This window comes from Endozoicomonas sp. G2_1 (genome assembly GCF_017744155.1).
GTDB lineage: Bacteria > Pseudomonadota > Gammaproteobacteria > Enterobacterales > Alteromonadaceae > JAGHQT01.
In genome coordinates this window covers 518,801-576,471 of record NZ_JAGHQT010000001.1, presented here as the reverse complement: position 1 = coordinate 576,471, position 57,671 = coordinate 518,801, and the positions used below count along the sequence as shown (strand labels likewise).

The 57,671-nt window shown below is 43.0% G+C and carries 52 protein-coding genes (2 of these 52 running past the window's edge); 26 read left to right on the top strand and 26 right to left on the bottom strand.

Annotated features, from left to right (window positions below; genetic code table 11):
* Together J7384_RS02625 and thiI are read left to right on the top strand one after the other, a co-directional pair.
* A protein-coding gene (locus J7384_RS02625) for a flagellar motor protein MotB (protein ID WP_209111039.1) crosses the window boundary here: on the top strand, nucleotides 1-833 show its 3' portion. The gene continues 106 nt to the left of window position 1, outside the view; 833 of the gene's 939 nt are visible here — the last part of the coding sequence; its start codon lies off the left edge, out of view; the stop codon is at nucleotides 831-833.
* Between the two features lie 139 nt (nucleotides 834-972).
* Complete coding sequence (thiI, locus tag J7384_RS02620) at nucleotides 973-2,427, top strand: tRNA uracil 4-sulfurtransferase ThiI (protein ID WP_209111037.1); 1,455 nt, start codon at nucleotides 973-975, stop codon at nucleotides 2,425-2,427.
* A 149-nt stretch (nucleotides 2,428-2,576) separates the two neighbouring features.
* Here thiI and J7384_RS02615 read toward each other — a convergent pair whose 3' ends face one another.
* Both J7384_RS02615 and J7384_RS02610 read right to left on the bottom strand, forming a co-directional pair.
* On the bottom strand, nucleotides 2,577-3,572 hold the full coding sequence (locus tag J7384_RS02615) for a 2-dehydropantoate 2-reductase (protein WP_209111035.1): 996 nt from the start codon (nucleotides 3,570-3,572) through the stop codon (nucleotides 2,577-2,579).
* Complete coding sequence (locus J7384_RS02610; protein WP_209111033.1) at nucleotides 3,569-3,961, bottom strand: VanZ family protein; 393 nt, start codon at nucleotides 3,959-3,961, stop codon at nucleotides 3,569-3,571. Before J7384_RS02610 ends, J7384_RS02615 begins: the two co-directional genes overlap by 4 nt.
* Nucleotides 3,962-4,368: 407 nt before the next feature.
* Here J7384_RS02610 and J7384_RS02605 point away from each other — a divergent pair, with 407 nt between their 5' ends.
* Both J7384_RS02605 and J7384_RS02600 read left to right on the top strand, forming a co-directional pair.
* Nucleotides 4,369-4,851, top strand: coding sequence for a YajQ family cyclic di-GMP-binding protein (locus J7384_RS02605; RefSeq protein WP_209111031.1), 483 nt, complete (start codon nucleotides 4,369-4,371; stop codon nucleotides 4,849-4,851).
* A gap of 139 nt (nucleotides 4,852-4,990) precedes the next feature.
* Nucleotides 4,991-6,340 carry a sodium-dependent transporter gene (locus J7384_RS02600; RefSeq protein ID WP_209111030.1) on the top strand — a complete coding sequence of 450 codons (1,350 nt, stop codon included), beginning with the start codon at nucleotides 4,991-4,993 and terminating at the stop codon, nucleotides 6,338-6,340.
* Between the two features lie 103 nt (nucleotides 6,341-6,443).
* Here the strand turns inward: J7384_RS02600 and J7384_RS02595 are convergent, their stop codons facing one another.
* The 4 genes from J7384_RS02595 to J7384_RS02580 all read right to left on the bottom strand — a co-directional run bounded on the left by J7384_RS02595 (nucleotide 6,444) and on the right by J7384_RS02580 (nucleotide 10,879).
* Nucleotides 6,444-7,175: a TIGR01621 family pseudouridine synthase gene (locus J7384_RS02595; RefSeq protein ID WP_209111028.1), complete on the bottom strand. Its 732-nt coding sequence runs from the start codon at nucleotides 7,173-7,175 to the stop codon at nucleotides 6,444-6,446.
* A gap of 16 nt (nucleotides 7,176-7,191) precedes the next feature.
* The gene (locus J7384_RS02590) at nucleotides 7,192-7,806 is read right to left on the bottom strand and encodes a TetR/AcrR family transcriptional regulator (protein WP_209111026.1); all 615 of its coding nucleotides are present in this window, start codon (nucleotides 7,804-7,806) and stop codon (nucleotides 7,192-7,194) included.
* Nucleotides 7,806-9,242, bottom strand: a complete 1,437-nt coding sequence (locus tag J7384_RS02585) for a coniferyl aldehyde dehydrogenase (protein ID WP_209111020.1) — start codon at nucleotides 9,240-9,242, stop codon at nucleotides 7,806-7,808. Before J7384_RS02585 ends, J7384_RS02590 begins: the two co-directional genes overlap by 1 nt.
* 230 nt (nucleotides 9,243-9,472) lie before the next feature.
* The gene (locus tag J7384_RS02580; RefSeq protein ID WP_209111018.1) at nucleotides 9,473-10,879 is read right to left on the bottom strand and encodes a Na+/H+ antiporter NhaC family protein; all 1,407 of its coding nucleotides are present in this window, start codon (nucleotides 10,877-10,879) and stop codon (nucleotides 9,473-9,475) included.
* A gap of 69 nt (nucleotides 10,880-10,948) precedes the next feature.
* Here J7384_RS02580 and J7384_RS02575 point away from each other — a divergent pair, with 69 nt between their 5' ends.
* Together J7384_RS02575 and gshA are read left to right on the top strand one after the other, a co-directional pair.
* On the top strand, nucleotides 10,949-14,068 hold the full coding sequence (locus tag J7384_RS02575; protein WP_209111016.1) for a pitrilysin family protein: 3,120 nt from the start codon (nucleotides 10,949-10,951) through the stop codon (nucleotides 14,066-14,068).
* A gap of 145 nt (nucleotides 14,069-14,213) precedes the next feature.
* Nucleotides 14,214-15,794, top strand: coding sequence for a glutamate--cysteine ligase (gene gshA, locus J7384_RS02570; RefSeq protein ID WP_209111014.1), 1,581 nt, complete (start codon nucleotides 14,214-14,216; stop codon nucleotides 15,792-15,794).
* 60 nt (nucleotides 15,795-15,854) lie between these two features.
* On the opposite strand, the gene J7384_RS02565 is transcribed toward gshA, so the two are convergent.
* The 11 genes from J7384_RS02565 to J7384_RS02515 form a co-directional block, all read right to left on the bottom strand.
* Nucleotides 15,855-16,031, bottom strand: a complete 177-nt coding sequence (locus tag J7384_RS02565) for a hypothetical protein (protein WP_209111012.1) — start codon at nucleotides 16,029-16,031, stop codon at nucleotides 15,855-15,857.
* Nucleotides 16,032-16,231: 200 nt separating this feature from the next.
* Nucleotides 16,232-17,773 carry an exopolyphosphatase gene (locus J7384_RS02560; protein WP_209111010.1) on the bottom strand — a complete coding sequence of 514 codons (1,542 nt, stop codon included), beginning with the start codon at nucleotides 17,771-17,773 and terminating at the stop codon, nucleotides 16,232-16,234.
* A 79-nt stretch (nucleotides 17,774-17,852) separates the two neighbouring features.
* The gene (ppk1, locus tag J7384_RS02555; protein WP_209111008.1) at nucleotides 17,853-19,985 is read right to left on the bottom strand and encodes a polyphosphate kinase 1; all 2,133 of its coding nucleotides are present in this window, start codon (nucleotides 19,983-19,985) and stop codon (nucleotides 17,853-17,855) included.
* A gap of 200 nt (nucleotides 19,986-20,185) precedes the next feature.
* Nucleotides 20,186-20,683, bottom strand: a complete 498-nt coding sequence (locus J7384_RS02550; RefSeq protein WP_209111001.1) for an ACT domain-containing protein — start codon at nucleotides 20,681-20,683, stop codon at nucleotides 20,186-20,188.
* A 42-nt stretch (nucleotides 20,684-20,725) separates the two neighbouring features.
* Complete coding sequence (locus tag J7384_RS02545; protein ID WP_209110999.1) at nucleotides 20,726-21,085, bottom strand: PilZ domain-containing protein; 360 nt, start codon at nucleotides 21,083-21,085, stop codon at nucleotides 20,726-20,728.
* Nucleotides 21,086-21,545: 460 nt separating this feature from the next.
* Nucleotides 21,546-23,219, bottom strand: a complete 1,674-nt coding sequence (ettA, locus tag J7384_RS02540; RefSeq protein ID WP_209110997.1) for an energy-dependent translational throttle protein EttA — start codon at nucleotides 23,217-23,219, stop codon at nucleotides 21,546-21,548.
* A 132-nt stretch (nucleotides 23,220-23,351) separates the two neighbouring features.
* A complete protein-coding gene (locus J7384_RS02535; protein ID WP_209110995.1) occupies nucleotides 23,352-23,846 on the bottom strand; it encodes a VOC family protein in 495 nt (164 codons plus the stop codon).
* Nucleotides 23,847-24,038: 192 nt separating this feature from the next.
* Entirely contained in the window at nucleotides 24,039-25,199 is a 1,161-nt protein-coding gene (locus J7384_RS02530; protein WP_209110993.1) for a ketoacyl-ACP synthase III, read from the bottom strand.
* Between the two features lie 166 nt (nucleotides 25,200-25,365).
* On the bottom strand, nucleotides 25,366-27,426 hold the full coding sequence (locus tag J7384_RS02525; RefSeq protein WP_209110991.1) for a M13-type metalloendopeptidase: 2,061 nt from the start codon (nucleotides 27,424-27,426) through the stop codon (nucleotides 25,366-25,368).
* Nucleotides 27,427-27,568: 142 nt separating this feature from the next.
* Entirely contained in the window at nucleotides 27,569-28,234 is a 666-nt protein-coding gene (locus J7384_RS02520) for a TetR/AcrR family transcriptional regulator (protein ID WP_209110989.1), read from the bottom strand.
* A 67-nt stretch (nucleotides 28,235-28,301) separates the two neighbouring features.
* Complete coding sequence (locus tag J7384_RS02515) at nucleotides 28,302-29,525, bottom strand: threonine/serine exporter family protein (RefSeq protein WP_209110987.1); 1,224 nt, start codon at nucleotides 29,523-29,525, stop codon at nucleotides 28,302-28,304.
* Nucleotides 29,526-29,647: 122 nt separating this feature from the next.
* On the opposite strand from J7384_RS02515, the gene J7384_RS02510 reads away from it, so the two are divergent.
* Genes J7384_RS02510 through J7384_RS02500 form a run of 3 tightly spaced genes read left to right on the top strand, consistent with a single transcriptional unit; the run spans nucleotide 29,648 to nucleotide 31,838 of the window.
* Nucleotides 29,648-29,821, top strand: coding sequence for a hypothetical protein (locus J7384_RS02510; protein WP_209110985.1), 174 nt, complete (start codon nucleotides 29,648-29,650; stop codon nucleotides 29,819-29,821).
* 44 nt (nucleotides 29,822-29,865) lie between these two features.
* The gene (locus J7384_RS02505) at nucleotides 29,866-30,627 is read left to right on the top strand and encodes a class II aldolase/adducin family protein (RefSeq protein ID WP_209111292.1); all 762 of its coding nucleotides are present in this window, start codon (nucleotides 29,866-29,868) and stop codon (nucleotides 30,625-30,627) included.
* Between the two features lie 35 nt (nucleotides 30,628-30,662).
* Nucleotides 30,663-31,838 carry a mandelate racemase/muconate lactonizing enzyme family protein gene (locus J7384_RS02500; protein ID WP_209110984.1) on the top strand — a complete coding sequence of 392 codons (1,176 nt, stop codon included), beginning with the start codon at nucleotides 30,663-30,665 and terminating at the stop codon, nucleotides 31,836-31,838.
* A 95-nt stretch (nucleotides 31,839-31,933) separates the two neighbouring features.
* Here the strand turns inward: J7384_RS02500 and J7384_RS02495 are convergent, their stop codons facing one another.
* Nucleotides 31,934-34,054 carry a DUF3488 and transglutaminase-like domain-containing protein gene (locus tag J7384_RS02495; RefSeq protein WP_209110982.1) on the bottom strand — a complete coding sequence of 707 codons (2,121 nt, stop codon included), beginning with the start codon at nucleotides 34,052-34,054 and terminating at the stop codon, nucleotides 31,934-31,936.
* 162 nt (nucleotides 34,055-34,216) lie between these two features.
* Here J7384_RS02495 and J7384_RS02490 point away from each other — a divergent pair, with 162 nt between their 5' ends.
* On the top strand, nucleotides 34,217-35,815 hold the full coding sequence (locus J7384_RS02490) for a DEAD/DEAH box helicase (RefSeq protein ID WP_247741570.1): 1,599 nt from the start codon (nucleotides 34,217-34,219) through the stop codon (nucleotides 35,813-35,815).
* A gap of 65 nt (nucleotides 35,816-35,880) precedes the next feature.
* Here J7384_RS02490 and J7384_RS02485 read toward each other — a convergent pair whose 3' ends face one another.
* Entirely contained in the window at nucleotides 35,881-36,987 is a 1,107-nt protein-coding gene (locus J7384_RS02485) for a glycosyltransferase (RefSeq protein WP_209110980.1), read from the bottom strand.
* Between the two features lie 152 nt (nucleotides 36,988-37,139).
* Here J7384_RS02485 and J7384_RS02480 point away from each other — a divergent pair, with 152 nt between their 5' ends.
* Complete coding sequence (locus J7384_RS02480; RefSeq protein ID WP_209110978.1) at nucleotides 37,140-37,904, top strand: glycosyltransferase family 25 protein; 765 nt, start codon at nucleotides 37,140-37,142, stop codon at nucleotides 37,902-37,904.
* Between the two features lie 16 nt (nucleotides 37,905-37,920).
* On the opposite strand, the gene J7384_RS02475 is transcribed toward J7384_RS02480, so the two are convergent.
* Complete coding sequence (locus J7384_RS02475) at nucleotides 37,921-38,700, bottom strand: glycosyltransferase family 2 protein (RefSeq protein WP_209110976.1); 780 nt, start codon at nucleotides 38,698-38,700, stop codon at nucleotides 37,921-37,923.
* Between the two features lie 272 nt (nucleotides 38,701-38,972).
* On the opposite strand from J7384_RS02475, the gene J7384_RS02470 reads away from it, so the two are divergent.
* Nucleotides 38,973-39,731 (top strand): glycosyltransferase family 25 protein, encoded by a 759-nt coding sequence (locus J7384_RS02470; RefSeq protein ID WP_209110974.1) that lies wholly within the window; start codon nucleotides 38,973-38,975, stop codon nucleotides 39,729-39,731.
* A 68-nt stretch (nucleotides 39,732-39,799) separates the two neighbouring features.
* Here the strand turns inward: J7384_RS02470 and J7384_RS02465 are convergent, their stop codons facing one another.
* The 3 genes from J7384_RS02465 to cobA all read right to left on the bottom strand — a co-directional run bounded on the left by J7384_RS02465 (nucleotide 39,800) and on the right by cobA (nucleotide 41,720).
* Nucleotides 39,800-40,165 (bottom strand): glycosyltransferase, encoded by a 366-nt coding sequence (locus J7384_RS02465; protein WP_348523835.1) that lies wholly within the window; start codon nucleotides 40,163-40,165, stop codon nucleotides 39,800-39,802.
* A gap of 62 nt (nucleotides 40,166-40,227) precedes the next feature.
* Entirely contained in the window at nucleotides 40,228-40,659 is a 432-nt protein-coding gene (locus J7384_RS02460; RefSeq protein WP_209110966.1) for a hypothetical protein, read from the bottom strand.
* A 260-nt stretch (nucleotides 40,660-40,919) separates the two neighbouring features.
* Complete coding sequence (gene cobA / locus J7384_RS02455; protein WP_209110964.1) at nucleotides 40,920-41,720, bottom strand: uroporphyrinogen-III C-methyltransferase; 801 nt, start codon at nucleotides 41,718-41,720, stop codon at nucleotides 40,920-40,922.
* 486 nt (nucleotides 41,721-42,206) lie between these two features.
* Between cobA and J7384_RS02450 the strand changes: the two genes are divergently transcribed.
* Entirely contained in the window at nucleotides 42,207-43,652 is a 1,446-nt protein-coding gene (locus tag J7384_RS02450; protein WP_209110962.1) for a M28 family metallopeptidase, read from the top strand.
* A 34-nt stretch (nucleotides 43,653-43,686) separates the two neighbouring features.
* Nucleotides 43,687-45,927 carry an EAL domain-containing protein gene (locus tag J7384_RS19645; protein WP_209110960.1) on the top strand — a complete coding sequence of 747 codons (2,241 nt, stop codon included), beginning with the start codon at nucleotides 43,687-43,689 and terminating at the stop codon, nucleotides 45,925-45,927.
* Between the two features lie 77 nt (nucleotides 45,928-46,004).
* Here the strand turns inward: J7384_RS19645 and suhB are convergent, their stop codons facing one another.
* Entirely contained in the window at nucleotides 46,005-46,808 is an 804-nt protein-coding gene (gene suhB / locus J7384_RS02440; protein ID WP_209110952.1) for an inositol-1-monophosphatase, read from the bottom strand.
* Between the two features lie 396 nt (nucleotides 46,809-47,204).
* On the opposite strand from suhB, the gene trmJ reads away from it, so the two are divergent.
* From trmJ to fdx, 9 genes are all read left to right on the top strand, one after another.
* Nucleotides 47,205-48,035 carry a tRNA (cytosine(32)/uridine(32)-2'-O)-methyltransferase TrmJ gene (gene trmJ / locus J7384_RS02435; protein ID WP_209110951.1) on the top strand — a complete coding sequence of 277 codons (831 nt, stop codon included), beginning with the start codon at nucleotides 47,205-47,207 and terminating at the stop codon, nucleotides 48,033-48,035.
* 37 nt (nucleotides 48,036-48,072) lie between these two features.
* Nucleotides 48,073-48,888 (top strand): serine O-acetyltransferase, encoded by an 816-nt coding sequence (cysE, locus tag J7384_RS02430; RefSeq protein WP_209110949.1) that lies wholly within the window; start codon nucleotides 48,073-48,075, stop codon nucleotides 48,886-48,888.
* A gap of 188 nt (nucleotides 48,889-49,076) precedes the next feature.
* On the top strand, nucleotides 49,077-49,583 hold the full coding sequence (iscR, locus tag J7384_RS02425) for a Fe-S cluster assembly transcriptional regulator IscR (protein WP_209110947.1): 507 nt from the start codon (nucleotides 49,077-49,079) through the stop codon (nucleotides 49,581-49,583).
* A gap of 35 nt (nucleotides 49,584-49,618) precedes the next feature.
* Nucleotides 49,619-50,833, top strand: a complete 1,215-nt coding sequence (locus J7384_RS02420) for an IscS subfamily cysteine desulfurase (protein ID WP_209110945.1) — start codon at nucleotides 49,619-49,621, stop codon at nucleotides 50,831-50,833.
* A 21-nt stretch (nucleotides 50,834-50,854) separates the two neighbouring features.
* Nucleotides 50,855-51,238, top strand: a complete 384-nt coding sequence (gene iscU, locus J7384_RS02415) for a Fe-S cluster assembly scaffold IscU (RefSeq protein ID WP_209110943.1) — start codon at nucleotides 50,855-50,857, stop codon at nucleotides 51,236-51,238.
* 32 nt (nucleotides 51,239-51,270) lie between these two features.
* Nucleotides 51,271-51,594, top strand: coding sequence for an iron-sulfur cluster assembly protein IscA (gene iscA / locus J7384_RS02410; RefSeq protein WP_209110941.1), 324 nt, complete (start codon nucleotides 51,271-51,273; stop codon nucleotides 51,592-51,594).
* Nucleotides 51,595-51,689: 95 nt separating this feature from the next.
* Nucleotides 51,690-52,214, top strand: coding sequence for a co-chaperone HscB (gene hscB, locus J7384_RS02405; protein WP_209110933.1), 525 nt, complete (start codon nucleotides 51,690-51,692; stop codon nucleotides 52,212-52,214).
* Between the two features lie 107 nt (nucleotides 52,215-52,321).
* Complete coding sequence (gene hscA, locus J7384_RS02400; protein WP_209110931.1) at nucleotides 52,322-54,208, top strand: Fe-S protein assembly chaperone HscA; 1,887 nt, start codon at nucleotides 52,322-52,324, stop codon at nucleotides 54,206-54,208.
* 95 nt (nucleotides 54,209-54,303) lie between these two features.
* Nucleotides 54,304-54,642: an ISC system 2Fe-2S type ferredoxin gene (fdx, locus tag J7384_RS02395; protein WP_209110930.1), complete on the top strand. Its 339-nt coding sequence runs from the start codon at nucleotides 54,304-54,306 to the stop codon at nucleotides 54,640-54,642.
* A gap of 101 nt (nucleotides 54,643-54,743) precedes the next feature.
* Here the strand turns inward: fdx and yiaA are convergent, their stop codons facing one another.
* Nucleotides 54,744-55,139, bottom strand: a complete 396-nt coding sequence (gene yiaA, locus J7384_RS02390) for an inner membrane protein YiaA (RefSeq protein ID WP_209110922.1) — start codon at nucleotides 55,137-55,139, stop codon at nucleotides 54,744-54,746.
* A gap of 148 nt (nucleotides 55,140-55,287) precedes the next feature.
* On the bottom strand, nucleotides 55,288-56,025 hold the full coding sequence (locus J7384_RS02385) for a helix-turn-helix transcriptional regulator (protein WP_209110921.1): 738 nt from the start codon (nucleotides 56,023-56,025) through the stop codon (nucleotides 55,288-55,290).
* A 163-nt stretch (nucleotides 56,026-56,188) separates the two neighbouring features.
* Between J7384_RS02385 and J7384_RS02380 the strand changes: the two genes are divergently transcribed.
* The 3 genes from J7384_RS02380 to J7384_RS02370 form a co-directional block, all read left to right on the top strand.
* Nucleotides 56,189-56,542 (top strand): hypothetical protein, encoded by a 354-nt coding sequence (locus tag J7384_RS02380; RefSeq protein ID WP_209110919.1) that lies wholly within the window; start codon nucleotides 56,189-56,191, stop codon nucleotides 56,540-56,542.
* 33 nt (nucleotides 56,543-56,575) lie between these two features.
* On the top strand, nucleotides 56,576-57,349 hold the full coding sequence (locus J7384_RS02375) for a DUF2145 domain-containing protein (RefSeq protein ID WP_209110917.1): 774 nt from the start codon (nucleotides 56,576-56,578) through the stop codon (nucleotides 57,347-57,349).
* A gap of 110 nt (nucleotides 57,350-57,459) precedes the next feature.
* Nucleotides 57,460-57,671, top strand: partial view of an RluA family pseudouridine synthase gene (locus J7384_RS02370; protein WP_209110915.1) — the start only. 1,531 nt of this gene lie beyond the right edge of the window; the window shows 212 of its 1,743 coding nt (coding positions 1-212); it begins with the start codon at nucleotides 57,460-57,462; its stop codon lies beyond the right edge, outside the window.

The following is a 57,671-nucleotide window of genomic DNA, read 5'->3' as shown; positions in this document are numbered from 1 at the left end:
CATTCTCAGAAATGGACGTGTTGAAGTTTAAGCAGATTGCCGGTTCGATGAAGTTTGCCTTTGGTGTGCAAAACAAAATTGAGGTTAAGGATATCCCCAAGGGCACCAGTATTATTGCCCAAGAGTTTAGACCGGGTAAGCCTGAACCGACACCAATTGAAGTGATCCAGCAACAAACCGTTGAAATGACACAACAAATGCTCGAGTTCCAAGCGGGGGACGAAACCTCGGCCGGTGGTCGACAAGAGCAGCGCGGCACCGAGCGCGGCGGTCAATCACAAAGCACCGCTGAAGAAGCGTCGGCACAAGCAGTACAAGAAGCGATTGAAGCGCAGCAGCAAGCTCAGCAAGAAGAAGTTAACGAGCTATTGAAGAAAATTGCTGATCAACTTGAAAAGCAAATTCAAGATGGTGCGATAGAACTTGAATCACTGGGCCAGCAAATTATTATTCGCATTCGCGAAAACGGCTCTTTCCCTTCGGGCTCTGCGTTTTTACAACCTAAATTTAAGCCGATTGTTCGCGAAATTGGTACTTTGTTAAACAGTGTACCGGGTGAAATTATGGTGTCGGGTAATACTGATGATCGCGGTATTAGCTCTGAGCTTTATAGCTCAAACTGGGACTTATCTACTCAGCGTGCAGTAGCGATTGCTCATGAGTTAATTAAAGTACCGGGCTTTGACCAAGATCGCTTGTTGGTGGTTGGTCAAGCCGATACCAAGCCGTTGGTTCCCAATACCAATGCGTTAAATCGACGCCGTAACCGCCGTGTTGAAATTTCAATTAACCAAGGTAAGGCGAAGGAAACTGAACCGATTTCAATTCAATAACGCAATAAGTTTTTACCGTTCAGCTTTTAGTGAGTAACTGATAGCTGAACGTTCATTGCTCTATACTCACACTGCTTGTGTGTTTATTCTACCACCAGTATAATGCGCCCCTGTTTTTTTGCTTGTGGCTGCCGTAGTTATGAAATTCATCATCAAATTACCCGCTGAGATCATCATTAAATCTCGTCCGGTACGTAAACGTTTTACCAAAATTCTTGAATCTAATATCAAGAATGTTTTGCGCCGCGTTGATGAACAAGTTACGACTCGGATGAACTGGGACAATATTGAGGTTAATACTAAAAATAATACGGAAGAAAATCGTTTAGTATTAATTGAAACCTTAAAGTCTACTCCCGGCATTCCTTCGTTTTTGGAAGTGCAGCAACACGATTTTACTGACTTACACGACATCTACGAGAAAACCTTAGCGATTCACGCTAAAACCATTGAAAACAAAACTTTTTGCGTGCGAGTGAAGCGTACTGGTCAACATGAGTTTTCATCGCTACAAGTTGAGCAATACGTTGGCGGCGGTTTAAATCAGCAGGTTGAAAGTGCCAAAGTACAGCTGCGCAAGCCAGACGTTACCATTCGTCTTGAAGTAAACAAAAAAGCGCTATTTATTGTCACTGAGCGCCACCTTGGCATGGGCGGTTTCCCTATTGCGACGCAAGAAGACGTCTTGTCGTTAATGTCTGGTGGTTTTGACTCTGGCGTTGCCAGCTATCAAATGATCAAAAAAGGCTCGCGCACGCATTTTTGTTTCTTTAACTTGGGTGGTTCAGCGCATGAAGTTGGCGTGCGTCAGGTCAGTTACTATTTGTGGAATAAATTTGCTGCTTCTCATCGCACTAAATTTATCTCTGTTGACTTTGATCCCGTTGTTACTGAGATTTTAGAGAAAATTGACAGTGGCTTAATGGGCGTGGTGCTGAAGCGTATGATGATGCGCGCTGCTAGCAAAATTGCCGAAAAACGCGGTATTCAATCGCTGGTCACTGGCGAAAGTTTAGGTCAGGTATCAAGCCAAACCTTAACTAACTTAAACGTTATTGACCGCGTAACAGAAACCTTGATTCTTCGTCCACTAGTGGCGTACGACAAACAAGAGATTATCGATATTGCTCGCGCCATTGGCACCGAAGACTTTGCCAAAACAATTCCTGAGTACTGTGGTGTTATTTCGAAAAAACCAACAGTAAAAGCAGTATTGGCGAAAGTTGAAGAAACCGAGCAAGACTTTGACTTTAGCATTCTCGATCGCGTTGTCGAAAGCGCAACCATTGTTGATATGAAAGACATTGGCGAAGAAGCCGATGCCGAAGTACCGTCGATTGATACTGTTGAACACATTAGTGACAACCAAGTAGTACTTGATATTCGCAGCCCTGAAGAAGAAGACGACAAGCCATTAGAAATTGATGGCGTTACCGTTGTTCACATGCCATTTTTCAAATTGGGTAGTCAGTTTGGCGATTTAGCACAAGACAAAGAGTACTTGTTGTATTGCGAGCGCGGTGTGATGAGTCAGTTACAGGCCTTGTATCTGCACGATAACGGCTTTAAGAATGTTAAAGTTTATCGTCCATAACCGAGATTTTAACTAATCACTCTTGCATTGAGCGCTAACCTTTATTAGGCGCTACAATGCAAAATAGAGCTGTCGGTTGTTGAACACTGGCGGCTAATCACGGTTAAAACCTGAAATTTCCTCTCTGAGTAGTGCCAATTAAATAGCACCTAAAGGTAGGTTTGCTCTAAAGCCTTTATTTGCTTACAGAGTTCATCGTTTACTGGCGTTGTTATCTGGTGTTGCTTGCCCAAGCGGGCAATATAACCATTGATGTAATCGATCTCAGTAGCGCGCTTTGCTAAAACATCACAAAGCATAGATGATTGGTTTTGAGCCGTGGCAATCGCAACTTGATTAACCGTCTCAATCAGAGCTGACGGCTCAAATAATTGCCCTTGAGCATGGGCTACTTCTACCAACTCGACAACAATTGCTTTAATTTTATCGCGATATTGTCGCTGCTGGATGGCGCCGTTTTCTACACCATCAATCGCCGTTATTGGGTTGATAACACAGTTTATTGCCAGCTTGCGCCACTGACTTGCGACAATATTTGCCTGCCAGTGGCAGTTGCCAAGCAAATCTGGCAACTGTTGAGTGATACTTTGACAAGCCTGAATTGCTGCGCTGTTATCTGATAAGTCGTCAGCAGGTTTTACTAAACCTAAATCAAACTGTCCTTTGCCCGTGTGTTTTATGTGGTTTGCTGAGAGCTTGAGGCTACCGTGCGTGGTCAACAAAGTATAAATTGGATTGGCGAGTTTGAATTGTTCAATATCTTCAAGACAGCCCATACCATTGTGACATAGCACGAGTGCGCATTGTTTATTAATCGAATGGTTGCTAATAGCTTGGTGAATTTCAGCGGTCACTGTTTTAACTTGATACGATTTTACGCAAATTAGCAGAATATCAGCATTGGTTAAGTGTGTTTTATCTGCAAACGACAGCTCAATGCTTTCGGTGTCGCCTTGTAAGTCGGTAAATTCGAAGTGACTTGGGAGGCCTTTATTGCAGTCAGTCAATGACGATTTTGTCAGTAAGCTGAGCTTAACGTTATCTTTAGCTGTCGCTTTAGTTTTTGCTTTAATTGCCATTGATTTTGCGATTTGTTGATAGCAAAACAACCCGATGGCACCTGCGCCGACAATAACAATGTTCATTGCTCGTTTGTGTCCATTTCATTATTGGTATGAGCTAACTGACGTCTTTGATAAAAATCGACACCAACCTTTATTAAACCAAAACTTGCGATGCCGAGTAAATCTGCAATGAAATCATCCCAAGCGCCGTTGCGAAAACCCAAATAAGCTTGTACCAATTCAGTGATACCGGCGTAGCAACTCATGCCAATAACACAGGTCAGTACCCTTAGCTTAAGCTGCCATTGAACAAATGCAGCCAACAACAGAAAACCAAAGTAGTGCCCTATAAGGTCAATTTCCGGCAATCTAAATACTGGTTTAAAGTCATTGGGATAAATAATCGCGAGCGCCAGTAAAGTGATAAAGGTAACCAATAGACTGATAACAAGCCCATACTTTCTCAACACGTGTGTTTAATCCTGTTGAAATATACCCAAGCGACCTCAAGATGCTTGTTCAGTTGGAATTAAAAGCGATTTAGACAAGGCATTGATTGTAAAGAATGGTTATTCCCTTGTTAAAATCAATAACGCAGCATAAATTGTCTTTTAAACCAACCCTTCGGGCGCTTCACAGGAACTTACTCTCTTCGTTGCAGCTAATTGAAAGGGAGTGACCATTCCTGCTAGCTGCGCCTTGATATTAAGTTCCTGTGACAGCGCTGAATCACGTATCTTGAGGTAGTTTGGGTATGAGTCAAAAATAAAGTCGAGGTGAGTGTAACACAGGCGTATTTTATTGTGGTGGTTCGTGGCTTTTATTTTGGCTTTTGATACTATAGCTCGGTTAACAAATTAGTAATTAGGATTTATAGATGCCTTCATTTGACATTGTTTCAGAAATTAATTTAGAAGAAGTTCGCAATGCGGCTGAAAACGCGACCAGAGAATTATCAACCCGCTTTGATTTTCGCGGTGTTGAAGCGAGCTTTGAGTGGAAATCTCCTATTATCACGGTTAAATGTGAAGGTGATTTTCAGCTAAAACAAATGTTGGATATGCTGCGCGTTCAGTTGTCAAAACGCAAAATTGACGCAAAAGCGATGACGGTTGGTAGCCACGATCAATCAGGCAAAAATTTTACTTGTCAAGTCACGTTTAAAGAGGGCATTGAACAACCCGTTGCCAAGAAAGTGGTTAAGTTGATTAAAGACAGTAAACTCAAAGTACAAGCTTCAATTCAAGGTGAACAAGTTCGTGTCACTGGCAAAAAACGCGATGAGCTACAAGCGGTAATGCAGCTAGTGCGCGAAGCCGATTTAGAGCAGTCTTTTCAATTCAACAACTTCCGCGATTAATAGCTAGTGAATCAAGTTGTAAAGCGAGCACGTTGTGTTTGCTTTACAAATTTTGATTAAATTAGTTGTTGTCGACTAGGCTTTTGTGCCGGCTTTCAGTACATTAGGTTTACTTAATAATAATTAGAAGAAGCATTTCATGGCAGTTTCTCGAGGAGCGTTTAGCTCGCGCATTGGTTTTATCATGGCCGCTGCGGGCTCAGCAGTTGGGCTAGGTAATATTTGGGGCTTTCCAACCCAAACCGCTAGTAACGGCGGTGCCGCCTTTGTTTTAGTCTATTTAATTTTAGCGTTTTGTCTGGCCTATCCGGCGTTTATGGCGGAAATTTTGATTGGTCGTTACGGTCAGGCCAATGCTGTCACTTCATTGCAAAAAATGTCTCGTACCTTGTGGCAAAAGCGCTTTGGCTTTGTCGTTGGTTTTGGCGGGATTATTTGCGCAGCACTTATTTTGAGCTTCTACGGTATTTTGGCGGGCTGGATGATGTCGTTTGCCGTTGAACCCTTAGCTCTAATGCTAGGTGCTAATCAAGCGGCTGATTGGGTGGTTAATCAGAGTTTAGAGCGCAATTTACTGTTTACCGTGTTATTTATGTTTTTGACCATTTTTATTATTAGAAAAGGGGTTGAAAACGGCATAGAAAAATGGTCGAAGCGACTAATGCCAATGATGATAGGCTTACTTGTTTTACTGATTATTTATGTCTTTACCCTAGATGGCGCCAGCGAAGGTGTCGAGGCTTATCTAAATCCAGATATCTCTCGTGTGCTCGATCCTAACTTGTTGGTCAGTGCCCTTGGTCAGGCCTTTTTCTCATTGTCGCTGGGTACTAGTGTCATGGTGATTTACGGTTCTTATATCAGTAAAAAAGAAAATATGGTCAGCATCGGTGCTCAAGTGACCTTGATTGACGTTTCAATTGCTTTCTTAGCTGGGTTACTGATTATTCCTGCCATGTATGTCGCTCAAGCACAAGGCGTCGCTATTTTTGCTGCCGATGGCAGCCTTAACTCAGGGCCGACATTAGTCTTTGATGTTTTACCTAGCTTGTTTGACGGCATGGGCGGCATTGGTTTATTTATCGGTTTTGCCTTTTTCTTATTGATGACCATAGCGGCACTAACTTCGTCAATTTCAATGCTTGAAGGGCCAGTGTCTTACGCCGTTGAACGCCATGATATTGAACGTAAAAAAGCAACGACAATGATAGGTTTAGCTATTTTAGCGTTAAGTGTAGTCATTGTTGCTAATATTGATTTTATGTTGGATTTAGTCGCGACTATATCGACTCAATACGGCCAACCCATTATTGCTATGTTGTGTTGTGTCTTTGCTGGCTGGATTTGGTACCGCAACGAGTTATTGGCTGAAATTAAGCAAGGTAACGAGGCTGTAGAATCAAGCCTATTTTGGAAAATTTGGCCTTGGTACATCAAATTTGTTTGCCCAGTTGCAATTGCCACTGTATTTATTCATTCAATCTTGTAGTGCGCTAACGTATGATGCTAAAAAGCCAGCTATCGAGCTGGCTTTTTTGTATCGAATTGGTTTGTCGTTCGCTAAATTTTAGCTGCGCTTAAAGCCTGAATATCTATATTTTAGGCCAGTTAAGCAACCAAGGCTCAGCGAGTTCTTTTAACAAGCTCGCCAACCCTGAATCGTTAAATAGTGTCCCTTGGCTTGGCGGTAATAGGTATTGGTAGTCTTGGTCAAAGAGCTTGAATCGCAGCGCATAAGCGTGCAAATACCCCCGCTCTTGATTACCTATATCAGCAGCTGTTGCGTTTGGATAGTAAAGTTGATCACCGCTAATCGGGGCGCCAATACTGGTTAACGCTACCCTGATTTGATGGGTTTTGCCCGAGTGTGGCTTTAGAATAAATAAACGCTGATCTTTGGCCTCTGTAGCCATAGTTTGATTGGCTAAACTATAGGAAAAAAACTGAGTGATAGCCGGCTTGGTTTGGCTGCGTAATAGCTTCCACATACCGCGGCGGCTTTTCGCCATATCACCCTTGATCAAGCCTTGTTTTTTCTTTGGTTTCTTATCCGAAAGAGCCAGATAGTACTTTTCAACTTGGTGCTGACTGAATAATTGTTGAAATTGATTGGCAGCCTTTAGTGAGGTCGCAAATAGGATCAAACCCGAGGTCATTTTGTCGAGGCGATGGACAGGGTAGAGCTCTTTGATGGCAAGCTGATCTTTTGCGAACTGACTGACAGTCGTAAAAAGACCAGCTTGTTGTTCGTCGTTGTGAAAACCTATGCCAGCTGATTTGTTTACCACGATGAAGTGTTCAGTCTGGCCAATAAGTTCAAACATGAATTGAGCACTACCTCTAAGTGTTGTTGTCTATCTCATTAACACTTTTGGCAAGTTGCGCGTGTCCTTGAGCAGTGAGTAGAGCACCAAAGTGAAGTTCAAAGCTTTTGCGCTTAATTTCATCAAAGTGCTCAGGGTAATCAATCAAAAACTGTGCAGTATTGAACAGCCCTTGCTGACAGTGGCTCATTATATACTCTTGTGGCAAGTCGATAAACAGTCCCGCTTGCTTGGCGCGGTCGATAAAGTCTAAGAAAAAGCCAAAGGTGTCTTTGATAACGGCAAATTTATTGTCTTTTGCTACAGACGGCGTCGCGTAGTAAAGCTGAAAAAACTTGAGCGCTTCAGTATTGTTGATAAAACAATTGAGACAAGTTAACCAATAAGATTTTGCTTTGGCTAACATATCTAACTCTGATTCTGTGCTGGTCATTTGACTGGCAATTTGCTCTTTTAGATGGCGATATAAACCGTCGACAATGGCTTGCTTATTGGCAAAGTGATGAAACAAGGTGCCGGTGGCAACACTAGCACCTTTAGCGATACTTGCCGTTGAAGTATCACTAATCCCTCGCTCGACAAACAGCGTTAAAGCACTTGCTAAAATTTGCTCGCGTTTGCTACTTGCCATTATTTTAAAAACAACTTTCTAATAGTATTGAAGAACATATCTCGGTTTTTCAGCATTAGTCGGCTGCGCGGCATAAACGTTGGTGTTGAAAGTACAGTTTTGGCTTTAGAGAATGTTCTAAAACCTTCAATGCCGTGATATTGACCCATACCTGAGTCGCCAACACCGCCAAACGGCGCATCTTCCGCAGCAACGTGAAGCAGTGAGTCGTTAATACAAACACCACCGCTGTGGGTTTCATTGACAATGCGCTTTTTCAACTGGTTGTCATTGGTCATCAAATACAGCGCCAATGGTCTTGGGCGGGCGCTAATAAAATTTAAGGCTTCATCGAGGTTTTCATACGTTTTAATGGGTAATAGCGCACCAAAAATTTCGTCTTGCATCACTAGCATATCGTCTGTGACATTCGTCATTAAGTGTGGCAACAAGCGGCGTGTTTCGGTGTTGATGGCATCGTCACCAAAAGTGTGAATAGTCGCACCTTTAGCTTTGGCATCGTCAATATAACTGGCTAAGCGCTTAAACTGATTTTCGTTAATAACATGAGTAAAGTTGTGCACACTGTCTTTGCTTAAGTAATACTCAGTAAACTTTTTGAGGTAGAGCTCAACAAAGTCTTGTTCCATTTCTTTAGGAATGAAAACATAATCAGGAGAGACGCAAATTTGTCCACCGTTAATTGATTTACCTAACATAACGGCGTGAACCGCATTGTTTAAATCCGCATCCTTATTGATGATTACCGGTGACTTACCACCGAGTTCTAACGTTATTGGCGTTAAATTCTCGGCAGCGGCGCGTGCAACAAAACGACCAACGGTTGTTGAACCGGTAAATAAAATATGGTCAAACGCCAGTTTACTGAAGGCTGACGCAACATCGGCTTCACCTTCAAAAATACGCACGTGGTCGTTAAACGGTGCTAGTGCTTTGATTAATACCGCATTCATTGCCGGCGTGAATTCACTTAGCTTGATCATAGCGCGATTACCCGCTGCTAATGCGGTAATTAGCGGCCCCATACTTAAGTAAATAGGGAAATTCCATGGCACGATAATGCCAACAACGCCAAGTGGTTGATAGTGTACTTCAACCTTTGACGGGGCTAGCAACAGGCCAGAATGGCGGCGATCGGGTTTAGTCCATTTTTTAATTTTTTTGATGGCGTAGTTGAAGTTTTCAATACTCGGTAAAAAGTCACCCATCATTGAGTCGAATTCACTGCGGTAGCCATAGTCTTGATTCAGCGCTTTATAGAATTCAATTTCGTGATCTAGCATTGCCTGCTTTACTTGCTTTAATAGACTGATACGCTCATCAACACTTGGATAAGTTTTTTGCGCGTATAAGTCATTAAGCTCATTAAAACTCTTGGTCATTTCGGCAATCGTTGGATTAACCACTGTTTCGATATTTTCGGCAGCTGTGCTCATCATTTTCACCTTCAAAACTTAAAACCGACTGATTAGTCGGTCCAATATAGTTTAAGGACAAATATTAGTCAATTTATTTTAGCTGACAAATGAAAATAGTTGTCGATTACCTTAATCAACTTTTTCGATTTAAAGGTTGAAATTTAGCTGTAACAATGAATTAGAGAAGGGAGGGAGAGCTAGCACCAACAGTAGTATTATCGGTGCTAGTTAATTGTTTTTGAGAAAAATTAAAGGGCGAAGCCGACCAGACTGTATAAAACAATAGTTAAAACGCCGCCAGTTAAGGCGTAAGGCAGTTGTGTTTTAACGTGTTCGAAGTGATCACAGCCACTGGCGAGTGATGCTACTATCGTGGTATCTGAAATAGGCGAGGCATGATCACCAAAAATACCGCCGCCGAGTACCGCAGCAACTAAAAACGGCACAGGTAAACCTGTTTGCGCGGCAATTGGCATTGCTATTGGAATCAATACTGCGAAGGTGCCCCACGAGGTGCCTGTTGAAAATGCCATTGCGCCAGCGGCAATAAAAATCAGTGGTGCAATTAAAAATAGTGGTACATCAGGGCTTATTAACTGGCTAATGTATAAACCTGTGCCTAAGGCTTTAATGCCGTCACCAAAAGCAAACGATAGCACTAATATCGCCACCACCGGCGCCATTTTCTTGATGCCTTCAACAAAGCTTTGCCTCTGCTCGCTAAATGACATCAATCGGTAGCTATTGATCATAATAATTAACAGGGATAGTGCACTGATAATGCCCCAGAACACGGAGAATGATCCCGAACCGCGACGAATGTCACCATTGCCAGTGTAAAACAATAGTGCAAATGTCACTGCTAGCAGGGTTAGCATAGGTAGCCACATCACCCTTGCTTTGGCTTGACGGTTTTGAGTTTGTTGTTCGTTTGACGACGCTCTCGGTGTTGATGACTTGTCTATTGATAAATCGTCCGTTGATACACTGTCTGTTGATGAAAGCTTCATCGGCCCGTAAACTTTACCGCTTATTGCTGTGTAGTAAGCTAAAGCAACGGCAATAATTGCGTAGAAGTTGTAGCCAATGGTGGCGATTAATACACCAACAGGGTCGCTTAATTGGTAGCCGTCCAACAAACCTAAAACGTAAGCGCCCCAGCCATTAATCAAGAGTAAAATACTAATCGGTGCACAGGTTGAGTCAATCAAGTAAGCCAAACGAGCGCGGCTTAATTTGTGTTGATCAAATAATTTTTGGCTCGCCATACCAGCAGAGAACATGCTGAGGTTGGTATCGGTAAAAATGCTACTGCCAATGACGGTCGGCAGTAAACTGACGCGCTTTTTATTGGTAACTAAGTTGAGTCTGTTCAAGCTGTTGATAAAGCCGTTAACTGCGCCTGAATGGTTCATTAACGTGATCAGGGCACCAATTAGCAAGCTAAAGCTAACAATATAAACATTACCTAAGCTGCTAAAAACATTGATAATACTCTCACCCGTAGCAATTGAACCTTGCCACAGTGAAAACGATTGACTCAGAAAAAAGCACAGCCAAAGGCCAGCTAAAAGAGCAAAGAACGCGTTTTTGCGCCATACTGCGATAACAATTGCGGCAATCGGCGGTAATAAACTTAATGCACTGTCTTGCATATAAATAATGACGTTTTATGGAAAATTGTCGCTACTCTACCTCAAGTTCACTGGCTAAGGTAGTTTGATTTGATTGTCCGTAATAAAAATGCGGTTAAATACCCTTGTTCAGCGTTTAGTGGTTCGCTATTGATGAACTTAGTTGTTATCATCTGCTCATTAAAACTTGAACAACCGTTAAAGTTACTATTTTTTCTTGTGAGTTTCCGTTTGATCTCTAATCGCTTTTCCTCTTTTTTTGTTGGCTTTTTTTCTGATTTAATCACTTTGCCAAAACAGCTATTAACGTCAAAGCCAGTTACTGTCGGTTGGTTAATTGCTGCGATAACGCTAATGTCGGCATGTAGTCATCAGCTCGCTCAATCAACAAAGGTTGAAATCCCCGCTGGCGTAACGTTAGTCGAACAGGTTGATAAGGTTAGTGGCCAGCTTTCCATTCCTTACAAAAAATATCGTTTAGCCAACGGCTTAACTGTGGTGCTACACCACGATGACTCTGATCCATTGGTCCATGTCGACGTTACCTATCACGTTGGCTCCGCACGTGAGCAGTTGGGTAAATCGGGTTTTGCCCACTTCTTTGAGCACATGATGTTTCAAGGCTCACAAAATGTTGCCGACGAACAGCACTTTAAAATTATCACCGAAAGTGGTGGTCACTTAAACGGTACCACCAATACCGATCGCACGAACTATTATCAGACGGTACCCAATAACCAGCTTGAAAAAGTACTATGGTTAGAAGCCGACCGAATGGGCTATTTACTCGATGCGATTACCGAACAAAAATTCGAAGTACAGCGGGCGACGGTGAAAAATGAGCGCGGACAAAATGTCGATAACCGACCATATGGCCGACTAGACGAAACCATTAATCAAATGCTGTACCCAAGAGCACATCCTTATTCTTGGCCGGTGATTGGTTACTTGCCTGATCTTGACCACGGTAATGTCGAGGACTTGAAACAGTTCTTTTCTCGTTGGTATGGTCCGAACAATGCAACCTTGACGATTGGCGGTGACTTTGATGAAACTGAAGTACTACACTGGGTAAATCGTTATTTTGCCGACATTAACCCGGGACCTAAAGTTAGTAGCATGGCAAAGCCTTTAATATCTCTGGCGCAGAATCGCTACTATAGCTTTGAAGATAATGTTGCATTACCGGTTGTTTATATGGCGTTTCCCACCGTATATGCCATGCATGAAGACGAAGCGGCACTTGATGTACTTGCTAATATTTTGGGCGCAGGGCCAACTTCGTTGCTGTATCAAAATTTAGTTAAGTCGGGGATGGCAATTCAAGCAGGCGCAGGACACCCGTGCAAAGAGTTAGCGTGTCGTATGAATTTTTATGCGATTCCCAACCAGCAGCAACAAGTGTCACTAGCACAGCTTGAGCAAGCGATTCTCGACACCTTTGATGAATTTGAACAGCGCGGTGTTAATCAGCAAGATTTGTTGAAAACGAAAGTTAGTATTGAAACCGATACTATTTACGGCTTGCAAAGCGTTGCCGGTAAAGTCTCATCGCTGGCGTTTTATCAAACTTTTGGTCAAAATCCCGCATTGGCGAGCCAACAAGTTGAGCGCTATAACAAGGTTACCGAAGCTGATGTTATCCGTGTTTATCGAAAATACATTAAGGGCCAAGGCGCTGCAATATTGTCTATTGTTCCTAAATCAGCAGTCGAATCGGATGAAAACAAAGGCCAATTCAATGCAACGGGTAACATATTCTCTTTACCTGCCCAAGCCGATAACTTTAGCTTACCCGATATTAGCCAACCGCCAACTCAGCGCCCATTAGTGCCCAAGATTGCTAAAAATACCAGCACTATTGACCGCAGTAAAATACCACCAGCTGGACCTAGGCCGGTAATAAAAACACCCAAATACACCAGCAAACGTTTTAACAACGGTTTAACCCTGTTGTTTGCGCAAAACAGTGAAACACCCACGGTCAGTATGACCTTGAGCATGGAAGGTGGGCCGCTGCTCGATGCTACTGATAAAGCCGGGTTAGCGAGTTTAACGGCTGCCATGATGCAAGAGGGCACCACTAACTACAGCAAAGAAGCGCTCTCAAATGAACTTGCTTTATTGGGGAGTGATATTTCGGTATCAGCTTCTGGCCGCTATACCTATATCCAAGTATCTAGCTTAACCAAGCACTTACCAGCAACCATGAATTTATTGCTGGATGTGCTGCTTAATCCGAAATTTGACCAAAGCGACTTTGACCGTATTAAAAATCACCATTTACAGGGACTCACTCAGGGGCTGCGCGATGCTGGAAGTTTAAGCAGTAAAGCTGTTAAACAAGTGTTGTATGGGCAAAATAATCGGCTTGGCTACAGCGATTCTGGCACCTTAACCAGCATAAACAAGATTACACTTGATGACGTCAAAGCGTTTTACCGAGACTACTATTCACCTGCCCACGCAAATTTAGTGGTAGTTGGTGATGTCAGTAAAAAAGCCTTGAACAAAGAGCTCGAATATTTGATTAACTGGCGCAAAGTTGATTATCAAATTCCTCAAGTGAGTGCTGATTTACCGCAAACCGAAGCAAACATTTACTTTGTTGACTTGCCTGGCGCTGCGCAGTCGTCAATTACGCTAGTGCGCCATGCTATGCCTTATGACGCTTTGGGCGAACACTTTAAATCATCATTGATGAATTACCCACTTGGCAGCGCGTTTAACAGTCGTATTAATCTCAATTTAAGAGAAGACAAAGGCTATACTTATGGCGCGTCAAGCGGTTATATCGGTGGTAAAAGTACTGGTCAGTTTCAGGTTGCCGCCAGTGTCAACCAAGCGGATACCGTTGCCGCCATGCGCGAAGTTGAAAAAGAGCTAGCGCTGTTTCAAGAGCAAGGCTTAACTGACGATGAAGTGGCATTTATGCGCAAGGCCATTTCGCAAAACGAAGCCTTGAGTTTTGAAACGCCAAGCCAAAAAGCAGGCTTTTTACGTCAGTTGTTGCTTTATGGCTTGTCAAAAGATTATGGTGATAAACAAACAAATATTATTTTGTCGATAACTAAGCAAGAGCTTAACTTGTTGGCAAAAAAAGAGTTGGCTAAACCTATGTCGTGGATCGTTGTAGGCGACGGGGCAAAGGTGAAACCACAATTGGCGACCTTACAGCGACCGATAATTGAATTGACATTTACCGAATAGAATCCTCAGGGTTGGGGTTGAATTAGTTGTAATCGCCCCAACAGAGACGATATTAATTCGTGACTTTTTTTGTGACCTTTGAACGCGGCAATGGCCTATTTTACAAGTGCTTAGGCGTTTAAATTAATAATCCGTTGGAGTTATTTTGGCTTTTACTTTTCGTGATTACCTTGCTGAATTTCAGCAACCAGAGCATTTAGCAGCATTAACAGGCATTGGCCGAGGCATTGAGCGTGAAGCACTAAGAGTATTGCCTGAAGGTGGCTTGTCTATGCAGCCGCATCACTACCAACTTGGCTCTGCCTTAACTCATCCGCAAATAACTACGGATTACTCTGAAACCTTATTGGAGTTTATTACGCCGGTCAGTCATAGCCCTGAATTGGCGATTAACCAGCTAAGAGATATCCAAAAGTATACTTTATCTCAAGTCGATGGCGAGTTGCTGTGGCCAATGAGTATGCCGTGTTTTGTTGAAGACGCCGACAAAATTCCACTGGCGCAATACGGCAGTTCAAACATTGGTAAAATGAAAACCGTGTACCGTCAAGGTTTAAAAAACCGTTATGGCAGTATGATGCAAGTGATCGCTGGTATTCACTTTAACTTCTCATTTTCTAAGTCGTTTTGGCAGACCTTGCAGGTGTTTGAGGGTGATAGCCGTTCAGAGCAAGACTATATTTCCGCCAAGTACTTTGCCCTTATTCGCAACTACAAGCGTTACTGCTGGCTAATTCCCTACTTATACGGCAGTTCACCGGCGATTTGCCCATCGTTTTTACAGGGCAAAGAAACCGTGTTGCCTTTTGAAAAATCGGCCAATGGCTACTTATATCTGCCATACGCGACATCGTTGAGAATGAGTGATTTAGGCTATACCAACAGTGACCAAGCGGCGCTGTATATCTGTTACAACCAAATCGACAGCTATGTTAAGCAAGTGCAAAAAGCGATTAGTTTGAGCTCTGAGCAATTTGCTAAAATTGGTATTAAGAAAGACGGTGAATATCAGCAATTGAACAGCAATGTCTTGCAGATAGAAAACGAACTTTACGCCCCAATTCGACCTAAGCAAATTGCCAAATCTGGTGAGAAACCATCAGAGGCGCTGGAGAATCGAGGTGTTGAATACATTGAAGTGCGCGCACTCGACGTGAATCCGTTTGCCGATACCGGTATTAGTCTAGAGCAAGTGCATTTCCTTGATATTTTCCTAACTTACTGCGCGTTAAAGCCGAGCCCAACGCTAAACAGCAAAACGCAGGAAACACTAGAGCGCAATATGGATGAAGTTGTCGTTCGAGGTCGCGATCCTGAGCTGACTTTAGCCCGAGAGGGCGACAGTGAGCAGCAGGTTTCCATTATCAACTGGGGCCAAACGCTGTGTGATGATATGGCTGAGGTGGCTGCACTGTTAGACCAAGCACATCAAACGGACGTTTATCAGGCCGCACTAGCCACTGAGCGCAGTAAAATACTCGATGCAAACTTAACGCCATCGGCGCAAATTTTAGCGAAAGTGGTTGAACAAGGTGAAAGCTTAACTGGCTTCGCTTTAGATATTGCTAAGCAACACGCGCAAAGCCTCAGTGAGCATCAATATCGACACTATAATTTAACTCATTTTGAGCAAAGTGTTGCCCAGTCCCACCAAGAGCAAAAAGCGATTGAAGACGCCGACAGCGTCGATTTCGATAGCTTTTTAGCCGATTACTTTGCGGAGTAACTTGGGGTTCAATAAATCTAGATTAGGGGCTGTTAAATAACGCTCCTTGCCATCTGACGTTTAGGATGTACTAATGTCTTGGTAGCTAGGGATAGCGGTAAAGACCATGGCACGGCGATATTGCCGACATGGATGTAGGTACTTAGGCTTTGCAGGAGCATAAAGCCTGACCGTTCTTCCTCGGCTCGGGCCTCCATGCTTCGCTCTACCTCGTAAGCTCCCTTTACACGTGAACATATGCGCTCCTTGCCATCCATGGCACCGCGCTATACCGTTCTTCCTGAACATAAAAAAAGCGCTACCAAAGGTAGCGCTGAAAAATACTGAGAGAAAGCAGTCTAGGGAGTAATATGCTTTCAGTTAATAAGAACGATTATCGGTAAAATAGTTCCCACTTTTTTATTATTTTTTACTTTTGTCTGTTTGTTAAATTGTACTCAACAGGTTTCTATCTTCAATTCTATCGCTAAGCTTTGCAAATACTCTTGTTCGAGTTGTAAGTCGGCGTAAATCAGCGGTTTTTCGTTGAGCCAATTTTGCTCGAAGGTCAAAGTAACACTATTTTCATCGACCTTGAGTTCAACAATTGGCGAGGGTGAAAGCTGGCGCTGCTGGCTTAATAAAACTGACAGGCGCATTAACACCAGTATTTTGTTAACCGATGTCTGGTTGAGTAAATACCAGTTGTTCTCCTCTAATGAATTAATTTTCTTGCGCTGATTGCCGACAAGCCATGCCAGTGCCTGCATCTGCTCTTGGTTAAAGCCGGGTAAATCGGCGTTTTGTAAGATGTACTTGCTGTGCTTGTGATAGCCCGACGGGTTGATGTCGAGGCCAATTTCATGGACTTGAATCGACCAATTGAGCAAGTCGCGATAATTCTTTTTCGGCAATTGCCAGCGGCTATTAACCGCGTCAAACATGGCTAATGCGCTGGTTGCTACTTTGTCAGCCTGCTCAGTATCGACGTTAAAACGGCTTTGCAGACTAGTAATAGTGCGAGCGCGACTATCATGGTCTAACTGTTGTTCTAACTGTTCACACAATACACCTTCTCGCAGCGCATAGTCGCAGTAATCTATTTCAGTTATTTTGAGCATGTCGACTAAGGCAATTAATATCGCCAAACCCGGACATAAAATCGCTTTGCGACTTTCTTTTAAATTAGCTAGCTCGATGTTGTCGGTGTGGCCAAACTCAATCAGTTGCTGTTTTAGGGCATTGAGATCTGAGAGTTTAATCGGTCTTGGCAGCTCATTTTCGGCATTGTTACTGGCATTGATAATTTGGTAAATGCTTTTAATCGTTCCTGAGGTGCCGAGCGCTTGCTGCCAGCTAGTTTTGCGAAAGCGATTAACCAAGGCTTCAATTTCCATGCGAGCAAACAAAATGGCGCGGTCAAAGGCCTGTGTCGTGATGGTATCATCGCTGAAAAATCGACGTTTAAAGCTGACACAGCCAATATTGACGCTCGATAAGTTTAAAACGTCGTAGTTCTTGCCAATAACACATTCGGTACTGCCGCCACCGATATCGATTACTAAGCGCTTTTCGTCGGGCGGTGAGTAGTGGGCGACGCCTTGATAAATTAAACGCGCTTCTTCGTGACCAGAAATAATTTCGATATCGAACGGAAACACCTCGGCGGCTGCTTGTAAAAATGCCCGTGCATTTTTCGCCTGACGCAAGGTGTAAGTTGCCACCACGCGAAAGTTATCGGCATTGAGCTTAGCAGCGGTAATTGCCAAGTCTGACAGGGTTTGCAGGCCGCGGTCGATTGCCGCTTGGTCGAGGATGTCGTCCTCGTCTAGGCCAGAAGCGAGTTTAACCTGGTATTTTTCCGAGTGAAGAATTTGCAAGTTGTTATCGACAACACGAGCTAAAACAAAGTGAAAGCTGTTGGAGCCAATATCTAAAGCGGCGAGGTTGTTTTCTGGAATGTCTAGTGAGGCATCTGGGCAGTGTAAATCGGTCGACATGTAGTGTTGAGTACCATTTCGTTTGGCGTGCCAGCAAATAGCGTCTTGCTAGTGGCTGGCACTAAAATCAGTGGATGTGCTACTCCTCGGTATCACTTTGTTGCCAAGCAGCTAAATCAGCTTGCTCTTGCTCGCAAAGGTAATCGTAAATAGCGATTTGCGATCTTAATGGTTTTCGGTTGCCTTTGGCAACATAACGATTGTTTTGTTGCTGATTTATCACACGTGCTTTGGTGGTGTCTTTAAAGTGTAGCGCTAAAATATCGATAATGCGCTTCTTGAGTTTTTCGTCGTAAATTGGGCAGCCAATTTCAACGCGCTGGTCGATGTTGCGCTCCATCCAGTCGGCAGAGCTAATGTAGACTGACTTTTCGCCGCCGTTGTGAAAGACCATAACGCGCGGGTGCTCAAGGAATTGATCAACAATCGAAATCGCCTTGATGTTATCGCTAACCCCTTTAATGCCCGAAACAAGCGCACACATACCGCGAACAATCAGTTTGATTTTAACTCCTGAACTACTGGCGTTGTAAAGTCGGTTGATCAGGCCGGTATCAACTAAGTTGTTAACCTTAATGGTGATTTCTGCCTTTTTACCTTGATTGGCAAACTCAATTTCATTATCGATCAGTTGATATAAACGACGGCGAGAGGTCAACGGTGAAACAATTAAATGGTTGAAACGAAAACGCTTATAACTGTGGGCGATAAACGAAAAGGCATTGTCGACTTCTTGCGCGATTTCCTTGTGTTTCGTGAACAAGGTAAAGTCGGTGTAAATACGGGCATTTTTCTCGTGGAAATTACCAGTACCAATATGGGCATAACGGACTAATTTGTCGTTTTCAACGCGACTGACGAGGCAAAGCTTTGAATGAATTTTCAAGCTGTCGATACCAAACTCAACATTGATACCAGCATCTTTCATCAACTTCGCCCATTCAATGTTGGCTTGTTCGTCAAAGCGCGCTCTGAGTTCAACCACTACTGTCACTTGCTTACCGTTTTTAACCGCTTCGGTTAATGAGTAGATAATCTGTGAGTTTTTGGCGACCCGGTAAATGTTGAGCTTAATTTCGCGTACCGCGGGATCGTAAGACGCTTGGCGAACAAATTCGGTAAAGTGCTTAAATTTGTAGTACGGGTAATAAAGTAATATGTCTTGCTGACTGATGGCGTCGAACACTGATGGAAAGTGCTTAAATGCCGCGGCATCTAGCGCTTGAATATCGGTTTTTTCGAGCTCTTTGCCACCTAAGTTAGGGAAACTTAAAAAGTCTTTAAAATGGCGGTAACGAACACTGCCAACTAGGTTGTCTAGTTCTTTAATACGCAAAGACTTGCGCAAAAACTTAACCATTTCAGGTGGCATATTTTGGTCGTAACCAAGGCGCACTGGTTCGGCTTTTAAACGCTGCTTTAAGCCTTTTGACATTTTGTCTAACAAGCTTTGATCAAGCTCATCATTGAGGTTGTATTCGGCGTCGCGCGTTAGTTTGATTGAGTAAGCGTCAATCGAATCGAACTCGAAAAAGCCTTGGAAGATGTTATCCATAAAGTAGCGCACAACATCGTCGAGCATCACTATGTGTTTTACTTTTGAATGTTCAGCTTCAGGCAAAATAATAAAGCGGTCAACTTCTTCCCGAGGAATCTCGACTAAGGCGTATTGCACACTGTCGTGATAATTGAGGCCGGCGAGAAAATAAATACCATCGTCATTAAGGCACTCAGAGAGATCAGTGCTGTTGTTAATAATGACTGGTGTAATGTGTTTGAGTACGTGATTGTCGAAAAAGGTCGACATCCATTCGATTTGTTGTTTACTAAGCCCTTTTGCGAAGGCTTTGCCACTTTCATCGTTGAATAATAAATCGATGTTGTGTTCTGCCAGCTCAGCAAAGACTTGTTCCGAGGTTTCGCGGAATTTTTCCGTTAATGTCGCAACCTTGGCAATAATGTCGTTGAGTAAGCTTGACCAAGTGTCTTTTTCCGTCATATCAGCGCGGTTTTTTGCCCGTTCCACCAAGGCTTGCCTGCGAATCCGAGCGACTCTAACCCGAAAGAATTCATCTTGATTCGACGAGTAAATGCCCAAAAAGCGGATGCGTTCAATAATCGGTACTGAGGCATCTTGCGCTTCTTGCAGTACGCGTTCGTTAAAAGATAACCAACTTAGTTCTTTGTCGAAAAATAGACGAGAGTCACTCATAATGTATTTGATAAACCTTGATAAAATTCCTTGGTCGGATTTTTTACGTATTCGGCTGTATTAGTACCGAGCCAAGTATTACTATACTCACACAGTTGAATTGCACTAGTTTACTACCAAATTATGACGCTTTCGCGACATTGAGGGTTGTGCCAGATCAATAATTTGCTCTGGCGTGCTCACAAAGTGAACGCTGCGGATTAGCGCGAAATATCTACCATTAGATCATCTGCTAAGCTTTCAAGTGCCTCAACCATTTGCTCAATATCATCTTGGTTTACTTCAATTTTCGCTTTAGCGGTAAACATGGTTTGGCCGGTGTGGGCAGCGGCTTGTTGAGTACTAACCAATTTGACGAGGTTACCACCTTGCTTGTGAATGGCCGAAGAAATATCTTGGACAATGCCCGGACGGTCATTGGCAGTGAGCTCTAACGTGACTGCTTGTGCAGCCAATTCAGTCGCCGACGAAGCTGTCGCTATGGTTAACTGAAATGCAGACATGGCGTTAAGGGCGTCTATTAACTCTTGGTGATGTTGTTCAGCAACAGCAACTTCCAAAACACCGGCAAAATAACCTGACAGGTGATGCATACTAGAAGTTTGCCAGTTGCCTTGGTGTTGCTTGATAGTATTTGATAATAGTTCAACTAGGCCGGGGCGATCTTCACTAACAAATGAGATAACTAAATGCTTCATATCTAGTTCCTTAAATTTGGGTGTAATAAATGGTTAAGCGCTTTATAACTTGCTCAATTGGCTAAGCTCGAGGTTGAGTTGCTCGGCATCACCTAGGTTGAGTTCAACCATGCGGCGCAAATAAGAGATACTGTCTAGATCAATACTGGTACAGGTTAAACCGACCACTTCTGGTTCTTGATGGGCGACTTTTACCGCCATGGTCACGGTTAAGTCACTGTCGTTCAGTTGAAATTTTAGCAAGCCGTGTTGCTCGACAAAGTGTTGTTTGGGATCTGGCGTGCTGACCAGCGCACCTTTTAATGACAAATCAAAAATATTGACGGTAAAGTGTTGTTGCTCAAGCGTTAATTGAGCCTGACTCGAAAATACAATGCGACTAAATTGACGTCTGTTTTCCATAAAATACGAGGCTTGATAAATTTACTAACAATAGTTTTAGCATAGCGATATTTACGGTTTAATGCATTAAATAAAACAACAAAGCATCGTTTGATGCTAATGGCAAGATTGTGGCAGGAGATTTGGTTGAAGGAGTAAGTAGAAAAGAAAGTTGCGAGCACAAACGATTGCGCTCGCAATGAGGTAAGGGCGTGTTGAACTTTCAGGATTGTTTTTGCAGCAGTCTGTCGGGTTTTTATACAAGGCGGAGCAGGTGTCGTGTAGTTGTTCTACACAAACCCTGCGACAACGAAGTAGAAAAGCCCAACAGGCGCTGCCCTTCGGGGTCATCTAAACGCTTCCTGCTCATTGTTGCTCGGTTTTTACATAGAACAACTATGCTACAGCCCGAGCGCCGCGATCAGCAAGCGTTTGGATTGAACAAAATTCAATCTCGAAAGTTCAACACGCCCTAATTACGCTAGTTGATTTTTTTGTATTTAATTCTGTGCGGCTCAAGCGCAGCAGGGCCAAGCGTTTTCTTGAGCCACTCGTTGTAATCAGAGAAGTTACCTTCAAAGAAGTTTACTTGGCCTTCGTCGCGGTAGTCGATAATGTGAGTGGCGATACGGTCAAGGAACCAACGGTCATGGGAAATAACCATGGCACAGCCAGCGAAGTCGAGCAGTGCTTCTTCAAGTGCACGCAAGGTTTCAACGTCTAAGTCGTTGGTTGGTTCATCAAGTAGTAACAAGTTACCACCGGTTTTCACTAGTTTTGCCAAGTGAACACGGTTGCGTTCACCACCCGACAACTCACCGATTAATTTTTGTTGGTCGTTACCTTTGAAGTTGAAACGGCTACAGTAAGCACGTGACTGAATTTCAAAGCTACCAATTTGGATAATGTCGTGACCTTCAGAAATTTCTTGGTAAACCGTATTGCTATCGACCATGTCGTCGCGGAATTGATCAACACTGGCAAGTTTTACCGTTTCACCTAGTTCAACGCTGCCTGAATCTGGTTGCTCGGTGTTTGACAACATTTTGAACAAGGTTGATTTACCGGCACCGTTAGCACCAATGATACCGACAATCGCACCCTTTGGAATGCTAAAACTCAAGTCGTCAATTAAAACACGGCCGTTGTATGACTTAGTTAGGTGGTTAACGTCGAGTACTTTGTCACCTAAGCGTGGACCCGGTGGAATGTAGAGTTCGTTGGTTTCGTTACGCTTTTGAACATCTTGATTGTTGAGCTCTTCAAAACGCGCCATCCGCGCTTTGTTTTTCGCTTGGCGTGCTTTTGGATTTTGACGCACCCATTCTAGTTCTTGCTTGATGGTTTTTTGCAGTGCCTTTTCACCTTTTGCTTCTTGCTGCAAACGGGCGTCCTTTTGCTCTAGCCATGATGAATAGTTGCCTTCCCATGGAATACCATGGCCGCGGTCTAGCTCTAGAATCCAACCGGCAACATTGTCTAAGAAATATCTATCATGGGTAATGGCAACCACTGTGCCGGTGTAGTCGTGTAAGAAGCGCTCTAACCAAGCAACTGATTCGGCATCTAAGTGGTTGGTTGGTTCGTCGAGTAACAACATGTCTGGTTTTTGTAGTAATAAGCGACATAGGGCAACACGGCGACGCTCACCACCACTGAGCACGCCAATTTTTTGATCCCACTCAGGTAATCTTAACGCGTCGGCTGCGCGCTCTAATTGGTTTTCAAGGCTATGGGCGTCGTGTGTCGCTAGAATGGCTTCTAATTCGCCTTGCTCTTTAGCCAAAGCGTCAAAATCAGCATCAGGCTCGGCGTAAGCTGCGTAAACGGCATCAAGACGAGCCATTGCGTCTTTCACCACAGAAACGGCTTCTTCAACCACTTCGCGCACGGTTTTGCTTTCGTCTAATTCTGGTTCTTGTGGCAAGTAACCAATATTAGTGCCCGCTAACGCTTTTGCTTCACCTTCAAATTCGGTATCAACACCGGCCATAATGCGCAGTAATGTTGATTTACCGGCACCGTTCAAACCCAAAACACCAATTTTAGCGCCAGGGAAAAACGATAGCGAAATGTCTTTTAAAATGGTGCGTTTAGGAGGAACCACCTTGCTCACGCGGTTCATCGAGTAAATAAATTTATCAGGTAATGCCATTAATACAGCCCTTGAGAAATATGAATAAAAATAATGGCTGTATTGTAGCTAGCTTGTCGGGTGAGTGCTACTAAGAATTAGTTTGAGGAAGAATTTGATGAAGCAGAAACAGCTTCATCAAACCAGGGCTGACTATTTTCTTTTGCCGCGCGCGATAAACTCTAGGCGGTTGCCGCTAGGCTCTCGAATCATCATGTGTTTCGTTGGGCCATTGCCTAAATTTTCAGGGGCAAATTCAATTTTTACTTCCGGGGCTTTTTTCAACAGCAGGTGAAGCTCGTTGAGTTTCTTTTCACTTTCAACTTGAAAAGCCAAATGGTGAAGACCAACGTTGGTTTTGCGATTAAACGGTGTTGCGTGTTCACCATTTGTGGTTTGCCACAGAGTGACTGTGATACTGCCATTATTGAGGAAGTAAGCGGGATAGCTAGTATCTTTGCCCAAAACTCGAAACTTTAAGGTGTCAACAAAGAAATTTTTAGACTTTTCTAGATTTGATACCGCTAAGCCGACGTGATCAACGCCGCCGATGGGGCTCGCTTGCTCACTGTTTTCAGCATGTGCTGTGTTAATTAAGGTACTGGCGAACACTGTCACTGACAGTAAAAGAATGGTAAGTAATCTCATGTTTATTAGCTCTGTTATAAACTAGCTATGGCGTTGCTAGTTTTTGTTACTAGTTGATGCACTGTAGAACTGACTATAGCTAATAATTGTTCAGCTTTGCGATTAGTGGCGAGTTTTTTCTGTTGAATGGCGAGCTTGATAGGTGTTCTGAGAGGTAAAAAAAACGGGCGCAGTGCCCGTTTTGTTATTCAGCTATTTTCCAACGCTTTGTTGATGCTTTTCCATGATCTCTTGCACCATCTCTAGCCCAGTTTGCTGACAAGGCGGTAAACTGGCGTCAGAGCTTGCGATTGGCGTTGTTCTGTCACCAAAACGAACGGCGTGAGCACTCCAAGTTAGGCCGCCGCCAAAGGCGGGAAGTAAAATTAAGCTGTTTGGCTTAACTCTTTGTTCTTCAATGGCTTCAACAAAAGCTACCAAGGTGGTCGCTGATGACATGTTGGCGTACTTTTGAATATTCACGAACACTTTGTCGCTATCGAGTTTAAGCTTCTTAGCAAGAGTATCAATAATTCTCAGATTGGCTTGGTGCGGCACGACAAGGTCAATTTGCTCGCTGTTAACGCCAAGCTTTTCAAGCGTTTTTTCACAAGCTTGGGCCATGCCATTAACCGCTTTCTTGAAAATCTCTTGGCCTAAAAACTGCCACTCAGTCTTACCCATCATGCGGCCTTGGTTTGCGTATTTACTGCCCAAACCGGCAACCGATAAAATGTCGCGAGACTCACCGTAACAACCCAAAGACTCTGCCAATAAGCCAGTTTCTTGTTCTGATGCTTCAAGGTAAAGTGCAGCAGCGCCATCACCAAATAGTACTGCGACGTCGCGATTAGTCCATTCCATTAATTTTGAAATGGTTTCAGCGCCAATGACAAGCGCAGACTTGACGACACCGGTTTTAATCATCGCGTTTGCGGTAGTGAAGGCGTACATACCACCGGTACAGGCGGTGTTTACATCCATACAAGCAGCGTTGTCGGCACCGATAATTTTTTGCACATTAGAGGCGGCATTTGGACAGTATTCATCGAAACTTGTGCTGGCAAATACAATCATCTCAACGTCTAGGGCGGTTTTGCCTGCTGCAGCAAGTGCGTGCTGACAGGCGATTGCGCCCAATTCACTGACGTTAACATGGGAAATACGACGCTCTTTCATCCCTGTGCGAGTCGTGATCCACTCGTCATTGGTTTCTAAAAAGGTGGCTAAGTCGTCATTTGATAAGGTTGCTGGCGGCATGCACTTGCCCCAGCCAGTAATAGCGGCATATGTCATATTGTACTCTTTATCGTTGTCACCCGTGTTATTGGCGCGATAATCGAAGTTATAAGAGGTAACTAAGTTGGTGGGCAATAACCGGGAAATTCTTATCGCTCAAGGATAATCGGCTTTTGGAGGAATGTCTAACAAAAGCGTCGTTAGCAAGCTAATTTGCGCTTTAGCTTGGTTTAGGTTAACAAGTACTGATAAAAATAAAAGCAAGCCGAAGCTTGCTTTTATCCCGATTAATATTGGCTGATTACCAAATTTTTACTCGTTTCTCAGGCGCTAGATACATACCGTCACCTTCTTTAACATCGAACGCTTCGTAGAATTCGTTCATGTTAGACAGAGAACCGACTGCGCGGAATTCGCCCGGTGAGTGAGGGTCTGTTGCAACGCGGTTGCGCATTGACTGTTCAACAATTTTTGAACGCCAAATTTGAGTAAAACCCATAAAGAAGCGTTGGTCGCCAGTTAAACCATCGATAACCGGTGCTTCTTTGCCGTTCAGGGATGCTTTGTATGCCTTGTAGGCGATAGTTAAGCCAGATAAGTCACCGATGTTTTCACCAAGCGTAAGCTCACCATTGACGTTTAAATCGTCAAATACTTGATAGTCAGCGTATTGCTCAACTAATACTTTAGTGCGTTCTTTAAACTTCTCTAAATCTTGGTCTGTCCACCAGTTGCGCAAGTTGCCTTCGGCGTCGTAGCGGCTGCCTTGGTCGTCAAAACCGTGACCCATTTCGTGACCAATTACTGCACCAATGCCGCCGTAGTTGACTGCGTCATCAGCTGCCATATTGAAAAATGGTGGTTGTAAAATAGCGGCAGGGAAAACGATCTCATTAACCGTTGGATTGTAGTAGGCATTGACCGTTTGTGGAGTCATCAACCATTCCCAAGTTTGGATTGGTCCGCCCAGTTTTTCAATATCGCGTTGGTGAGATAGTTCACTTGAGCGAATGATATTGCCGACTAGATCGTCACCTTTAATTTCAAGCGCTGAGTAGTCTTGCCATTTATCTGGGTAGCCAATTTTGGGAGTGAAAGCAGCGAGTTTGACCTGAGCAGCTTTTTTGGTATCGTCAGACATCCAGTCAAGATCATTAATGCTCGCGCCATACGCTGAACGCAAGTTTTCAACCAATACACCCATACGCGCTTTCGCTTCAGGTGTGAAGTGGCGACTGACGTACACTTTACCGATAACTTCGCCAACATTTTGGTTTACTATAGCAACGCCGCGTTTCCATTGTGGACGTTGTTCTTGACGGCCGCTTAATTGCTTAGAGAAAAACTCAAAGTTTTCGTTGTCTAAATCTGCAGTTAAGTAGCTGGCAAAGTTACTCAAGGTGTGGAAGGTTAAATAGGTTTGCCAATCTTCAAGTGATACATCATTAATGAGTTTACCAAGGCCTTGAATAAAGTCTGGCTGGTTAATAATGATATCTTTTTCTGAGCCAACGCCTTGCGCAGCTAAAAAGCCTTGCCAGTTAATGGTGTCGCTGAGCTCGTTGAGTTTCGCTGTTTCAAACTTGTTGTAGCGCTTTTCACTGTCTCGGCTTTGTACGCGAGTCCAATGGTACTCGGCGATTTTTGTTTCTAGGTCTAAAATGGTTTTGCCTGCTTGCTCGCCGTTTTCAAGGCCCGCTAGGTCAAACATTTTGGCAATGTGTTTGCTGTAACCGTCGCGCAAGTTAACAAAGCGTTCTGCGTCGTTAAAGTAGTAATCTTTGTCTGGCAAACCTAGGCCACCTTGCCAAATATGGGTGGCGTAACGGCTTGAGTCTTTAGCATCTACACTCACATATAAGATCATTGGACCGCCCACGCCAGCCGCTTGCGATTGACCAAAAAACTCAACTAATTGATCTTTGTCTTGTAGACCGTTGATTTGTGACAGTAACGCTTGAACCGGCTTGATTCCTAGACTGTCGCGAGTTTCTTGATCCATGTAAGCACGGAATAAATCTGCTACTTTTTGTTCATCCGAACCCGCTTTTAGGTTCGGTGTTGCTGCTAGGCTTTCAATAATCGCTTTAACGTCGGCATCGGCCTTATCACGCAAATCGTAAAAAGAACCAATTGCAGTTTTGTCACCTGGAATATCATGAGTTTTTAACCAGCCGCCGTTAACGTATTGATAAAAGTTGTCTTGAGGACGAACACTGTTGTCAATATTGGCTTTTTCAATACCTGAAGCAAGTGCTGTTTTTTTGATAGCAGGTGCATCAGTCTTTTGTGCAACATCGTGACTACAAGCAGATAGCACGAGTAGTGAAGCGCACGCAGCGCTGGTTAATATAGTTTTCATAAAATTTTCTCTATTTTGAAGAAAAGTAGACGGGCTGATAGTAAACACTTGTTAACCTTAATGCCAGTTTTGGATCAGGCTATTAACATTTTCTGACACTTTTTAAGATGCTAGTGTCAGAAAAGCTTTACGAGGAGATAAATTAGCTCAGTTGACTGTCGGTTTTATTGAGCAACAAATTGATAGCGCACTGGCAAATATCGTCAATACTCGCACCTTGTTGATAAACACCGTCGATGACTAGCCGTGCGATACCATGCATAGTTGCCCAGGTTACTTGAGTGAGCCTAAGAGAATCTTCTGACGGACTTAAAATACCTTGTTGTTGCCACTGTTTGGTTAGCTCTAATTGATACTGAAAGCAAGGGTGGGCGGTTTGAGTGAGCTTAATGGTTTCGTCTGGACTGGTGTTGGGCCATAGGGTGTCGCCAAACATGAGTTGGTAAATCGCAGGGTTATTGGTGGCGTATTCAATATATGTTTGAAAAAAACGGGCAAAAGCCTCCGGGCCAAGCGAGTTGGTTGTTTGATGGCTGCCTTCACTTGTTTGAACGGCGAAAAACTGCTGGCAAAGTTGCTGCCACTCTTGAAAACCTTGGCTAGCAATGGCTATTAGCAAGTCGTTTTTATCTTTGAAGTGGTGATAAGCCGCCGTTCGTGAAACGCCAACTTGCTCCGCCAACTTACGAAGCGATAATGAATCGACACCATCGCGCTCAATCATTTGACGAGCATTCAACAATAACGCTTGATGAAGATCTCCGTGGTGATAATTCTTTTTTTCGGGCTTAGTGCTTTTTGCTGTCATTTGTTTTGCATTTATACTCGGTAAAGCAGGCACGTCATCACATGATCAGCCGATGACGCACCATTATCTATAAACTCTTTCGAGAGCGAACCGCTACATTAGCAAAAATAAGTCCGGCAACCAATGACATAAAGATTAAAAAGGTCTGCACACCAACGCCTTGGGTTTCAAGCATCACCTGTCCTGACACTAAACTGCTCAAGCCGATGTATACTTTACTGCCCGGCACGAGCACTACGAGACCAAGCAACATCACAATGCTCGACGGCAAGTTCATGATTCGAGAGAACAAGTTACTGTAGATACCGAGTGCAAATGAGCCGACAAAGGCCGATAGCGCGTAGTCGAGATAATTACTTGCCCAAATACTGGCGCCAAAGGCAATGTAGCCACAAATAATGCCCCAAGGAGCGTCTTTCTTTCTGACTTTAAACAGAATCACTAGGGTAATTGATAATATGGTCACTGCTATCCAAGCAGTCCAGTTGGGCATGGTTTCAGGTGCGACAAACTCAGCGGTACCCCAAAAAATATTGCCAAGTGCCATCCCTAAAACAGCGCCAAAATATAGCTTAAACAGCACCATAGTTGCGTCCATAACCCGTGCAGTGCCGGACATTAAGTGACGAGCGGCTAGTTCTGACAAGCCAAGCGTTAGTGACAAACCGGGAATAAACACGATTATCGCTGAAAGGATGACCAGTGGCATATTAATACTGGGGTCAATATTGGTAATTGCCGAAGCCAAGAGCGCACAACTAAGCGCGGATAAAGGTTCGAGCATTTCGGTGACGCGTTTTGAACGCTCAGACCAAAAAACGAAAACAGCGACTAGAAAGCCCAATACGGTTGACCAAAACACGTCATTCCAACTGGTGTGCATCAGCATGGCGAAAGCACCGCTGGAAAAACCGAAGGCAGTAAAGGTTAAAAATTTGCCATAAGGATTTGGTTTGTTGGCTATTTCTTCTAAGCGATCAATCGCTTCTGAGAGGTTGCGTTGGCCGCTACTGAGTTCATCGACCAGTTCATCGGTACGAGCGAGGGAGCCGAGATCAAGCTCACCCGGGTTTACGCGAGCAATATGGCTGTATTCTTGTTCTTCACCGTCAAATAAGACAAAGGTCAGTGATGTCGGTGTAATAATAAACGATCCCTTGACGCCCAAAAAGCTAGCAACACTTTGTAAGTGAGCTTCGGTGCGAAAAGAGTTAGTACCAAATTTATGCAGGGCTTTACCCAAATCAATGATAAAACGGCGCTTTTCAATAAAGTCGGCACTTTGAACCATTAGTTGATCGATCTCATAGCGTAGTGATTAGTAAACAGTTATTATAACAACAATTTTGACATTGTTAGCATGATTTCCTTTGCTAACTTCAGATTATTTTTACTAATGATAAGAGCGATATAATGACGCTATTAATTATTTTAGCTGCCGTCTTTGGTGGTGTGGCCTTAATGGTTATTTTGGGTGAACGTTTTGGTAAACCGCTCGACGGTGAACAGCAAAGCAAATACAGCAAAATTATTATGGTATTAGTTTTTATAATGCTAATCAGCGCTATCATTAAAGGTATGGGGTAACGAGTTTGAATCACGACAATCACAGTAGCCCACAGCCATACCCAATTCCTGCTGGTGTTAATAAAGCTGATATTAGCGAATTAGAGTGGCAAACTCGCGTTGACTTAGCCGCTTGTTACCGTTTAGTGGCGATGCACGGTTGGGATGATTTGATTTATACGCATATCTCCGCCCGTATTCCCAATACTGACCATTATTTGATTAATGCCTTTGGCTTGGCTTTTGATGAAATCACTGCCAGTAATCTGGTCAAAATAGATATTGATGGCAATATCTTAGATCCAAATAGTCCTTTTGAAATCAACCCTGCTGGCTTTACTATTCACAGTGCGATTCATCAAGTTCGTCACGATGCGATGTGTGTTTTACATTTGCACACTAATGAAACTATCGCCGTCGCGAGCTTAGAAGAAGGCTTACTGCCGCTGAGTCAGTATGCCATGTTTGCCTTGGCATCGATGAGTTATCACGATTACGAAGGCTTGGCCGTTAATCAAGATGAAAAGCTTCGTTTGCAGCAAGATTTAGGTAATAGCAATTTTATGTTGCTGCGCAATCACGGCGGGCTTACTTTAGGTAAAACCATCGGCGATGCTTTTATGCACATGTACGACTTAACTCGCGCTTGTCAGGTACAGTTGCAAATTATGTCGACTGGCATGAAGCCTGTACTGGTTGAACAGGCTATTGTTGACGGTATTAAAGCACAGGCCAATATTGTTCATACTGGGCTAACAGGCGGTCAAAAATCATGGCCAGCGATGGTGCGCAAAGCTTATCGTCACGATCCTTCTTTTGCCGAGTAAAAAAACGCCAGCTGTTTAAAGAGTAACTGTAAAAAATGAAAATTACCCAAGTAGAAATTTTTGATATTCACTGTCCTAAACGTCCACAGTGGAACCCAGTTTTTGTCAGAATTTACACAGACAACGGTTTAACCGGTGTTGGTGAAGCAGGCTTAGCCTACGACTTAGGCCACAGTGCGGCGGCTGCGATGATCAAAGAAATCGCTGAGGCGATGCTGATTGGTTTTAATCCGATGCAAACTGAACTCTTATGGACGCGCATGCTCAGAGAGAGTTTCTGGGGACTTGGCGGCGGGCCAGTGCTTTATTCGGCGATGAGTGCCATTGACACCGCGCTCTGGGATATCAAAGGCAAAGCATTAGAGCTTCCTGTTTATCAACTACTTGGTGGTAAAGTTAACGACAAACTGCGCACTTATGCCAGCCAGTTACAATTTGACTGGGATACTCAAGTCAACAAATTATTGAAGCCAGAAGACTATGGGCGAGCGGCTGAAAAAGCAATTGCTGACGGTTACGACGCGGTAAAAATTGACCCAATTGTTTACGATTTAGAAGGCAACTCGTATTTCGACCGCACTAAGCTGTTTACCAAACCCGAAATGCGATTATTCCGCGAGCGCTTGCAAGCGATTCGCGATGCCGTGGGTGAAGACGGCGATATTATTTTTGAATCACACTCGTTAATGGGCACCGCTAGCGCTATTCAAATGGGTGAAATTATTGAAGATATCGGCTGTATGTATTACGAAGAGCCCGTTAATTATTTGAATTCAGCAATACACAAAAAAGTCTCTGATCGAGTTAATGTGCCAATTGCCGGTGGCGAGCGTTTGTATCACCGTTGGGATATTCGTCCTTATTTAGAAGACCAAAGTATTGACGTTCTGCAGCCTGATGTTGGTTTATGTGGTGGTTTTACAGAAGCGAAAAAAGTGTGTGATTACGCTGATGTTTACGATATTCGCATTCAGGCTCACGTTTGTGGTGGCCCAGTGGCAACCGCGGCGTCGCTGCACTTAGAAACGGCAATCCCTAACTTTTTGATTCACGAGCATCACACGTATGCGATAAAAGACTGGAACCGTGAGCTTTGTTTACAAGATCCACAGCCGGTTGATGGCTTCTTCCAAGTCACCGAAGTTCCCGGTATTGGTATTGAACTTAACGATGCGGTAGTTAAGCGCTCACCGCATGTTGTGGTTAAATAATTTTTACCGACCTGGATATGTAGTTGAGTAGCGTTTTAACGCTATTAAAAAGGAGACAATTAAGTCTCCTTTTTTGTTGTTTTAATTTGATTGACCTAAATCGCTTTTTTCAGTTTTCGATAACTGAGCTTTAACGACTGTAATGCTTGTTCTTGACTGTTGTCGTCTTGGGCTTGATATTCAAGGCGCTGGTAAGTTTGATAAAAGTGGTTTACTTCGGCGCGATGCGTTGGATATTGCGCCGCGACTAATTGACTAAATTCGCTAAGTGACTGCCTTGGCTGTTTGACTAATTTCTTTTTGGCAAGTCGAGTCGCTAAATCATGATAATACCCTTGCCATTGGTTTGTGTTTCGTCGTGACTTTTTATCGCGGTTGAGCCACCAAATAAAACTCAGGCCTAGCACAAAGCACAAGGTTGTTATAATCGCGAATTTCCACAAAGGCATCTTGCCAAAAAGTTGCTTAAACAACTGATACTGGTTAGTGCTGTTGTAGCCAATAATCCAGCGCGTCCAGTAATAATCTAGTGCATCCAGTTGCTGCCTGACTTTGTTTAACCAGTCTATCTTGCGTAAATTGGCAAAACCCAAAAGGGATGATTGCTGAAGGCTGCTAACTTGATCAAAGCCTTGGTTGACTCGTTCTGGGCTGACCGCTGCGGTCGGGTCTACTCGCGTCCAGCCCTTGTCTTCAAGCCAAATTTCACTCCATGCGTGGGCATCACGTTGGTAAATTGAATAAAAACCGCCATTTTCATTGTATTCTGCGCCCATGTAGCCGGTAACGAGTCGAGCAGGTATACCCGCCGCTCGCATAATAAAGGTAAAACTAGCAGCGTAATGGACGCAAAAGCCTTGCTGGCTATCAAAAAAGAACTGGTCGAGCTGCTGATTTTCACCATTAGTCAACAATGGTGGTGTTAAGGTATAAAAGTAGTTTTGTTGACGGATGCGCTCAAGTACTGCTTGTGCAAGTGTCAAATCATCAGCGTAATGCTGCCTAAGCTCTAAGGCGTAGGCGGTTAACCTAGGGTTAGAACCTTGAGGCAACTCGCGATTTAGCTGCTTTGAATCAGGACTCAACTGTTTTGACATGGTTGCAGTGGGATAACTGCGCATGGAGTAGCTAAATTTTTGGCTCAGCGGGACTTTTGCTTGTACCGTGAAATCGGTTGTGAAATTTAGCTTATTGCGCTCTGTCGCTGGCGGCTGGGCGACATCAAGCGCAAATAACCAAGACTGATAACTGGGTTCAGCAATAACCTTATATAGTAGTGGTTGCCCTTGATAATTGATCTGACTATTGATTGAAGATAGCTGATTACTGTTGTTTGAGCTGGTGTTAGCAATGTTTGAATTACGCTGGTTTTCTTTGCGAATTTTCCAAGTTTTACCATCAAAGTCTTCCATCACCAGTGTCCGCCAGTAAAACTGATTAAATGCTGGTGCTGGCGACTCAAACGTTGCCCGAAAGGCTAATTCATTTGATTGGACTAGTTGATTGATATCGCCAATGGATACTTGATCAGACAAGCCTGTTTTTGCCGATTGTGCCAAGGGCACTTGCCAAAACGGGCTTAACCTCGGAAACAGAAAGAACAGGACAAGAGCAAAGGGAATACTTTGTAAAACAAGTCGAGTGCTATGCCAAACAAGGGTTTTGTATTGATTGACTGAGAGCTGCTGAGCTGTTCTCGGTTGCCTGTTAATCCCAGTTTGGTTGTTGGTTACGGGGATCGAAAAATTGTCGCTTGAAAAGTAGCAAAGTAACGGCAATAGATTAAGTATGAGTACTGCGATAAAGAGCACCGATATCTCTAGCGATTGCTGAAAAATCATCGCGGCGGCAAGGACAAATATGCCAAGCACCGTCTGCAAATAAAAATCTTGCCTGCGATTGAGCTCAAATTGTTTTAAGGCATAAGAAAAGCAAAGCAAATTGAGCATGCTAATTAAGACACCGTTTTGTTTGCTCTGCCAAGCTAACAAAATAGTTCCCGTGATCGCGATTAGCCAAATCATCGGTTTGTTGGGGGAGCGGATTTTTTCACAAATGACCAAAGCTTGGTAAACGAGTAACAAGCCAATAATGGCGCTGATCCAACTGGACAGCTCTAGGACTAACAGCGCGCAATTGGCGAACATGGTCAGCAACATTAACCAGTGTACTGGTTTGGCAAGCTGTTTAGCGAAGGTGTCTCGAGGTTTAGTCATCTATTTTTGCTGCCGTGTATCGAGTCTTGTATTTGCTATTATAATTATTCCACTGTATCAAAAACCTCGCTATTGCGCACCGCAGACATGCTATTGATTGCTTATTAGCCAAGCTTACTGTATCCTTCAGCGCTTTTTTGCCGGTAGGACCGTATTTACTGTATGTCTGTTGCTCCAACTTCTAACACTAACGCCTCGATTAGTTTTTCTGATCTCGATTTATCTGCAGAGCTACTCAAAGCGCTCAGTGAAAAGGGCTACAGCCAACCATCGCCAATTCAAGCTAAGGCTATTCCCGCGGTTTTAACTGGTAAAGACGTTATGGCAGCAGCCCAAACCGGTACCGGAAAAACCGCGAGCTTTACCTTGCCGATGCTTGAACTATTGGCCAATGGTGAAAAATCAGCGAAACAAAAGGCACAAATTAAAGCCTATAAAGCCAGTAAAGGCAATGGGGTTAGAGCTTTGGTACTAACGCCGACTCGAGAGCTAGCTGCTCAGGTACACGACAATATTCGCGTCTATAGCCAATATTTATCCATTAAAGCCGAAGTTGTGTTTGGCGGTGTAAAGATCAATCCGCAAATGATGCGCTTGCGCGGTGGCGTTGATATTTTGGTTGCAACTCCCGGACGATTGCTCGACTTATACAGCCAAAATGCCATTCATTTTGACCAGCTTGAAATCTTAGTGTTAGATGAAGCTGACCGCATGCTCGATATGGGCTTTATCCGCGATATCAAGAAAATTCTTGCCTTGTTACCCAAGCAGCGCCAGAACTTACTGTTTTCAGCGACGTTTTCCGATGATATTCGCGAACTCGCGCAAACGGTAGTTAACAACCCGGTCGGAGTTTCGGTGAATCCCGCTAATACCACAGCTGCAACAATTGAACACTGGTTAGTTACAAGCGACAAAAAACGCAAGCAAGATATCTTACATCACTTGATTGAAGCCGAGCACTGGCAGCAAGTTTTGGTGTTTAGTCGAACAAAACACGGTGCTAATCGCATTGCCCGTTTTTTAGAAACTAAGAACATTAGTGCGGCGGCTATTCATGGCAATAAAAGCCAAGGGGCACGCACTAAAGCACTCGCTGCCTTTAAAGCGGGTGAAGTTAGAGTACTGGTGGCAACTGATATTGCTGCTCGTGGTATTGATATTCAACAACTACCGCAAGTGGTCAACTTTGATTTGCCTAACGTTGCTGAAGACTATGTTCATCGCATTGGTCGAACAGGGCGCGCTGGCAGTAAAGGGCAAGCGATTTCATTAGTGTGTGCTGATGAGCACAAGCAGCTTGAAGATATTGAATACGTTATTCAGCAACATATTCCACGTCGAGCCTTGGCGCAATTTCCTACCCATAACGAATTGCCTGCATCGAGAGTAATAAAGCCGTTAAAAAAGAAAAAACCGAAAAAAATCAAAGTTAAAAAGCCTGAAACGAGTCAGGAAAATCCAGAAGCGGGCAGCTCTACACCTAAAAAACAAGCTCAAGCTAAACCGCGCTCAGTGCAGAAGCAACCATCTAATAACAAGCAAACACAGCAAAAGCGTTCTGTTACTGGTAAGAAAAACGCTCAACAGCGCAAAGGTAAAGGGAATTTAAACGCTAACTCAAACAATGAGCGCAAACCAGCGTCAGTTCAAACTAGTGATAGTAAAAAGCCTAATCCTAGTAAGAAACAAGCGAGCAAGGGGGCAAATAATAGACGTCGAAAAACAAACAATAAGCCAGCTCGACAAAGTAATTCTTAATAATTGATTGAGTTAACGATAGCTAATATTTGATTAGCTATCGTTAAATTGCTAGAGGACCATCACTAGTTGGTAAGCGCTAGATAGCGTTCAGCCACTTTTATTGCATCGACCTTGGCGAAAATATCGGCGTTACTCAATGCCGTGCTTGATTGATGGCTTGAACGCAAGGCGTCGTTTAATTTTTCAGCCAGTGCCTCAGGGTTGCGTCTTGGTGCTAAATAATGGCTGAGCTCCCCTGTTAATATTTCATCAGGGCCATGCGGACAAATGGTTGATACAGGAATGGTATTACACGTTAGCGCTTCAATTAATACCGTTGGCAGTCCCTCAAAGTCAGAACTTAACACTAGCGCTTTGGCATTGGCTATCCAGTTATATGGATTTTGTTTAAAGCCAGGTAGGATTACTCGGTCTTCTATACCATATTTTGCTGCAAGCTTTTTGGCTTTTCCGACTTTATTACACAAGCAAACTAGCTTGTACCTACTATCAACATTGCGCAACGCTTTAAACAGAATGTCATGACGCTTTTGCTTAGCAAAACGGCCCACGTGAATGATGTAGTCATCTTGCGGAATATCTGCATCTGGTTGTTCAGCCAACTCTCGTATTTTGTTGACATTAAATGGGTTGTAGATTGTTTGAATTGAACTCGGCTTTATTCGTTTAACGGTTTCTAATTCTTGTTTAATACCATCAGAAACGGTTATTAGTTGTTTGCCATTAAGTGATTGTAAACACTGGCGTAAAAAAGCGTATTTAATTGGCCCCATTAATTTGGTGCGTTTAACGGTTTCTTCAATCGAGTTGTGAATCACGAAGTAGCAAGGACTAAAATTGCAAGCTGCGACAATGCGATTACAGTCGTCTAAATTTGACAAAAATAGATCATATTTGCCAGAAGTCTCAAGTTTGTCGATAAATTGAGTGAGTTTTTGAGCGTGTTTATCGGTGTCAAAAAAACCGTTGATTTTAGCTTTATTATCGGTGTAAAGAACGTGAACAGGATAGTTCGTCGGTAACTCGTAATCAAAACGGCTGGTTAAGACGATTAACTCAGGTTGGTGACCAAGCGAGACTAAAGTGTCAGCCAAAGACATCATGACTTTTTCGGCGCCACCGCCAGCAAGGGTATCGATAAAAATAGCAACTCTTTTAGTTTGCATCATAATGTTTGAAGACCAGTAAATAGAAAGTATCGCCGCATTTTAATTGATGAAATAGAAAAATTCATGAATTATTACCAAATAATCGAGAGATAACTACAATGATTGGCGGTTTTTGCTTAAAATGTAAATCTTGTCAATATTTGGGTACTTTAATGACTGTAAACTACAAAACTTTTTTAATTAACTTAGATAAGTCAACTGATAGGCTAGCTTATAGCGAAAAAAGGCTAACAGAGCACAATATTGCTTTTGAAAGAGTTGCAGCTGTTTATGGTGCCGATTTGTCCAGGCAAGAGTTAACTCAAGCATATAGCGACCAGTTACCTAATGCTTATTACAAAAAGCTCAATATAGGCGAAATCGGTTGTTATTTGAGTCACCGTAAAGTTTGGCAAAAAATTGTTGATGACAAGCTCGATTTTGCCGTGGTGCTAGAAGATGATTTTAATATTGTTGATGATTTTTCTGCAATGTTAGCAGCGGTGTCTTCAGCGCCGATAACTTGGGATTACATTAAGTTGGCTGAACACGACCGTCCTAGAAAAAGTCTCCATACTATTGATATCAATAACCATAAACTGATCACATACGATAAGATTCCTGCTCGCACCTGCGCTCAAGTCGTTAGTTATGAGGGGGCGAAGAAGCTGTTAGCGGCTAGTCAACCATTCTCTCGTCCGGTTGACATTGATTTACAATATTGGTGGGAAAAAGACATTCGCGTTTTTGGACTAATGCCTTATGTTTTTCGTCCTAAAACTGATTCGGTTAGTGAAATAGATAAGTTAAAAGGACGAGATGACGCCGAGAAAAATGATTTAAGGCGTTTAATCTCACAAGTTAAGTTCTTTGCTCATAACAAGTTTGCTAGCAAAGCTCTTGTAAAAGCACTGAAATTTGAAGTATCTAAGTTATAAGCTTAAAGTTAGATGATCAGTCGAGCTGATCATCTAAGTGTGCGTTTTGTAAGCCAACTAATGCAGCATATTTATGAAAAGCATATTGACCAAGAATCATCGCCATTAGCAAGCCACGCCAGCCATCCAGAAAACCTAGTCTGAAAACATATTGTTGCAAAAAGTCACTGAAAAAGCGCAAAATAGCAAAACCTATTGTAGTTCTTTTACCAGCATCAAACTTGTGTTTAGCAATCAATGTTGCGTACTTCAAATGCTTTTCTTGAATATGCTGATAGTTTCTCCAACTGAAGTGGATTAAGGGCGATTTGAGAACAAGCACCTTTTCAACCGGCAATAACAGTGTTTCATGCACTTGGCGATCTTTGAATTTTGCACCAGGTTTGTAAAATAGTTTACCTTGAGGACTGGAATATCTGCCTCTTTTTAGTGGCTTACCAAACAAGTATGTGTGCCAAGGCATTTTGATAAAGGTCGCATCTAGTTCTCTCCTTGACAGCACCTCATCAATCTCTAGTTTTAATGATTCGGTAACCCGTTCGTCTGCGTCCAGATTAAGCACCCAATCGTGCTCACATTTAGCTAAAGCCCTATTTCTTTGTGGGCCGTAACCGGGCCAATCAGTTTGATAAACCTCATCAGTGTATTTTTTCGCTAATTCAACAGTATTGTCGGTGCTTCCTGAATCAAGAATCACTAATTGATCAACCCAGCCAGCCAGAGGCTTAAGGCATGCTTCAATACGATCTGCTTCATTACAAACAATTAAGTAGCAAGATAACTTTCTTCTAGTCATATAGGTTATTAACTCTTGATTTTTTTATTCTGAAATACTGCAGAACTATCATAGCTGTTTATCAGTCTCTAAGCTACTGGCTATGCATATCCGGCAAACTGTAATCATTCGAATCAAAAGTGCTGTTAAGTAACTTTTTTGTGTGTTTAAGTGAACTTATAGTGTCAAATGCATGAAATTATTAAGTTGGTAGGTTATAGTTGAGCAGTTAATTCTAGTGGGCTGTAGAGATTTTTAAATTACAGCCAAAATATGATTAAAGGTAGACTTTTGTGAATGAAGTTTTTCAAATTCCAACTTTTGTGATTAATTTGGATGAGAGCGTTGAAAGGTATCAAGAAGTATTGCCTCAACTACAAAAGTTATCGATAAATGCTGAACGAATCTCCGCAGTGAGAGGGTCGAAACTCTCCGAGCAGGAGTTTAATCGAGTATATGACGAAATAGCGAACAAGAAGCTTTTTCGAAGAGGGCTGACAGCGGGGGAAGTAGGTTGCTATCTGAGTCATCGAAAAATATGGCAACGTATGCTCGATCAAAATATCAAATTAGCGCTTGTACTCGAAGATGATATAGTCATTAACGACAATATTCTGGATTTCCAGAAGCATGTTGACACATTAGTTAAATATGATGTTGTCAAATTAGCTGATGATAGAAACTGCCCTCCAGCCGAGAGTAAAAAACTCGATGAGCAGCATAGCCTGATTAGTTATAGCAACATTCCAAATTGTACCACTGGTTATTTTGTTAGTTTAGCAGGAGCTAAAAAGTTACTGGCGAGAAAGCGTATATATAGACCTGTAGATATCGATATGCAACATTGCTATGAACTTGGTGTTTCAGTGGTTGGGGTAACACCTTATCCGTTGGATAAAAATATGAAGTGGGATGTTGATGAAATGAGTGATATCGCTATCGATAACGGTGGTGCCCACAGTGTCAAAACAGACAGCTATTGGAGAAATGTCAAATATCGCATTAGGCTTGCTTGGTATCGCAAATTTTACCGATCTGCCCATTTAAATTAAGCTTCTGTGCGAGGCAATCGTTAGCACCACAAAATATAGCGATATTTTTGCGGTGCTAGGTAATTTTCTTAGTGTAACGGCAAAGGCGCTGTTAATCCGCCAGCACTATACGGAGTGTTACTATTTAGATATTCGCCATCTAGTGCTCTTTGATAACAAGTTTGATAACCTAAAAACATTTCTCTACTGGAAAACTTTTCTTTGGCGAGTTGATGACAAAGTCGACGATCAAATTGGTCAACATGATGCGCTGCCTCGATTAGCTCATTGTAGTTGTTTGATAAAAAGCCAACTTTTTCATCAGTAATGATTTCCGGCAATGAGCCGTATCGAGTACCAATAACCGGTGCGCCTAAATACAAAATTTCAATAATTGCTAAGCCAAAGGGGTCGAGCCACCTAACCGGGAACAGCAAAGCTTTAGCATTTTTGATCAGTTGATTTTTTATTCGCCGCTAACCATACCGTGAAAACGAATGCTAGAGCGCCAAATAAACTAAGACTGCTTTTGGTTGATACTGAGTCTATTACCACATATCACTCTTAATGTCGATTGAGCTTTACGAGTGATATGAATCGTACCCGATAGGTTTTTTGTTGGCGCTTTAGCCTTACCTAAGAAAGTAAAATAGTCATCAGGCTTTGCTATATTAGGCTCTCCGTATTCGTCCCAGTTTAAGCCGTTATAGACGTAGCAGTCAGCGCCGTGATTCTCTGCGTGTTTGCGGGATAGAAAAACACAGTTTCTCGAATATGTTGTTGGTAGTGTTGCATTGCCGTGTTCGGTTGATATGTATGGAACGTGTAACCCACCATTGTAAGGTCGATGAAAGTGAACAATATCGGGCCAATCATCGATTTGTTCAGTTAGTGGGATGTTTTTGTTGGCGATAGTCGCATTACTGGGTAAATTTTTAGCATTTCCCACAGGTACCGTACCTCGTGAGCAGCGCGCTCTTGATTTGTCGCTAGTCCCCAAACTACTCTTTCTGTACCTCCGTACTTCAATGGCGGAAGTGAATAGCGGCTTGGCATTGCGTGAAGTATCTTCATGGTTAATCTCGAATTATTTTCAGCACGAAAAATTGTGCAGAGAAGAGATTTTAACCACATTGGGTTACTTACAACTTTGATGAAATGTTGTAATCGTGTTGGGTAGTGTATGTCTTTTGTATATTCAGTTATCGACTAAACGTTTATGGGGCTTAAATAACCCAATTGAGTGAGTTGCTTATCATCAAAGGTGTTTACAACATCGCCAATAACAATCAGTGTTGGTGGTTTAACTTGATGTTGAATCACAATATCGTTGAGGTTTGACAACTGGCCTTTAAACACTTGTTGTTCGGGTGTTGTACCTTTGCGTATCAGTGCGGCTGGAGTTGAAGGTAAACGGCCTGCGTTGATCAGTTGCTCGGTGATAATGGGCAAGCTTTTTACTCCCATGTAAAAAACAACGGTTTGTTGTTTATCGTTTAGTACTTGCCACGGCAGGTCAAGCTCACCATTTTCTTGTAAGTGGCCTGTAATAAAGGTCGAGCTGCGAGCCACTTTACGATGGGTAAGAGGAATACCGGCATAGCTAGTACAGGCTGAAGCAGCTGTCATGCCCGGCACTATGTGGCAAGCAATATCGTTAGCGAGTAGATATTGTGCTTCTTCGCCCCCGCGACCAAAGACAAATGGATCACCACCTTTTAACCTGACTACTTTTTTACCTTGCTTGGCATAGTCAACTAACAGTTGATTAATACCTTCTTGAGGTAAGTGATGTTGAGCCTGCTTTTTACCTACGTATACTCGTTCACAATGAGAGGGCAACAATGCCATGATTTGTTCGCTAACCAAACGATCGTAAATGGCGACTTCCGCTTGTTGGATGAAACGATAGGCTTGAATAGTCAGTAAATCTGGATCGCCAGGTCCTGCGCCGACAAGCGCTACTTCACCTGCAACAAAAGGCTGTTTATTTAAACCAATGTTTTCCATAAATACTCAGCTATCCTCTTACACTACAACTTAGCTAGTTGACGAGTTAATATTCTTATTGATTATATTAAGAGTTAAACTTATAACATACTATAACTATTTTTATCTTGTTTATGTGTTTTTGTTATTTTTAATTAACTAGTAGGTTCATATATACCCAAGCTACCTCAAGATGTGTGTTCAGTTGGAATTAAAAGTGATTTAGGTAAGGCATTGATTGCAAAGAATGGTTATTCCCTTGTTAAAATCAATAACGCCGCATAAATTATCTTTTAAACCAACTCTTCGGGCGCTTCACAGGAACTTACTCTCATCGTTGCAGCTAATTGAAAGGGAGTAACCATTCCTGCTAGCTGCGCCTTGATATCAAGTCCCTGTGACAGCGCTGAATCACGCATCTTGAGGTGGCTTGGGTATTACCGGAAACTAACACATTATTTTGATTGCACGTATTTAAAAAATAATAACGATAATAGGGGAGTAGTGATGAACATTGAAACAAGGTTAAACCGATTAAATCCTAAAAAAGCTCGAGACAATGGCATAACTCGCACAGCAACACTGAGTGCTATCGTTGGTTCTTTATTGGCTGGGACAGTATATGCCAAGCAACAAACTCTAGTGGTACCACCGAGTGAACAGCCCGTACTACGGGATATTCAAGCGGCAGTTAGTGCTGACAACCTGAAGAGCGATGTCACTAAGCTAGTGAGCTTTGGCACCAGACACACCTTATCTGAGACTAAATCTGATACTCAGGGCATTGGCGCTGCTCGACGCTGGATTAAACGCGAATTTGACAAAATATCTGAGCAATGTGGTGGTTGTTTAGAGGTCGTTTACCATCGACAAGTGTTTTCCGGCGAACGCAGAATTCCTGAACCTACTGAAGTGGTCAACGTGATCGCCATTCAGCGTGGCACGTTAGATCCAAATCGCTATATCATGATGTCTGGTGATATTGACTCTCGGGTCTCAGACCCACTTGATTTCACAAGTGAGTCACCGGGGGCCAATGACAACGCTTCAGGTGTCGCCGGTGTCATAGAAGCGGCCAGAGTTTTATCACAATACAAGTTTGCCGGTACTGTGGTTTACGCGGCGCTTTCTGGTGAAGAACAAGGGCTATTTGGTGGTAAGATTACCGCTCGAATCGCCAAAGAAGAAGGCTGGCGTGTAACTGGTGTTATCAATAACGACATGATTGGCAATATTTCTGGTATCAATGGTGTTATTAACAACACAACTGCCCGCGTATTTTCTGAAGGTGTGCGCTATGTTGAGACCAAAGAAGAAGCTCGTTTGAGACGATTCACTGGTGGCGAGGTCGATTCTCCGTCTCGCAACCTAGCGCGCTATATTGATGTTATCGCCGATAAGTACATTCCGAATTTGGATACCATGATGGTTTATCGCCTTGATCGTTTTGGTCGTGGTGGTCATCATCGACCATTCAATGAGGTCGGTTTTCCTGCGGTCAGAATTATGGAAACCAACGAGCATTATGATCGCCAGCATCAAGACTTACGGACAGAAAATGGCAGAGAATATGGTGACGTGCTCTCAGGTGTCGACTTTGCCTTTAACGCCAAGTTAACCTCACTAAATGCGGTCAGCTTAGCATCGTTAGCTTCTGCTCCGCCAACACCTGCCAACGTTAAAATTACTGGTGCGGTGCAGCCATCAACTAAGCTGTCGTGGCGACGACCAACAGGCAAAATGGCTGAAAACCTTGCAGGTTATAGAATTCATTGGCGATTAACCACAGAGCCGACGTGGACAAAAAGCCAATACGTTGGCGATGTCACCGAATTCACGCTAGAAAATATTGTTATCGATAACTATTTCTTTGGTGTTAGCAGTGTTTCTAAAGACGGTTTTGAAAGTCCAGTTGTGTTTCCGGGACCTGCTGGTTCATTCGGCGGTTACTAAAACAGTGGCGTAAGTATTTGTAAAGGAAATGGCCGTGAATAACATAGTTAAACCATATTTGTTTAAAGCGAGTTTGGTTTCGGTATTGGCAGTAGCATTTGGTTTAGCACTGTCGGTAGTGGTTTATTTATCGAGTGAAAAAGTGCGAGAAAACGCTATTGATTTAGTTGATACTCGCATTCCTGTGCTCAGTGCTATTCAGCACTTGAGCGCAGATTTAAGTGAACACGAGCGCATAGTTTACGAATACTACGCTAGTCAGAACGAGTTAACCTTTGTTGCTGCCATCAAAAGTAACAAGGCTGTTATCGAACAGCAATTAGAAAAGTTGTATCAGCAAGCGATAGCGCCAGCACAACTTGCACCGATCAAGCAACAGCTTGCTAAGTTACATGCGAGCGTTGATAAATTTCATCAGTTGATGTTGGTGCAAGCCAATAATTGGGATCAAGTTCGAGCAGAATTAGCGCAAATTTCAGCGCTGCGTCGCATGACCTTACCGTATTTGAGCGAGCTCAATGCCGATAACCAAGCACGAGTAAATCAAGGGCATCAAGCGACTTTATCGCAAATGTCTAATACTCGTAACACAGTGGTTGTATTTGGTATCGCGATTGTTTTGTTGGCGCTACTTATCGCTTGGTATACCCGTCAATATTTGATCACTAGCGCTTTTAATACTCGATTGGCTCTTTTTTCAGAGCGTAACCCCAACGCTGTGATGAGTGTTACTGCCGGTGGCAAGGTCACATACAGTAACCCTGCCTGCCAACAGCTGTTGGAAAGAGTAGGGTTACAGCAGCAATCGACAACAAGTTTGTTGCCGGACAATTTGCTATCAGAGCAAACTGCTGACAGCCTAGCCTACGATTTTGTTATGCGAGTTGAGCATCAGATAGGACAAGTACACTTGTTGTTTGAGGTCAATTGGCTGGCCGACATTCAAACATATGACATTCATATTCTTGATATCAGTGAGCAAAAGCAGGCTCAGGACGAAATTAAACAGCTTGCCTACAATCATCAAGAATCCAAGTTGCCCAATCACTACAAGCTCGATATCGATTTGGATTACTACGTTATCAATCAAATCAGTGTCACTCTGGGATTGATCAATGTCTCAAATTATCGAGCCATGGTTACCCGACAAGGGGTAGAGTGTTCAAATGGTGTTGTTAGCCAGTTAGCGGCCATGTTAGTGCAAGCGCTACCGGAACTGAACTTGTATCACATTGCTGAAAATCAATTCGCTGTGGTTTGGCAACGCAAAGCCGAAACTGATGAAATTGATTCCTTAGTGGAACGCCTCAAGTTGTTAGTTGAAGACTCAATCATTACCTGTAATGGCGAATTTTTTGTCGAACTCGATTTTGGTTTTAGTTTCTACCCACAAGATAGCGCTTCGGCGACAGAGCTTTTTAAGAATGCCTTTACGGCTAGTATGGCAGCGGTTGAACAACCTCACAACAACAGTGTGATATTTGATCGCCAGTTAACCGAAACTATTGAAAAACAAGTACTCTTGCAAGATAAATTGCGTTCGGCGATTAGTGCCAATGAGTTGTTTTTGGTCTTTCAGCCGCAATTAGATCTCAGTACCGATAAGATAACAGGTATTGAAACGCTAGTTCGCTGGCGCCACCAAGGTGACATTGTTTCACCAGCCGAGTTTATTCCATTAGCAGAACAAACGGGTTTAATTGTTCCCATTGGGCAATGGATATTAAAACAAGCGTGCTTGTTTGCTAAACATTTAACCGTTGAACTGGAATATTCGTTAGCCGTCGCGGTTAATATTTCACCGAGACAGTTCTCTCATCCTAAGTTTGTCGAGTCGGTCGAGCAAATCTTATCGGACACGGGCTTGCCACCGCAGTTTCTTGAGCTAGAAATTACCGAAGGTGTTTTTGTTGATAACGAAGAAGCCATGCTTGTGGTATTGAAGCGATTAAAATCATTAGGCGTGCAATTATCAATAGACGACTTTGGCACCGGTTACTCGTCTTTGGCCTACCTAAAACAGTTTCCGGTCGACAAGTTGAAAATAGATCAAGCTTTTATTCGCTCAAGCCATGAGAATGATGAAGACAAAGTATTGGTCAATACGATTATCGCGTTAGGACAAAATTTAGGCTTGAAACTGATTGCCGAAGGGGTTGAGTTAATTGAGCACGTCGATTTCTTGCGCGCAGCTCAGTGTGATGAAATTCAAGGCTATTGGTTTAGTCGACCACTTGAACAAGCTGACTTGTTAGCATTTTTAGAAAAGCACTAGTAGTTAACCAAAACTCAGGTTAGCGATAAAAAAAGAGCGCTTAACGCGCTCTTCTTAGTATTAGGTCGTTTGAAAATTTACTTCTTTAAACTTTCAGTTAAGTGCGGACGAATATCAGTTAAAATTGTTTTTAACAAACGCGCACTTGCGGCAACGGTATTACCTGATTTAGTGTGATTGTGACCACCGGTTAAGTCAGTCACCAAACCACCAGCTTCAATTACTAATAATTCGCCAGCGGCTGTGTCCCAAGGCTTTAAGCCAAATTCAAAGAAACCGTCAACACGGCCAGCAGCAACGTAAGCTAAGTCCAGTGAAGCAGAACCGGCGCGGCGCATATCAGCTGTTTTAGCGAACAGGTCTTTGAACATGGCTAAGTAGCTGTCAATGTGGTGTTTTTGTTTGAATGGGAAGCCAGTAGCTAATACCGCGCCATTTAATTCTTTTGCTTGATTAACGCGAATTCTAAAACCGTTAAGTTGCGCGCCTTTACCGCGGCTTGCTGTGAATAATTCGCCGCGAATTGGGTCGAAAACAACTGCTTGGTCGAGCTTGCCTTTTACTTTTAAAGCAATAGAAACAGCAAAATGAGGAATGCCTTTAACAAAGTTAGTGGTGCCGTCTAATGGGTCAATAATCCATTGGTAATCTTGGTCTTCACCATCGTGAACACCTGATTCTTCACCAATAATGCTGTGGCTAGGGTAAGCTTTTTTAATGGTATCGATAATTGCTTGTTCAGCAAGTTTGTCAACATTGGTGACAAAGTCGTTTAGGCCTTTGGCTTCTACTTCAACTTTATCTTGTTGTTCGAACGCACGAACGATCACATTTCCAGCCGAACGCGCAGCGCGCACAGCAATATTAAGCATTGGATGCATAGTCTTACCCTAAATTTTGTAAAGAACAGCTTAGTGGTCGCATTCGCCACTAATGTTAAAGCGGCGCGCATTATATCAGGAAATTTATCAAAAGCGAGGGAAATGTTGGTTGTTTTTTAACCTTTAGATCAAAAGTTACTAATTGATAGCAATTTAGCCGAGCATAAATGCTGAAATTTTTGCCAAATAAGCGTATTTTTTCTATCAGATTTGACCTTGTGTGTTAAAATCTCAGCATTTAGCCATCTAGACTGTCAACTTAGTGGCGCGCTGCTTAGTTACTATTGACGATAATCGCCAGTAATAACGTTAAAACAACTTTGATATTTGCGTGCTAACTATTATTTAAGTAGATGAAAGTCTATCGGTGGTACTAAACAATTATTGCGGAATACTATGTCTGAAACACCTAATTCTGATATCAATCAATCTGAAACTAAGTCGCTACTTGATCGCGTGCGCATTGTGCTAGTGAACACCTCTGATTGTCGTAACATTGGTTCGGCGGCACGAGCGATGAAAACCATGGGACTCAGCCAACTGGTTTTAGTTGACCCCATTGAAATGCCTAATGGTCAAGCACAAGCCTTAGCCGCAGGTGCGACCGATGTTTTAGCTAATGTTAAAGTTGTGAAGACATTAGAAGAAGCGATTACCGATTGTGGCTTAGTTGTAGGCACGAGTGCTCGTTCGCGCACTTTACCGTGGCCAATGCTTGAGCCAAGAGAATGTGGCGCAAAGTTAGTGCAAGAAGCTCATGATTATCCAGTTGCGTTGGTCTTTGGCCGTGAAAGTAGTGGTTTAACTAATGATGAATTACAACTTTGTCATTTTCACGTGCAAATACCAGCTAACCCAGAATACAGTTCACTGAACTTGGCAATGGCCGTGCAAACGCTAAGCTACGAAGTTCGGATGAATTATTTGGAGCAGCAAGCACAGCAGCATCAAGCAAGCAGTCAATCAAATGACGATGACACCGAGTACCCAGTTGTTGATGATACTGAGCGCATGTTTGAGCACTTTGAACAGGCGTTGAAAAAAACCGGCTTTATTGTGCCTAGTCACCCAGGACTAGTAATGACCAAACTACGCCGTTTGATTAATCGCGCCCGACCTGACGTAAAAGAAGTCAAAATGTTGCGCGGTATTCTCGCTTCGGTTGAAAAATCTGCGGGCGGGAAAGGCACGCGTCAGTCGGACGAGCCGGAACAACAAGACAGTTAACTGTTAATATAAAGAGTGAGTAATTTAAGGAAACCTTATGTTTAGTCGTATCAAAGAGGATATTCACAGTGTCTTTGATCGTGATCCAGCTGCTCGGAATGTTTTTGAAGTACTGACAAACTACCCGGGTTTACACGCTATTTGGTTGCACCGCGTCAGTCATAAACTATGGCGCAATAACTGGAAATGGCTAGCTCGCTCATTATCGACCTTTTCGCGCTGGTTAACTGGTGTTGAGATTCACCCGGGAGCAACCTTGGGACGTCGCTTTTTCATCGACCACGGCATGGGCGTGGTGATTGGTGAAACAGCTGAAATAGGTAACGATGTTACTCTTTACCACGGTGTTACTTTAGGTGGCACCAGTTGGAAAGAAGGCAAACGTCACCCAACCTTAGGCGACAATGTTGTTATTGGTGCCGGTGCTAAAGTGCTTGGCCCTATTACTATTGGCAATGGCGGCAAAGTGGGCTCTAACTCTGTGGTTGTGAAGGATGTACCGGAAAACGCGACTGCGGTCGGTATTCCTGGTCGCATCGTTAACAATAAGCCTGCAGAAGGGCAGCCTTCAGCCAACGATCGTGATGAAATTGCTCAAAAATACGGTTTTGATGCTTATGCGGTCTCGTCGGACAACCCTGATCCGGTAGCTAAAGCCATTGGTCGTATGCTTGACCACATGCACCTCATGGACGGTAAAGTTGCTGACTTGTGTAAAGGCATTAATCAACTCGGCGGTAATGTTTGCGAGCAAGCACTCCCTGAGCTCAAAGTTGGCGAGTTTGTTGATGACGAAAAAGCAGCAGCGGCAAGGCGTCAAGCGGAAGTTGAGAGTTTTGACCCTAAAATTTAAGCCTTCAATTTAACCATCGAATTGATCGAAAAGTTTCACTAATAAGTAAAATACTTGAGTGATTTGCTCAAGTATTTGTTGACTCTACTTTCTCCTTAAGTAAAATACTTGAGTAAATTGGTCGGGTATATATTTGACTAATTTACTCAGATATGTACAATTGCGCTGCAATTTTCTTAGGGCACATTATGAAATTAACTTCTAAAGGGCGTTACGCCGTAACAGCAATGCTAGATGTAGCTATTCACGCTGCTTCAGGCCCGGTGCCGTTAGCTGATATTTCTGAGCGTCAGGGAATTTCATTGTCTTATCTAGAGCAATTGTTTTCTCGTCTGCGCAAACACGGTTTAGTGACCAGTGTTAGAGGCCCAGGTGGTGGCTATCGCTTGGGTAAGTGCTCAGCACAAATTGCCGTCGCTGATGTAATAAGTGCCGTTGATGAAAGCGTTGACGCCACTAAGTGTTTAGGCGAAGGCAACTGTCAAGGCGGTGAGCAGTGTTTAACTCATACGCTATGGTCCGACTTGAGTCATCGGATTGAAGAATTTTTACAAAACATTTCTTTAGCTGAGCTCGTTGAGCAAAGAGATGTAAAGTCGGTCTCGGCGAGACAAGACAAGCAGCATAACCACAGTCATGGTCATGCCTTAGAAACGGTGATTGAAACCCGTAGTATTATTCACGACTGGCAATAGTCAGTGTGGCAATTAGCATTTGGAGAGTGTAAGCGATGAAGCTTCCGATTTACTTTGATTATTCTGCAACAACCCCCGCGGACAAGCGCGTTGCTGAAAAAATGATGCAATATATGACAACCGATGGTTTTTACGGTAACCCAGCGTCGCGTTCTCATAAGTTTGGTTGGCAGGCAGAAGAAGCAGTTGATATTGCGCGTAATCAAGTGGCTGATTTACTAAACGCTGATCCGCGTGAAATTGTTATTACTTCTGGTGCTACCGAATCTAACAACCTTGCCATTAAAGGTGCTGCTAACTTTTACAGCAAAAAAGGTAAGCACCTTATTACCTGTAAAACTGAACACAAAGCTGTTTTAGATACCTTCCGTGAACTTGAGCGTCAAGGCTTTGAAGTCACTTACTTAGATCCAGAAGCCAATGGCCTTATCGATTTAACTAAACTTGAAGCAGCAATGCGTGACGATACCGTTGTTGTTAGTTTAATGCACGTGAACAACGAAATTGGTGTTATTCAAGACATCGCTGAAATCGGCGAAATGTGTCGCGCTCGCAAGATTGTCTTCCATGTTGATGCTGCCCAAAGTGCTGGTAAGTTACCCATTGATTTACAGCAACTAAAAGTTGATTTGTTATCTATTTCTGCCCACAAAATGTATGGCCCTAAAGGCATTGGTGCTTTATACGTGCGTCGCAAGCCGCGTATTCGCCTAGAAGCGCAAATGCACGGCGGTGGTCATGAGCGCGGTATGCGTTCAGGTACGTTAGCAACTCACCAAATCGTAGGTATGGGTGAAGCTTGTCGCATCGCTAAAGAAGAAATGGCGCAAGACCTTGAGCACGTAACAAAAATGCGTGACCGCTTATGGGCTGGTATCAAAGATATGGAACAAGTTTTCGTCAACGGTGATTTCGACAAGCGCTACCCGGGCAACCTAAACGTCAGTTTCAACTTTGTTGAAGGTGAGTCGTTAATTATGGCACTTAAAGATTTAGCCGTATCAAGTGGTTCAGCTTGTACGTCTGCCAGTCTTGAGCCGTCTTACGTATTGCGCGCATTAGGCTTAAACGACGAACTTGCTCACAGTTCTATCCGTTTTAGCTTCGGTCGCTTTACTACCGAAGAAGAAGTTGATTACGCCATTGAGCTTATTCAAAAAGCCATTGGTCATTTACGTGAAATGTCTCCGCTTTGGGAAATGTTCCAAGACGGTGTTGATTTAGAATCAGTAGAATGGGTTGGCCACTAAGGTCAACTGGGGGAAATTATTATGGCTTATAGTGAAAAAGTAATCGATCATTACGAAAATCCTCGCAATGTTGGCTCATTAGATAAAAACGATCCACAAGTAGCGACTGGTATGGTTGGCGCACCAGCGTGTGGTGACGTGATGAAGTTGCAACTGAAAATTACTGATCAAGGTATTATCGAAGACGCCAAGTTCAAAACTTACGGCTGTGGCTCAGCGATCGCCTCTAGTTCACTAGTTACTGAGTGGGTTAAAGGCAAATCTATCGAAGAAGCGGCTGAAATTAAAAATACAGCCATTGCTGAAGAACTTGCGTTACCGCCAGTAAAAATTCACTGCTCAATTTTGGCTGAAGATGCTATTAAAGCAGCGATTGAAGATTACCGTTCTAAAAACGGCGAGTAATCTTTTAAAGTAGTTAACGAGTGGAGTAGCTGATGTCAGTCACTATGACCCCTGCTGCAGCAGAACGGGTTAAAACGTTTTTAACAAACCGAGGCAAAGGCCTTGGTTTGCGCTTAGGTATTAAAACTACAGGCTGCTCTGGTCTGGCTTACGTTTTAGAGTTTGTGGACGAACTCAACGAAGACGATGAAATGTTTACCTTAGACGACGTAAATATCATTATCGACGGCAAGAGTTTAGTATACCTAGACGGTATCGAGCTCGATTTTGTCAAAGAAGGTTTGAACGAGGGCTTTAAATTTACCAACCCTAACGCCAAAGGCGAATGCGGCTGTGGTGAAAGCTTCAACGTTTAGGTAAACTTGCAAACCATTGATAAACATTACATTGAGCTAACTAGATAATATCTACTTAGCTCAATATTTTTCCAACTCCTGTCATGGTAGCTGTTTTGAACTATTTTCAATTATTTGGCCTCGAACAAGACTTTGAACTTGATAGCCAAGCCCTTTCATCGACATTTCAAACGCTGCAAAAAGCCGTTCACCCCGATAAATTTGCTCATGCGTCAAGCCAAGAGCAGTTGATGGCGGTGCAAAAGTCTTCAACGATCAACGACGCTTATCAAACTCTTAAAGCGCCACTTAGTCGCGCAGAGTACTTGCTTAAAGTTCGCGGTGTCGACATGCCAGATGAACAGGCAACCGTTGGTGATATGCAATTTTTGATGCGTCAAATGGAACTGCGAGAAATGCTTGAAGAGATCAGCAGCGCTGATGATATAGACGCAGCATTATTCGACGCCAGCCAAACCTTAGATCAAGAATATTTGAGTTTGATGAAAACCCTTAGCGCCGAGTTAGCTGAGAATTCTGAGCTGAGTAATCAGTCGGCAAGTGAGAATTTGCGCAAACTTAAGTTTTATCAAAAATTAAATATTGAATTAGAGCGCTTGGAAGAGCAATTACTTGATTAAGTGCTCAGGCATCTGAGCCCATGAGCAGAAGTCGTTTTAATGGTTGCGACAAGACAATTGCTTGCTAAAACAACAAACGCGTAAAAAGAGATTAACAAGAGTAAATTATGGCCTTATTACAAATCGCCGAACCTGGACAAAGTACTGTTCCGCACGAGCACAAGCTCGCCGCAGGTATTGATTTAGGTACTACGAACTCACTGGTTGCCAGTGTCCAAAGTGGAATGCCAAAAACTTTATTGGATGATGCCGGGCGCGATATTTTACCATCAGTCGTTCATTATCAAGAGAGCGGTACACTGGTGGGTGATGACGCTAAAGCTTTGGCGGTAAGTGAGCCTGAAAATACTATTGTTTCAGCGAAGCGTTTGATTGGTCGCAGTCTTGCTGATATCAAAGCCAAGTACCCAACCTTGCCGTATCAATTTATTGGTGATGAAAACCACCCAGATATTAACACTCGTCAAGGGGCTGTTAACCCGGTGCAAGTATCTGCGGAAATTCTTAAAAGCTTAAACGCTCGTGCTGAACAAGCACTTGGTGGCGACCTAACCGGTGTTGTTATTACGGTACCTGCTTATTTTGACGACGCACAACGTCAAAGTACCAAAGATGCCGCTGCTATTGCTGGTTTAAATGTTTTGCGCTTGTTAAATGAACCGACAGCCGCTGCGGTTGCCTATGGTTTAGACTCGATGTCAGAAACGGGCGAAGAGGGCGCTAAAGAGGGTATAGTCGCGGTTTATGATCTCGGCGGTGGTACCTTTGATATTTCAATTTTGCGATTGAACAAGGGCGTTTTTGAAGTACTTGCTACTGGCGGTGATTCTGCCCTGGGTGGTGATGATTTTGACTTAGCGCTTGTTGAACACTTAGTTGAGCAAGCCGGTTTAGCAAGGCCGCTTTCTAACAGTTTAGAACGTCAGTTAGTTGAGCAAGCTTGCGTAGCCAAAGAAGCGTTAACTAACAATGATAGCGTAACCGTAAATTTAACCCTTGATGACAACAGTCAATGGCAAACTGAGCTAAGCAGAGCAACGTTTGACGGTTTGATTAAAGGCTTGGTCAGCAAAACTTTGCGCGCTTGTCGTAGAGCGCTAAAAGATGCTGATATCGACGCCGAACAAGTGCTTGAAGTTGTTATGGTTGGCGGTTCAACACGGGTTCCTCTGGTGCGCGCTGAAGTAGAAAAATATTTTAATAAAACGCCATTAACTTCAATTGATCCAGATAAAGTGGTCGCCATTGGTGCCGCTATTCAGGCTGATATTCTCGCCGGCAATAAACCCGACAACGATATGTTGTTACTTGACGTGACACCGTTATCACTAGGTTTGGAAACTATGGGTGGCTTAGTGGAAAAGGTTATTCCGCGAAACACCACGATTCCTGTCGCTAAAGCGCAAGAATTTACTACGTTTAAAGACGGTCAAACAGCGATGGCTATTCACGTTTTACAAGGTGAACGGGAATTAGTTGACGATTGTCGCTCACTTGCTCGTTTTGAACTTCGCGGTATTCCGGCGATGACCGCTGGTGCTGCTCATATTCGCGTGACCTTTAAAGTCGATGCCGATGGTTTACTGGCGGTGACAGCGATGGAAAAATCAACTGGCGTTGAAGCGAGTATTGAAGTTAAGCCGTCGTTTGGTTTACAAGAAGACGATATAGCCAATATGATCAAAGCGTCAATGAGCAATGCTAAAGAAGATATTGTGGCTCGTATGTTAAAAGAGCAGCAGGTTGAAGCGGCGCGAGTATTGGAGTCAGTGCAAGCGGCGCTGGCAGCAGACGGTAACTTGTTAAATGATCAAGAGCGTCAGCAAGTTGATGAAACATTGAAAAATTTGCTTGCCACTAGCCAAAGTGACGATACCGACGCCATTGAAGCCGCCATTGAGGTAGTTAATCAAGCGACAGCTACGTTTGCTGAGCGCCGTATGGATGCCTCGATTAAAGTGGCTTTATCTGGTCAGTCGGTTGATCAGATTTAACCGTGTTAATGTTTGCATCGGTAAGCAATGAGTTTTAACAGAATTTTAGACATTTTTTAGACAAGTTTTTTTAAATATATTTAGAGAGCGCATCAATGCCACAAATTATTTTTCTACCCCACGAAGAGCTTTGCCCAGAGGGTGCAGTGCTTGAAGCCGAAACCGGCGAAAGTGTATTAAACGTCGCGTTAAAAAACGATATTGGTATTGAGCACGCCTGTGAAAAAGTTTGTGCTTGTACCACCTGTCACGTCATTATTCGCGAAGGTTTTGATTCGTTAGAAGAAAGCGACGAATTAGAAGACGATATGCTCGACAAAGCGTGGGGCTTAGAGCCTGAATCGCGCTTGGGATGTCAGGCGATTATTGCCGACGAAGACTTAGTGGTCGAAATTCCTAAGTACACGGTGAACATGGTCTCAGAAAACCACTAATTTTCTTTTATATTCAATTTGAATCATTTAAAGGTAGTAACACTGATGTGTTACTACCTTTTTTGTTTTGGTTTTAGGTGTTTAGCAGCGAAGGAAGCTCTCTAGCTATTTTTTATCGCCAGAATATCACGAACATTTTTCTGTACTGTGATTGCGGCAAAACCACTGAGTAAATACGCCATGGCGTAGAAGCCTTTTTCGCTGAGCAGCAATTCGGCGTTTATCAGGCCTATCGTGAGCAGAGCAACTGCAGCACCTGAAGATACCCAACACATAATACTGTATGGTTTGGATATGCTATGACCTTCGAGTTTGTCGCGAACACTTTTTTGTAATGAGACAAATGAAAATAGGCCAAAAATTAAGATAGCAAAGTAATAACCTTTTTCGTTGAGTTGCATTTCAGCATTGACTAAGCCCAAACAAAACGTCGCAATACCTGCGACTAACATTGCAATAGACAATAATACAAAAGCTCTGGTTGGTTTGTTATTCATACTCACTTCCTCTTTTTAATCTTGCCACACCCTGTAGCGTTGGCTGGAGCGAGTATGTGCTTGAGAATAAATTAAGTAAACTGCATTGTCTTTAGAATAACTATTTTATGCTTTTGGTATTTAAATAATATACTCAAGGCGTTGATTGTTATGATTGTGTTCTAAATTGCTCAAATAATGAAGGCTCCCATGGCCTTAGCGCGCACAGCATTCCCATGTGTTTTCTTTGCGCCAATGCTAGGTGGCTATCTTCGAGGTTGAGTTCTGCCGCTTCTTTCGTTAATTGGTTTAACTTGCGTTGCAGTATTGATATTGATGTTTGCGAGTAGCGACCTCGCAAGTAAAAGCGGAAGCAATCTTCGCCATCAAAGTTATTGGCCATAAAGCGATCAAGCACTTCCGTTTCCATAAACTTCTCTAATGGCCCATTTTTAAGCCATCTAAAATCTCGCGACAGCAAGAGTTTGTAATTGTTGTTTGGCAACAGTTGAATCAATTTAATTTTGTCTAACTTCGCCATTAATTGAATCCCCTGATGCAGGTCAATGTTGTAGTGGCTGATGATGTCGTCAAACGATAAGTAGTCGCGCACGCAAGCAGCAAATAACAAGAGCTTAGGGTTATCAATTAACTCTTGCTCCTGCTCTAAGGTAAGTTCAGTTAGCTGCGGTTGTTGTTTTTCTAACAAAATAAAAAGATCGGATAGGGTTAAATTGATCAGCTGACAAATTTGCTCAAGCCGCTCTAATGAAAAGCTGTTAGTTGCAAATACCCGCTTGATGTTTGCTTCACTCATCTCTAACTGCGCGGCAACTTGCTTATAGGTTAATTTATGCTGCTTGAGTAATTGTTTTAAAGTTTCTGAAATCTGCTTAATCTGACTCATTGTCACTCCAAACCTGAAACGAGGGCTATATTGAGGGTTTAGCTCAGTAAAGTATCAAATAAATATACTTTAGGTGTTTTATCTTAATACATCAAATGCTTTGGTTTACATAACTAATACACCTCACTAGTGTTGAAAACAGTTGAATCACTGAGGAATTACTATGAAGTTATTACCTGTTTTTACTGCATTGTCTGTTTTATTTAGCGCTAGTTCTGTGTTTGCTGAGCCTTCATCTGAGCATACTAGCCAGGCGAGTAAGCACTCGGCACTGGCGTTGAGCCATGGTAGTGTTGGTTCGGTGCAAGTGGCAAGTGGGGTTATCGCGGTGCCGCTTGTAGTTGTAGGCAGTGTTGCGGTTAGCGCCGCTGAAGCCAGTATAGAACTTGGTGAAGGTATGTCGAAAGTAGCGAGTAGCGAATTGACTCACTCGATAGACAAAACGCCTGTTGTGTTAGAAGTCACTGAAATCACAATTACCGTCGACCGAGCGCCGGATCAAGCAATGAAAGAATAAGCCTAATGAGCAATTTACCACGAGGAATGTACGATGAATCAATTAATTGTTTTAGTCTATACCTTACTATTTGTTTGTACAAGCTACGCGGGTAGCAACCGTGCAACTGAGGCAAACTTTAGCCCGCAAGAAATAGCCAGCTTTGCCAAACAAGTGGAAAAATATGCTGCTCAGCAAGGAGCAAGAGCTTTTATTATTGCGCGCTTAGGGCAACCTCAAGAAAAGCTACCAAAGGGAATTGAATTTACTCATACGGCAATTGCTGTTTACTCAGAAATTACCTTGAGCAATGGCAAAACCGCGAAAGGATATGCAATCCACAACCTTTACCAAAACGCAGATAATAGCGCTAAGAGTAGCTTGGTAACTGATTATCCAGTGGATTTTTTCTGGGGAGTATCCGAGTTAAAAGCTGGCATTATTATTCCTAGTGCCGAATTACAACAGCGAATAATCGAGGTTATCGCCAGTGGTCAAAATCAACAATTGCACAATCCTCGATATTCCTTGATTGCGAATCCGTACAATAATCGCTATCAAAACTGTACCGAGCATACCTTAAATATTGTTAACGCCGCGATTTATCAAACCACCGATATGAGCAGGCTTAAAGCCAACACTAAAGCTTACTTTTCACCACAACCGATTCACTTTAGTCGCTTGAAATTGTCACTGGGTAGTATGTTCAATAGCGGTATCACGATGAAGGATCACCAAGGTAAAATTAAGACGACGTCTTTTACCACCATTGCTAACTATTTAGCTGATTATGACTTGATGCAAGAAAAGCACACATTTGAGCTCTAATGGTTAACTTGTGATAACAAAAAAGAGTGCGTAAAATTGCACTCTTTTTATGTTAAGTGATCTCGTTGCTAACCAGCGTGATCACAGCGGTGTTAGTGTATAGGCAAACTATGTTATCTGATGATTCTTATTTTACTCTGTTTGCTCAAAGCGTTGACCATATCGCACAGCCATCACGTTTTACCTTTCCATTTTATTATCAACCACATCAACTTGCGGTACTTGCTGCTGAGCAATTGCAACAACACCTTAAAGAGCAAAAGTCGTGGCATCATAATTTTGGTTTAAACGAAGACGATGACAGCGCGCTAGCAAGTGGCAA

Coding starts and splice junctions, on each gene's coding strand:
- J7384_RS02490 (WP_247741570.1), top strand. CDS start 34,217: ATGTCTGTTGCTCCAACTTCTAACACTAACGCCTCGATTAGTTTTTCT.
- iscA (WP_209110941.1), top strand. CDS start 51,271: ATGTCAGTCACTATGACCCCTGCTGCAGCAGAACGGGTTAAAACGTTT.
- hscA (WP_209110931.1), top strand. CDS start 52,322: ATGGCCTTATTACAAATCGCCGAACCTGGACAAAGTACTGTTCCGCAC.
- J7384_RS02550 (WP_209111001.1), bottom strand. CDS start 20,683: ATGAAGCATTTAGTTATCTCATTTGTTAGTGAAGATCGCCCCGGCCTA.
- suhB (WP_209110952.1), bottom strand. CDS start 46,808: ATGCATCCAATGCTTAATATTGCTGTGCGCGCTGCGCGTTCGGCTGGA.
- J7384_RS02615 (WP_209111035.1), bottom strand. CDS start 3,572: ATGAACATTGTTATTGTCGGCGCAGGTGCCATCGGGTTGTTTTGCTAT.
- yiaA (WP_209110922.1), bottom strand. CDS start 55,139: ATGAATAACAAACCAACCAGAGCTTTTGTATTATTGTCTATTGCAATG.
- cysE (WP_209110949.1), top strand. CDS start 48,073: ATGTTTAGTCGTATCAAAGAGGATATTCACAGTGTCTTTGATCGTGAT.
- J7384_RS02385 (WP_209110921.1), bottom strand. CDS start 56,025: ATGAGTCAGATTAAGCAGATTTCAGAAACTTTAAAACAATTACTCAAG.
- J7384_RS02580 (WP_209111018.1), bottom strand. CDS start 10,879: ATGCAAGACAGTGCATTAAGTTTATTACCGCCGATTGCCGCAATTGTT.
- iscR (WP_209110947.1), top strand. CDS start 49,077: ATGAAATTAACTTCTAAAGGGCGTTACGCCGTAACAGCAATGCTAGAT.
- J7384_RS02500 (WP_209110984.1), top strand. CDS start 30,663: ATGAAAATTACCCAAGTAGAAATTTTTGATATTCACTGTCCTAAACGT.
- trmJ (WP_209110951.1), top strand. CDS start 47,205: ATGTCTGAAACACCTAATTCTGATATCAATCAATCTGAAACTAAGTCG.
- thiI (WP_209111037.1), top strand. CDS start 973: ATGAAATTCATCATCAAATTACCCGCTGAGATCATCATTAAATCTCGT.
- J7384_RS02585 (WP_209111020.1), bottom strand. CDS start 9,242: ATGAGCACAGCTGCCGAAAATATCGAAACAGTGGTTAATCCAACGATT.
- J7384_RS02485 (WP_209110980.1), bottom strand. CDS start 36,987: ATGATGCAAACTAAAAGAGTTGCTATTTTTATCGATACCCTTGCTGGC.
- J7384_RS02510 (WP_209110985.1), top strand. CDS start 29,648: ATGACGCTATTAATTATTTTAGCTGCCGTCTTTGGTGGTGTGGCCTTA.
- J7384_RS02545 (WP_209110999.1), bottom strand. CDS start 21,085: ATGGAAAACAGACGTCAATTTAGTCGCATTGTATTTTCGAGTCAGGCT.
- J7384_RS02515 (WP_209110987.1), bottom strand. CDS start 29,525: ATGGTTCAAAGTGCCGACTTTATTGAAAAGCGCCGTTTTATCATTGAT.
- J7384_RS02565 (WP_209111012.1), bottom strand. CDS start 16,031: ATGTTCACGTGTAAAGGGAGCTTACGAGGTAGAGCGAAGCATGGAGGC.
- J7384_RS02590 (WP_209111026.1), bottom strand. CDS start 7,806: ATGGCAAGTAGCAAACGCGAGCAAATTTTAGCAAGTGCTTTAACGCTG.
- J7384_RS02520 (WP_209110989.1), bottom strand. CDS start 28,234: ATGACAGCAAAAAGCACTAAGCCCGAAAAAAAGAATTATCACCACGGA.
- J7384_RS02450 (WP_209110962.1), top strand. CDS start 42,207: ATGAACATTGAAACAAGGTTAAACCGATTAAATCCTAAAAAAGCTCGA.
- J7384_RS02560 (WP_209111010.1), bottom strand. CDS start 17,773: ATGTCGACCGATTTACACTGCCCAGATGCCTCACTAGACATTCCAGAA.
- J7384_RS02375 (WP_209110917.1), top strand. CDS start 56,576: ATGAATCAATTAATTGTTTTAGTCTATACCTTACTATTTGTTTGTACA.
- cobA (WP_209110964.1), bottom strand. CDS start 41,720: ATGGAAAACATTGGTTTAAATAAACAGCCTTTTGTTGCAGGTGAAGTA.
- J7384_RS02535 (WP_209110995.1), bottom strand. CDS start 23,846: ATGAGATTACTTACCATTCTTTTACTGTCAGTGACAGTGTTCGCCAGT.
- fdx (WP_209110930.1), top strand. CDS start 54,304: ATGCCACAAATTATTTTTCTACCCCACGAAGAGCTTTGCCCAGAGGGT.
- iscU (WP_209110943.1), top strand. CDS start 50,855: ATGGCTTATAGTGAAAAAGTAATCGATCATTACGAAAATCCTCGCAAT.
- J7384_RS02380 (WP_209110919.1), top strand. CDS start 56,189: ATGAAGTTATTACCTGTTTTTACTGCATTGTCTGTTTTATTTAGCGCT.
- J7384_RS02420 (WP_209110945.1), top strand. CDS start 49,619: ATGAAGCTTCCGATTTACTTTGATTATTCTGCAACAACCCCCGCGGAC.
- J7384_RS02525 (WP_209110991.1), bottom strand. CDS start 27,426: ATGAAAACTATATTAACCAGCGCTGCGTGCGCTTCACTACTCGTGCTA.
- ettA (WP_209110997.1), bottom strand. CDS start 23,219: ATGGCATTACCTGATAAATTTATTTACTCGATGAACCGCGTGAGCAAG.
- J7384_RS02600 (WP_209111030.1), top strand. CDS start 4,991: ATGGCAGTTTCTCGAGGAGCGTTTAGCTCGCGCATTGGTTTTATCATG.
- J7384_RS02480 (WP_209110978.1), top strand. CDS start 37,140: ATGACTGTAAACTACAAAACTTTTTTAATTAACTTAGATAAGTCAACT.
- ppk1 (WP_209111008.1), bottom strand. CDS start 19,985: ATGAGTGACTCTCGTCTATTTTTCGACAAAGAACTAAGTTGGTTATCT.
- J7384_RS02595 (WP_209111028.1), bottom strand. CDS start 7,175: ATGTTTGAACTTATTGGCCAGACTGAACACTTCATCGTGGTAAACAAA.
- J7384_RS02605 (WP_209111031.1), top strand. CDS start 4,369: ATGCCTTCATTTGACATTGTTTCAGAAATTAATTTAGAAGAAGTTCGC.
- J7384_RS02495 (WP_209110982.1), bottom strand. CDS start 34,054: ATGACTAAACCTCGAGACACCTTCGCTAAACAGCTTGCCAAACCAGTA.
- J7384_RS02475 (WP_209110976.1), bottom strand. CDS start 38,700: ATGACTAGAAGAAAGTTATCTTGCTACTTAATTGTTTGTAATGAAGCA.